Here is a 57,671-nt window from a genome sequence, read left to right as displayed (position 1 = left end):
CTCAATGTATAACTGTTTACAGAAATTTCGTTAGAAGCAAACTCTCCATAAGAAAAAGGAAAAGAGGTTTCCAGCTCATCTGAACTTGTACCTAAAACACCGCTGTACATTGGTGTTAAATTATTTTTAACAGCGTCATAGAGTCCCAAAATAGAACCGGTAGCCGTTGCATCGTTCGAAAATACGAAGTCCATACCAACTTGTGTTTCTGGTGCTCCAACATCTACAAAGTCATCACAAGAAGTAAAAACCAAGAAGAAAGTTACCAGGGAAAAAGTGCAAAAAACAGACTTGAATGCTATATTTTTTAAATAATTTTTCATAATAATAAATATTTTTTTTTGATTATAATGAACAGTTAATACCGAAAACAATAGTTCGTAAGGGAGGCATAGTACCTGCAAATCTGTATTTTGATTTCTCTAAGCTAAACAAGTTTTGTCCCTGCATATAAATAGAAAAAGAGTTCATTTTTATCTTGTCTGTATAAGCTTTAGGAAGGTTATAAGATAAATTTGCTGATTGTAACTGAATGTAAGAGATGTCTCCATAGTTAGCCGAAGAATAAGAGTAGTAGTCATAACCATTATAGATGTCTGTACCATATGTTGTTGTAGCTCCGGGGAAACGTGTGTTTTGGTCACCGGGCTGTCTCCATCTGTCTAAAACAGAAGTTGGCTCATTGATCATATTTCCTAATGCTGAATCACCTTTATACTGACTCAACTTAGTTGTAGCTCCTCGTGAATGTGAAAACCTGAATAGAAAATCCATTGACCAATTTTTGTAACTTAGAGAATTACTAATACCTCCATAAAAAGGGGTACCAATATTTACTTCTTTAAAATTAGGGGAATACGGATCATCACCATTATAAATTGCTGCGCCAGTTTCCGGATCAATACCTGCATAGTCATACAGCACTATATAAGGTACTGGTCTGCCAATTTTGTATTGTGTGCTGTTTTCAGGTAATCCTGGATAGGATATAAGCTTACTTTTAGGAACGGTAATATTGAAATTACTAGTCCAGCTAAAATTATCCGTCGTAATGTTTTTTGATGATAGTTCACACTCAAAACCTGTATTTTCGATTAAGGCATCTATATTATTCTGGTACCTAATAAATCCAGATTGTGTAGGTAACTGAGTGTATACAATTTGATTATCAGACCTGTTATTATAATAATTAAAAGTAGCATTTAACTTATCCTTAAAAAAACCGAAATCTAATCCAAGTTCGAATTTTCTGGTTGACTCCCATTGTATATTTGGGTTTTCAAAATTTGTCACAGTCAAAGAAGCACTGCCATCGTAATTGTTTCCAGGTTTGTAAAGCGGCAAATAAAGATAATTTTGTATTTGGTCATTTCCTGTTACCCCGTAGCTGATTCTTAATTTTCCAAAACTTAAGAAAGAAGCGTTGTCTGCTAAAAATGATTCTTGACTAAAAACCCAGGCTCCTCCTATGGAACCGAAGTTTCCGAAGCGATTATTTGCACCAAACTTAGACGAACCATCCCTGCGATAATTTAGGTTAAGAAAATATTTTTGACCATAATCATAGGTTAGTCTTCCAAACAAAGACGTAAAATTATAACTTGAAACATCTTCATATATTGGTGTAAGTAATCCTGCTGCCATCATAGAAAACAGTAATGCATCACTGCTATAATTATCTGCTTGTATAAAATGTCCATTTGAATCATTTGTCTGCCATGAAGCACCTGCTAGTGCTTTTAAAGACCAGTCATTTTTATTAAATGAATAGTCAATAGTTGGCTCTAACACATAATTAGTAGTTTTACTACCACCAAATTGTGCATAACTTGCCAGGTAATAAGGAGGTAAAGAGTTTAATGGAAAGGCTGCTTTTTGATCTAAATTGGTTTCGTTATAGCCAATTCGTGTTTTAATCGAGAGGTCATTAATGGGATTATAAGTAAGCACCGCATTTCCAATCAGAGTATTAGTAATTCCCTCGTACTTTTGTTTTAACTGCGCTAATGGATTCATTTGAGCGTAATCCCAAAAAAACGAACCGTCTTCATTATAAAGTGGATAATTTGGCGGTAAACTATAAGAACTACTTACGTCTATAGTAGGTAGATTTGTAATATCCTTTGAGAATGCTGCTGAAAATGTGGCCAAAAACTTTTTATCAGTAGAGGTATAATCAAGATTCATTCTGGTAGAAATACGCTTAGAAGCAAAATCTTCCGGAAAAACAGTTCCTTCATTTCTATAACCAACACTTGCCAGATATTTTACATTGTCATTTCCACCTGAAAGAGTTCCTTGTATATTGTTTACTGGTGCCGACCCTCCCATCATTAACTTCTGAAAATCAGTATAGGCTTTTTGATCATAAAGCAGTAAATCCGGAGCATTATACTCATCCGGAGTCACTCCGTCATTTGCAAATGCTTCATTTCTAAGTTCCAGATATTGCGCTGTGTTTAGCATAGGAACAAAACGACTAACTTTACCAAAGCCTGAATATACATTGATATCTAATTTAGCTTTTCCTGTCTGGCCACGTTTCGTTGTAATAAGTACTACACCATTTGCCCCACGAGCACCATAAATTGCAGTTGCATCAGCATCCTTCAATACATCAATTCGATCTATATCAGCAGGATTAATATTGCTAAAAGGGCTAATATTTCCATTAGCAGCTATCAGACTAAATTTATTAATTGCATCATTGTTGAAAGGGACCCCATCAATTATGTACAAAGGCTGAGATCCGGATTGCAATGAATTGCGGCCTCTAATCTGGATATTGACAGAACTGCCAGGTAATCCATTAGCCTGTTCGACGTTTACACTAGCCATTCTGCCAGCCATTGCCTGCAATGGATTAGCTGCCGGCTGACTACTAATATTTTCTGCTTTGATAGAGCTTATCGATCCTGTAAGGTCTCTTTTTCTGGAAGATCCATAACCAATTATTACTGTTTCATCAAGTTCTAAAGCATCTTCAAACAATTGTACATCAATAGTACTTTGCCTTCCCACAACTATACTAAACGTTTTAAAACCTAAATAATAAAATTCCAAAGTATCATTTGAAGTTGGAACAACAATAGAATAATTACCATTTGCATCTGAAAATGCACCTACTGAACTGCCTTTTATCATAATGGTTACACCAGATAATGGAATTCCGTTTCTATCCGTAACTTTTCCTGTGATTTTGATCGGAGCGTCTAGCTTTTTTTGTTTTAGTTGTTTCTTTACTATAATTGTACCCTCAGATAACTCATACGCACAATCAATTGGCGCCAAAGCAGTTTCTAATAAATAACTCATACTGAAAGTCCCTTTTGTAACATAAACTGTGGGGGCATTTTGTATTAAATCATTTCTAAAAATAAACTCATAACCTGTTTCTCCTTTAATTAGTTGAAATAGTTCTTGTACAGTAATTGTCTTCGTTTTTTCAACTTTAATGGCTTGTGTAAAGCCACTATTGGGAGAAAAACCAAATAGGGTAAGACACGATACTAAAATGAGTATTTTCATAATTCCATTTAATAAGTTCTTGCTAATAAATGCAAATAGTTTTTTTTGTAAAAATTTCATAGTTTTACAGATGGTTTAGTTAATTATTCGTTTTAATTAATTCTACTTCAGGGGGGAGATTTAGCTTTGGCTTTGGACGGTTTTTAGCTAACTCCCCTTTTTATTTTATCCTCATTTGCTCTTTGTTTAATTGTTATTTGATTGTTATTTGATTGTTCTGTATTTGAAAAAAAGCTTCGTTCGTTTTTTCCAGCTTATTTAATAATTTTTGAATATTATCCGATCTCTTTAACACTCCCGTAAAACGGATATGTTTCTTTTTTTCATTCTCAAAAATAAAAACGACATTATACCAGCGAGACAGTATGTTTGTCATACTTTCCAATGACTCATTATTAAACATAAAATACCCCTTTTTCCACGCAATGGTATTTTCAATATCAACATCGCTGACTGTTATTTTTCCAGAATCAAGAGATAGATAAGATGCCTGGCCTGGTTTTAGATTTTTTTCAATGGAATTATTTTTCACATTAACTTTACCTTCTACAAGGGAAGTCTTGATGAGCTTGTCATCTTTATAAGCTTGTACATTAAACTGAGTTCCTATTACTTCTATTTCCTGGATCCCAGTTAGTACCTGAAATTTTGCGCCGCGATGTGCTGTGCTCGGTGTGACTTCAAAATAGGCTTCGCCATACACCAATTCTACTTTTCTTGTTTCGCCCTCAATAAATGAAACAGGAAACTTAAGTTTAGATTCTGAATTTAACCAGACTTGGGTACCATCGGCTAGTTTCACAAAAAACTCACCGCCCCTTGGAATGGTCAAATAATTATACACTATTGCTTTTGCAGACTTCTCTGTTTCATTGTAAAGCAACTTCTCGCCATTGCTTGACAGATTCTTTGATGAATATGATTTTCCTTTTTCAAGGATGATCTCTGTTCCGTCCTCTGTGGTTAAAGTAGCCTTGTTTGAACCAATTTGAATTGTATTGTTTGCAACACTTGTTTGAGCTGGTTTCTGTACTTGTAAGCTATTTGAATTGTAAACTGCATTAAAAAAAACAAAAAGTAAAATAGCCGCCGCAGCACCATATTTAAAAATATTGCTTTTAAGCAGGCTGATAATTTTTGATTCTTGAGGTTCTTCATCCTGAATTGCCTCCAAAATATTTATCAGCATTCTGTGCTTAATGGGTTCCTCTGCGCCAAGTTCATCCACCCAGTCATTTTCAAGCTTAAAACTATGGTAATAGTTGACAAGCAGTTTGACCTCTTCTAAAGATATTTTACCATCCAGATACTTTTCAATCAATTCTTGAAAATCCTGTTTGTTATAGTTAGTATCCATTGATTTTTGTTTTTTCATTATAGTGTATATTAATAGAGTGTATGTAAAAAGGTGTGTCCCCTAAAAAAAAGTAAACTTTTTTTTAATTTGAGGATAATTTTATATTAAAAGGGTTGATTGTAGTAAATTATTTATAGATAATTACCGAATTCATTGCTAATTTTTTATTTACGTATAATGTAACGATTAGCGCAGAAAATGAAGTATAATTTCTATTGCAAGTGCATTTCCTAGTGAATCTCGCAAAATCTTTAATGCATTGGTAATGTGATTTTCCACCGTTTTGGTAGATATGCCTAACTGCTCTGCAATTTGTTTATGGCTCAGCTGCTCATTTCTGCTTAGTTTAAACACTAATTGGCATTTTTCAGGCAGGTTTTCCACAACAAGTCTAACATGCTGTTCCAACTCTTCGTGAATCATTCGGGTTTCCGGTGTAGCATACTGAAACCTTGCGTTGATATCGTCGTACAACTCAACCCTTTCAGGTTTGTTTTTTCTAAATTCTGCAAAAACTTTGTAGCGTACACTGGCATATAAATAACTTTTGAAAGAAACTTTAATTTGAAGATCAGAACGTCTGTTCCAAATTTCAATAAATATATCCTGTATAATTTCTTCGCATAATTCTCTATCTTTAAGTAAAAGATAGGAGGAGGAAAACAAAGGTTTCCAATAACTATCATAAAGTATTGTTAATGCCTTTTTATCCCCTTTTTTTAGGCGTTCAAGTATTTCGGCGTCAGTAATAATCATTTTGGTTGACAAATATTGGTGCAATTTAACCAAAAGTTAACAATAATATTACTTTTTATATTTAATGCAATGAGATAAATTTTCTTTTTAAGAATTTGTAGAAAAATCATTCATATAAGTAAAATTTATATCAATTCATAAATAAAAAACCCTATATGCACTGTAAATTATAATGATTTATAAAATACGTCCAGATTATAAGTTTAAAATTAAAGTCAGATAAATTACAGTTAAAGCTTTTAATTTTCTCAGAGCAGATAGGATAATTAGTAATAGATTTGTTTTAGACTCGATGAATATATACTGATATATATTGAACACTAAGCTTAATTAATATAAAATGGCTTGTAAAAATATACTAAACGGTATATATTTGTTGTCAAAACTAAAATAATGGGCAAAGCAGAACAAACACGTCAGTTTATCATAGAGAAAAGTGCTCCCATTTTTAACAAACTAGGATATGCAGGAACCTCTCTTACGGATCTGATTCAGGCTACTGGATTGACAAAAGGCAGTATATACGGTAATTTTGAGAATAAGGATGAAGTGGCGCTGGAAGCTTTTAGGTATAATGTACGAAAAATGAGTCATCGTTTCAAATCAGAAATGGATGAGAAAAATAGTTACCGCCAAAAATTGTTAGTATACGCAGATATATATGATTGTTTTTACAGTGATGGCTTTATTGAAGGTGGCTGTCCTATACTAAATACTTCGATTGAGGCCGATGACACCAACCCTGTTCTTAAACTTCATGTCAAAAAGGCTTTTCTAAATTGGAAAAATACAATAGCAGGGCTGATAGAAGAAGGGCAGAAAAGGGGAGAATTCAAAGCTGTTCATAACGCTGAAGAGACAGCTTTCATTATTCTGGCTATTATTGAAGGAGCAGTTATGATAGCCAAACTCATGGATGACGACCGACATACTAAAAGTGTGACAGGACATCTACGCATTTTAATCAACAGCCTTTGATTTATTTTGGTACTAATCAATACTGTTCAGTATATTTTTAAGAGGTGTTGATTTAGATATGAGAACTCAATGTGCATGGCATCAAAATACATAAAGTTGAAATTAGAATCTAAAATTTAGAAATATGATAAGAGGGTTATGGCTGGACTGGGTTCAATTGCTCTTCTCGGGAATTCAGTTTAGAATTTTGGTAAAACCGATGCTGGTTCATCTTAAAATGCTGAGTGAAAGAATATACTTAAAAGGAAATCGGTACAAACCACACAAGAATATGTAATGAATAATACTTTCCGATTCGATTGACATACCGCAACGACTATTTTTAAAAAGTTTTTGCAGTAACATAGCACCTCATGGGACTGTTGATTAACTTTTGAAAATTAAAGTGCGGTTTACTGAACCGCACTTTTTTATTGATTCTGGAAAATACTTCCAAGATTTTTATTGTTTTTAATTTTCATAAAGATAACCTTTTTAAATGTGACAGAGATATTTAAGTAGACAGACTTGATATTTGTTCGTGAGTGCAGACCCGCTAAATCAAGGCTTGTAGTATACTTTGTTTTTAAATACTGTCAGAGATTTTACTTAGAAAATTATAATAAGTCGCATAACTTTTTAATGTTTTTAGAATTTTAAAATCATACAGGTTGATACACTATGTGCATATAACTTTCCTTGGTCATCTTTAAGATCAGCTTCAACAAGCGCTATACTTTTTCCTAGATGAATGATACGTCCCTCGGCTTTCATTTTCCCGCACCTGTCAGTTACAGCCTTAGTGAAATTAACCTTTAGCTCCAAGGTGGTATATGCTGTTCCTTGCGGCAATTTAGAATGTAAAGCGCAGCCCATAGCAGTATCCAATAACGTAGAAATTACCCCTCCATGCACACTGCCTATTGGATTATAGTGGTATTCCTGCGGCTCAAATTCAAACGTTACTTTTCCTTCTTCCACAGCCAGTGGATTAAATTCCAAAGCGGCAGCTATTGGAGGTCGTGAAATCGTTCCTTTTAAGATGCCGTTCAAAAAATCGTATCCCGACATTGCTTTTGCTTTTTCAGCAGTTTCTAAAGGATTTGCCCATTCGAAAGTTCTTGTTTTTTTTGTCTCGCTCATAATCTTTTATTTTAATTATATGGATTTTGTTCTGTTTGCGTGTTATTCCAAATGGTTATTCTGGAAACAAGAAATCTGATGTAAAAATATAAAATAAATATACCAATCGGTATATTTTATAAAAAAAATGCAGAATCTGAACTTTACTAAGATAAAATATTTTGACATAAATATTTTAGAGACAATAAATAAGGATGTAACTGTGACTAAAGACACACTCAGTAATATTAGATTATATTATTTTTAAACCTGCTTTCCACTTCAGTAGAAAAATGATGGATATATTTAAAGGACAGATATAAACTGTGAGGATTAAAAGCTGTTATTGACTTAGTAAGTATTTTTTGTAAGATTTATCTTCATTTCCAAGCTTAAAGCGGAGCGTTTAAAATAATTATCTCAAAGTTCACTTTACTCTGCTGCTCGCTTTTTTATAAATGGCTTGAGGAAATTGATTTTTTAATAAAATCTCATAATTTAATAAAGAACATTATATGAATTCATTGATAGAGGAGAATCCATTAATTGAAAAACTTCCAAAACATTTAAGACAATTTATAAAACCACAGAATTACAGCGATTACACAGCAGTTAACCAGGCTGTGTGGCGTTATGTTATGCGGAAGAATGTAGATTATCTGTCAAAAGTTGCTCACTATTCTTATCTGGAAGGTTTGCAAAAAACGGGCATCGAGACAGATTCCATTCCAAGTATGTATGGAATGAACCGAATTCTTGCCGAGATAGGCTGGGCAGCAGTAGCGGTTGACGGCTTTATTCCTCCCAATGCATTTATGGAATTTCAAGCTTATAAGGTATTGGTTATTGAATCTGATATCAGGCAATTGGAGCATATTGAATATACGCCGGCTCCTGACATAATTCATGAGGGTGCGGGTCATGCTCCGATAATTGCCAACCCTGAATATGCTGAATATTTGAGACGATTTGGGGAAATTGGGTCTAAAGCTATCTCGTCACATAAGGATTATCAGATGTATGAGGCTATTCGCCTGCTTTCCATTTTGAAAGAAGCTGAAGGAACCTCTCAGGAAAAGATTGATGATGCAGAGAGGGCAGTAGCGGAGCTTCAAAATAATATGGGTGAATTATCTGAAATGGCACAAATCCGAAACCTGCATTGGTGGACAGTTGAGTATGGCCTGATAGGTTCTGTTGAAAATCCTAAGATTTATGGAGCTGGACTTCTTTCATCAATTGGGGAAAGCGCATTGTGCATGAGTGAGAATGTAAAGAAAATTCCCTACGATATTTCTGCTGCTTATCAAAGTTTTGATATCACAACATTACAGCCGCAGCTCTATGTTACTCCTGACTTCTCCCACTTAAGTTATGTATTAGAAGAATTTGCCGATAAAATGGCTTTGAGAACTGGCGGGCTTTCAGGAATTAATAAGCTTATAAGCTCCAGTGCTGTAGGTACAATTGAGTTAACTACAGGTCTGCAGATTTCAGGCACTTTTACCAGCGTTCTGGCACAGGACGGTAAACCAGTTTACTTTAACACCACTGGTGAAACGGCGCTGTCTTATCGTGAAAAAGAGTTGGTAGGGCATGGAAAATTAACTCATTCTGATGGTTTTGGCAGTCCTGTAGGTAAATTAAAAGGTATTAATTTGGCAATTGAGGATATGAGCCCAAAGGATCTTAAAGCGTATAATATAGTTGAGAATGAAATTGTAAAACTGGAATTTGAAGGCAATATCATTGTCCAGGGCGAAATAATAACGGGAACAAGGAACGTTCACGGAAAAATTATTCTCATCAGTTTTAGAAATTGCACAGTTACGAATGAAAAAAATGTTTTGTTTCAGCCCGATTGGGGGATTTATGATATGGCGGTAGGTAAAAAAATTGTTTCAGCATTTTCCGGACCGGCTGATAACAGCAGTTTTGATTTGATATGCACAGTCCCTGCAACCAAAACGATTAAGAGCCAAAAGACCGAGGAAGGAAATGAGTTGGAAGATTTATATGCAAAAGTTAAAAGAGTTCGAAGCAGTAAAGCAGTTGACGTTTCGAGCTGTTTAACCGATCTTGAAGCAATATTTAATGTACTCAAAGACAAGCATCCCAATGACTGGCTGCTTGCTGTAGAAATTATTGAATTGTTGAGAGATTTGAATGATAAGCAGCTTTTAGATGAAATTTTATTTCATCTCTACCATTTAAAAAGTAAGCGCCCAGAGATAGCGCACTTGATTACCGGCGGATTAGATTTGATTTTCAATGGCAGTCCATATTGGGTGTAACAGCATCTTTCATTCTGTGATTAGATTTTATTTTCAGAATGTTTAGTGATGAAAATTTGAAACCAGGGTTATTTTCATTATTTGTAACTGTTATGATCTGCTGTCAAAGGCTGTCCTTGAAGGATAGTCAATAGCTTTACCATTTTGTTCGAATAATTTCTACCATTTTATTTAACTGCCGGCATAGGAATTAAAATAAATGTGCGCTGCTGAAAAGCATCATAAAAACTGCTTCCCTAAGAATTTTATCTATTTTTTAGGAAGCAGTTTATCAAAAAGAGCCATTTAATTGATATAAATCAAGTGTGCTATTGATCATTTTTTGATTTCCTTTATCGAATGTGACAAAAGGTACAGAATGCCCGATCCGCATATTATAACTTCGCCGTGTCATTAATTTATACTTGAATAAAGCCAGATGCAGGTTATCATGCCGCTGATCTTTTGGATCTGGTGGATGCTGAGTCCTCGCCGCCAACTTTTTCATGTATTTTTTTTACCTAGATCACTATATCGATTTCGTAAAATTATTTAAAATCAAAAAAAAGAAAAAAAACATGGGTAATTTAACTAAAACAGTTTTTATTTTCGGTGATAAAAAGGCAGAGGGAAATGCCGAAATGAAAAATCTTCTAGGGAGTAAGGGGGCCAATCTTGCCGAAATGAATTTGCTTGGAATTCCCGTACCTCCAGGATTCACCATTACAACCGAAATGTGCAAAATCTATCTTGAAGAGGGACACGACAAACTCATAAGCATTATTAAGAATGAAGTAACGGCTTCAATTAAATTTATTGAAGAACGCACAGGAACCAGGTTTTCAGATGCCGAGAACCCATGTTTTGTTTCGGTGCGCTCCGGTTCGCGCGCATCTATGCCGGGGATGATGGATACCATTTTAAATCTTGGAATTAATGAAAATATTGTTGAAGGGCTGATAAAAAAAACAAACAATGCTCGTTTTGTATGGGACTCGTACAGGAGATTTATACAGATGTACGGCAGTGTAGTGATGAACGTCAGAGCTGAAGCCGGCGATTTTGCAGATCCATTTGAAGAAATTTTAGAGAAGGAAAAAAAACAAAAGTGCTATCAGAGTGATAACGATTTCAATGCTGAAGACTTAAAAAATATATCTAAAAGCTTTAAGCAGTTGGTCAAAAAGTCTACAGGAAAAGATTTTCCAAATGATCCGTGGGAGCAGCTTTGGGGTGCAGTTACTGCGGTATTTGAAAGCTGGATGAATGAAAGAGCTGTATATTACAGGGAACTGAACAATTTGCCGCAGGAATGGGGAACTGCGGTTAATGTTCAAGCTATGGTTTTTGGTAATATGGGGCAAAATTCTGCAACGGGTGTTGCCTTCACAAGAGATGCCAGTACCGGTGAGAAAACTTTTAATGGTGAGTTTTTGATCAATGCTCAGGGAGAAGATGTGGTTGCCGGCACAAGGACACCCCGGCAGATTACAACTGAAGGTTCAAGAAGATGGGCATCTTTATCCGGCATTGGCGAAGATATCCGATGCAGAGATTTTCCATCTTTGGAAGAAATGATGCCGGAAATTTATCAGGAACTGGCTGGATGTGCCCAAATGCTGGAATTAAATTTTAAGGATATGCAGGATATCGAGTTTACTGTGCAGGAAGGCAAGCTCTGGATACTCCAAACCAGAAATGGCAAAAGAACTGGCGCCGGCATGGTAAAGATGGCTGTTGATATGCTGCACGAAAATTTATTAGACGAAAAGACAGCACTTTTAAGGGTTGATCCAAAAAGACTCGATGAGCTCCTGCATCCCATTTTTGACCAGGATGAAATCATTAAAGCCTGCTGCATTGCACAAGGTCTCCCTGCATCACCAGGCGCATCTTCGGGACGAATTGTATTTTTTACAGAAGATGCCCAGGTTTGGTCATCAAAGGGCGAAAATGTTATTTTGGTTCGTATGGAAACTTCACCCGAAGACCTGAAAGGAATGGTTGCCGCTCAGGGTATACTAACTGCAAGAGGCGGAATGACGTCTCACGCGGCAGTTGTAGCCAGAGGAATGGGGAAATGCTGTATAGCTGGTGCCGAAAGCCTCAAAATTGACTACAAACAGCGGACTATTCAGACTGAAAACTTAACACTGAAGGAAGGAGACTGGATTTCACTGGATGGATCAACAGGTAAAATATATAAAGGAAAACTTAAAACATCGGAGGGGCAGCTCAGCGTAGATTTTGAAAAATTAATGAATCTTGCTGATCAACATGCCCGACTAAAGGTTAGATCAAATGCAGACACCCCAATGGATGTTATGACAGCCTTAAGATTTGGGGCCAAAGGGATTGGACTCTGCAGGACCGAGCATATGTTTTTTGATGATGATAAAATTATGGCTATGCGCGAAATGATACTTGCAGATAATGAAGCTGGACGCAGGAAGGCCCTCGCAAAACTGCTGCCTATGCAGAGAAAGGATTTCGAAGATATATTCCGGTTAATGAACGGCTTACCTGTAAATATAAGACTTCTTGACCCGCCTCTGCATGAGTTTGTTCCCCATGATGAAAAAATTCAGAAGGAACTGGCAGATGAACTGGGGATTCCACATGAGATCATTAAGAAAAAAATTGAATCTCTTTACGAATTTAATCCCATGATGGGACATAGGGGCTGTAGGCTGGGAACCACTTATCCAGAGATTTCAGAAATGCAGACTGCTGCGATTTTAGAAGCCGCATTACACATAAAATATGAGGGTATTGAAAGTCTTCCTGAAATAATGATTCCTCTTACTGGTACGGTTGAAGAGATGCAGATACAGAAAAATATAATTAATCAAACTGCGGAGAAAATTTTTGAACAGTATGATGATCGCATTCCATATCTTTTAGGTACAATGATCGAAGTTCCCAGAGCGGCGCTTATCGCAGATAAAATTGCTGAGCATGCGGAATTTTTCTCTTTTGGAACTAACGATCTAACACAAATGACTTATGGATATTCACGTGATGATTCTGGGAAATTTCTGCCAATGTATCTGGAAAAAAGCATTTTAAAACATGATCCCTTTCAGGTTCTAGATCAGCAGGGTGTTGGACAGCTGATTACTATGGCTGTACAAAAAGGAAAGGCCGGTCGTCCGAACCTTAAAATCGGAATCTGTGGGGAACACGGGGGAGAGCCAAGCAGCGTGGAGTTCTGTCACAATGAAGGTCTAAACTACGTTAGCTGCTCTCCTTACCGAGTGCCGATAGCCAGACTTGCCGCTGCACACGCGGCTATAAATGAAGAAAACAATCGCAGCATTACCAGCCGGCAAAACGCCAGCAAAGCCATTTGTTTTGAAAACTATCATTTTTAATGTGATATAAGCGGACAGTGTTTTCTATCTATGAAAGTGACAACTGTTGGATTATCTAATTTATTAAGGAACAAATGTTATTATGCTAAGATTTTGGCATTATTAAAAATAGTTACAATAATTTGATCACTGTGACCAAAGGCACATAATGAACGATTTATAGTTTATAATTTAGTTTCAGAAAATGAATTTGAAGTTTTGTACTAAGATTACGGGGGTAAAAGAAGAACATCAAATAGTATTCAGCTGAAATTTCCAATTGATTTTAAAGCTATTACACAATTAATTGAATTATTGGACTATCCATTTTTCAGATTGGCAGATTTGCTTACAGATTTTTAAAATTGTCTTTTGCATACTTTATTTCATAGAATTAATAATTTATACAAGCCATGTAAATACAAAGACCAAAACCAAGAAAAGAGCTGTCTGCCAGCAGTTCTTTTTAATATTATAATAAAAAAGTAAAATATGTCCTATATAATCGAAAATATTAAATGCCTTATCATTGGATCAGGCCCAGCGGGTTACACAGCGGCTATTTATGCCGCCAGAGCAAATATGAATCCGGTTTTGTATCAAGGTATGCAGCCTGGCGGTCAATTGACAACGACTAATGAAGTAGAAAATTTCCCGGGTTATGTTCATGGAGTTACAGGTCCGGAAATGATGGTTCAGTTACAAGATCAGGCAAAACGTTTTGGTGCTGATATCCGTGACGGCTGGGCCACTAAAGTTGATTTTTCAGGAGTTATTCATAAAGTCTGGATTAACGATTCAATTGAATTGCACTGTGAAACTGTTATCATTTCAACAGGCGCTTCAGCTAAATATTTAGGACTGCCATCAGAACAGCACTATTTGAATATGGGAGGCGGGGTTTCTGCCTGCGCAGTGTGTGACGGATTTTTCTACAGAAATCAGGAAGTTGTAATTGTTGGAGCAGGAGATTCAGCTTGTGAGGAAGCACATTACTTATCTAAACTTTGTAAAAAAGTAACGATGCTGGTAAGAAGCGAAAAATTCAGAGCTTCGAAAATCATGGAAGAACGCGTTCTCAGAACGGAAAATATTGAAATTTTGATGAGTCACGATACAGTTGAAGTTTTGGGTGATAACAACGTTGTTCACTCCATCAAGGCTTTGAATAAATCTAATGGTGAAGTTATTGAAATTCCTGCAACCGGATTTTTCGTAGCTATTGGCCACAAACCAAATACTGATATTTTTGCAGATTACATTTCGCTTGACGAAACAGGTTACATTATTAATACTCCTGGAACGTCTAAAACAAATATAGATGGTGTTTTTGTAGCCGGAGATGCTGCTGATCATGTATACCGTCAGGCAATTACTGCCGCGGGAACAGGATGTATGGCCGCTCTTGACGCGGAGAGATATTTGGCTTCTAAAGAGTGATTTTTTCCGTGTTATTTTCTGAGAATAATATTCTTTTTACAGTGCAATTAAACCAATATCTAAAAGTTGGATGATGGTTATTTCACATATTATGCTAATTGAAGCTTACAGATTAAGTCTAGAAATGGAATCTGGATTGTATCCGAAACTTTTCCAAACAGTAAAAGTTTTTAGGATAAATCATAGGTGAGCATATACTGCAAAGAAAAATTACAAATTAGTTCTAAATAAAAAAAAATGAAAATGGTTTAAATATCATTAGTAGAAAGCTTTTTATTCATTGAGCTTATAAGTACATTTTATTCATAACTATATAACTATCAAATTTAAATATTATGCCAAACGGAATTTACAATATCCCAAAAGCGATTAACGAACCGGTTAAGTCTTATGCGCCTGGAAGTTCTGACCGAGAAGAAGTTTTAGCCGCTTTTAAAAAAATGTACAATGAAACCGTAGATATTCCTCTATATATTGGAGGAGAAGAAATCCGTACAGAAAGCACCAAACCAATTAATCCTCCCTTTGATCACAAACATGTAGTGGGACGTTATTATAAGGCTAATAAGGAGCATATTGAAACAGCTATTACTACGGCTTTATCAGCTAAAAAGAAATGGTCTGACTTATCTTGGGAGCACAGAGCTTCAATCTTTTTAAGAGCGGCTGAACTAATTGCCGGACCTTACCGTGCAAAGATAAATGCTGCAACTATGATTGCTCAGGCAAAAACCGTGCACCAGGCGGAAATAGACGCTGCTTGCGAATTTATAGATTTCCTGCGTTTTAATGCACAGTTCATGACCCAGATTTATGCAGAGCAGCCCGTTTCTTCGGATGGAGTTTGGAACAGATTAGAGCACAGGCCTCTTGAAGGTTTTATATATGCCATTACCCCGTTTAACTTTACAGCAATTGCAGGAAATTTGCCAGCCGCTCCAGCATTAATGGGTAATGTTGTAATCTGGAAACCAAGTGCGGCACAAATTTACTCGGCGAATGTAATTGTAGAAGTTTTCAAAAAAGCCGGCTTGCCAGATGGTGTAATCAATGTGGTTTATGGTAATTCTGCAATGATTTCTGAAACAGTTCTTAAGAGTCCTCATTTAGCAGGAGTTCACTTCACAGGTTCAACCCGCGTATTTAATGATATTTGGGGAAAAATCGGTCAAAATATAGCTAACTATAAAACGTATCCAAGAATTGTAGGTGAAACTGGAGGTAAAGATTTCGTAGTAGCACACAGCTCAGCAGTTCCTGCTCAGGTTGCTACGGCACTTTCAAGAGGCGCGTTCGAATATCAGGGGCAAAAATGCTCAGCAGCTTCAAGAGCATATATCCCTCAATCAATCTGGCCTGAAGTAAAACGTTTGTTAAAAGCTGATTTGGCTTCAATGAAAATGGGCTCACCTGAAGACACTGCTAATTTTGTTTCATCCGTAATTTCCGAAAGTTCGTTTGATAAATTGGCAGGATTTATTGATCAGGCAAAAAAAGATCGTGATACCGAAATTATTGCCGGTGGGAATTACGACAAATCTGTTGGTTATTTTATTGAGCCGACTGTTATTGTAACGACCAACCCTCAATATCCAACAATGAAAATTGAATTATTCGGACCAGTGCTGACTATTTATGTTTATGAAGATTCTAAATGTGAAGAAACACTAGCCTTAGTTGATTCCACATCTGAATATGCATTGACAGGAGCCGTTATAAGCCAGGATCGCTATGCTATAGAATATGCTATGAAAGCATTAGAAAATGCTGCGGGTAATTTTTATATTAATGACAAACCTACCGGAGCCGTTGTTGGCCAACAGCCTTTTGGAGGAGCAAGAGCATCTGGAACCAATGACAAGGCCGGATCTGTATTAAACTTGTTGCGTTGGGTTTCTCCAAGAACAATAAAAGAAACCTTTGTTACGCCAGAAAATTACAGATATCCATTCTTAGGTTAGTACATTATTTTGCCTGCAAGAGTAATCCGTTTGATTGTTATTTATGTTGTACTTAATTAAATATTGTTTTTCTGCTGGATAAATTTACATTTCAATGACAACAATAGGAAGCTCTTATCTCTTGCAGGCAAAAAAAGTATTGTATTTTTTAGTTAGTAATTATATTTTCAGAATTTAAAATGGCAGTTGCAACTGTATTTTTTTGATGGTAAAAGGAAAACAAATAAGGTTATAGCCGTAGAAAGTTAGAAGTTTAAATATTAAGATTAATACAAAAAGTATATTTGAAATTGACTATGAAGACTTTTTTGGATATGCGCATAATATAATCAGTCATGATGCAATTAAACATAAAAAACGAAACATCAAGACTTCGTGCGGTTGTTTTGGGAACTGCTGTCAATAATGGGCCGACTCCAACAATAAAAGAAGCCTATGATCCTAAGTCATTGGAGCATATTGCTGCTGGGACCTATCCGATAGAAAAGGATATGGCTGTTGAAATGCTTGCTTTTCAAGCTGTTTTGCAAAAATATGATGTTGAGGTTTACCGTCCGGTAATCATTGAAAATTATAATCAGATTTTTGCCAGAGATATCGGCTTTGTAATTGATGATGTTTTTGTAAAATCTAATATTCTGCCGGACAGAGAACGAGAACTTGATGCTATTGCGTATGTAATAGAACAGCTTGCCCCTTTAAAGGTGCTGCGGCCGCCCCAGGAAGTTCATATAGAGGGAGGTGACGTTATGCTCTGGAATGATCATATTTTTATCGGAACTTACAAGGGTCGTGATTACAAAGATTATATCACAGCAAGAACCAATATGGCTGGTGTAAATTATATCAGATCATTGTTTCCTGATAAAATTGTTAAAGAGTTTGATCTGGTAAAATCAAAACTTGAAGCGCGTGATAATGCCCTGCATCTGGACTGCTGTTTTCAGCCTGTTGGTAAGAATAAGGGAATTATCTATAAAAGGGGTTTCCGTGAAGAAGCTGATTATCTTTATTTAGTTGATCTTTTCGGTGAAGAAAACCTATTCCACATTGAAAGGAATGAGATGTACCACATGTTTTCAAATGTATTTTCCATTGATGAAAATGTTGTTGTTTCTGAAAGGAATTTCACCAGATTAAACAATTGGCTTCGTGAAAAAGGTTTTACCGTTGAAGAGATTCCCTATGCAGAAATTGCAAAACAAGAGGGCTTGCTGAGGTGTTCGACCCTTCCACTAATCAGAGAATAAAAATTGATTTAAGTTTAAAAAACTTGAAACAAAAAAAATATAAATATGAGACAGACAACTAATTCTGTACTAATGATTCGTCCCGTAGCATTCAGAATGAATGAACAGACGGCTGTAAATAATTATTACCAAAAAGTATTAGATGGACTTTTGCCAAGTACCGTAAATGCGAAAGCGCAGCAGGAATTCGACACCTTTGCAGAGAAACTCCGAGCCGCTGGCATTGATGTTATAGTGATTGATGATAATCTTCAGACAGATACTCCAGACAGTATTTTTCCAAACAACTGGGTTTCATTTCATGAAAATGGAGAAATAGCCCTTTATCCAATGTTTGCAGAAAATCGTCGCAGAGAACGACGTGAGGATATTTTAAGCCTGTTGCAGGAGAAGGGATTTGACATTAATAATGTAATGGATTATACAGCTGCCGAAGACCATGGTGTTTATCTCGAAGGCACCGGGAGTCTGCTATTGGACAGAGCAAACAGAAAAGCATATTGTGCTTTGTCTCCCAGGGCAGATGAATTACTATTTTTAGAATTCTGTGAAGATTTTGGGTATACGCCAGTCATTTTTAAAGCCTTTCAAACAGTTGGCAGTGAGCGAAAACTGATATATCATACCAATGTAATGATGTGCTTAGGTGAAACTTTTGCCGTAGTCTGCGTGGATTCTATCGATGATCATCAGGAAAGGGAAATGGTTCTTAAAAATCTGAAAGACAACAAAAAAGAGATTGTTGTAATTACTGAAGATCAAGTAAATAATTTCGCTGGAAATATGCTGCAGGTCAGGGCTGCGAATGATAAGCGGTATATTGTAATGAGCGCTTCAGCCCATCAAAGTCTGACTCTAATGCAGATTGAGCAGTTGGAAAACCATGCTGAAATTCTGAGTTCAAGTCTTGATACCATAGAAGCATGCGGCGGTGGAAGTGCCAGATGCATGATGGCTGAAATCTTTTTACCAATAAGCTGAAAACGATATGGTTAAAAAATAAAATGGGATGTGAGTTTATGGTTGTTTTTTACAAAGAGGCGTGGTTGACGAGATTAAAAAGTCTATTTAATTCAGGATAACTATTTCTATATTTTTTAGTCTTATGTGATAAACGAAATGATCAGGTACAATGATGGTGCTATATGGTGTTTTTAACTTTTATGGGATACAAATTTCAGTTTTTCTGCTTATAAAATAGATATTCTTCGTGTTTTAAAAACCTTATGAAATGTGACAAAAGGCACTGTTTGAAGAATTTAGAAAACATATTTTTGTGATGAATATAAAAACATATTTTTTAAAAAATGGATGTAGCTGAATAAACTAACCCTTTACTAGAGAGCTGCCCCAGACATTTAAATCAATTTAGTACCCTCCGTGATCAGGTAAAAATCATAATGAAAATAAATTTAATAGTTGTCTTTCAGCGTATCATTTTAAAATCTGAATTAGTAAGCAAGTTTTTATGTGAAAGACCCCAAAGAGCTGTTTTGCCAGCAGCTCTTTATTTAATATTACAATTGCTGCAAAGCGAAATCAAAAACTAAAAAAAATAAATATTTATAAACGAGCAAAAAAATGGATACTATCCTAAAAACAAAACCAAGTGAACTGGAAAGATATTTTTCTGAATTCAGGGAAAATACTGTTGGTTTAAATCATAGTTTCGAATCAGTATACGGACGACAGAAAATTCTATATGCCGACTGGATTGCCAGCGGAAGATTGTATTTTCCTATTGAAGATATTATGCTTGGAAAAGTTGGTCCAATGATTGCCAATACGCACTCCTTTTCAAGCCATACCGGAAAAGCGTCCACTTATGCGTATCAATACGCCAGAGAATTAATTAAAAAGCATGTAAATGCCAATGATTCAGATTGTCTTGTGGCGACCGGGACAGGAATGACAGCAGCTTTAAATAAACTGCAGCGCATCATGGGGCTGCGTTCGCAAGACAATATTCATAGCGTAAAATTAAATTTTAACGACGAGAGGCCGGTTGTTTTTATCACACATATGGAACACCACTCCAATCAGGTTCCGTGGTATGAAACTTTTGCTGATGTCGTGGTTTTGCCTTGTGGCGATGATAATTTGGTAGACCCCAAAATATTAGCAGCAGAAATCAAAAAGTACGGTAGCAGGTCTCTTAAAATTGGATCCTTTACGGCTTGTTCGAATGTTACGGGAATTATTACACCGTATCATGAACTGGCAAAAATCATGCATCAGAATGGAGGTTATTGTTTTGTTGATTTTGCAGCGTCGGCTCCTTATGTCAAAATCGACATGCATCCTGAAGACCCGGAAGAAGCATTGGATGCTGTTTTCTTTTCTCCTCATAAATTTCTCGGAGGTCCGGGGACATGCGGTATTTTGGTTTTTAAAAAAGAATTGTATAAATCCAGCTTTCCTGATAATCCAGGCGGCGGCAATGTAAAATATACCGATCCATGGGGAGGCTATCATTACAGTGATGCTATCGAAGTAAAAGAAGATGGTGGAACTCCCGGATTTCTTCAGGTGATCCGTACGGCTTTATGTCTGGAACTGAAAGATAAAATGGGAATTGAAAAAATGAAAAACAGGGAAAAAGAATTACTGGATCTTTGTTTTTCAGAGCTTCATAAAATAAAAGGCGTTACGATTTTAGGGGATTTAAAGACAGAACGAATCGGCTGTGTGTCTTTTACAGTACAGGATATCCATTACAATTTAATCGTACGATTACTCAATGACCGTTTTGGTATTCAGGTTCGTGGAGGATGGTCCTGCGCAAGCACTTATGCCCATTTTCTGTTTGATATTGATGAGGAAAAATCAAATTCAATTACAAAAGGAATTCTAGAACAAAATCTAACCCAAAAACCGGGCTGGGTAAGAATTTCACTTCATCCAACGATGACAAACGAAGAGCTTGTTTTCATCTGTAAGGCTCTTGAGGCTATTGTCTTAAATATTGATGAATGGCAGAAAGTTTATCATTATAATCCTGCAAGCAACGAGTTTGACAATATCGTAATAGCAGAAGTTATTGATCAGGATGTAAAAGAATGGTTCAATTTGGACAAGTTTTTTCTAAATTCATTGAATACAACTGAGGTTTAATTATTTTGTTTATAACATATGCAGCAGTCATTACAAGGACATATCAATAAGATAGTACAGATTTCTAATGAGGAATTTGCTGAGATGGAGTCATTTTTCCTTAAAAAATCATTTAAGAAAGATGAATATTTAGCACAGGCTGGTAAAACCGCAAAATATGAATACTTTGTTTTAAGCGGTTTGGTATTTGCGTCACATTTAAATGATAAAGGCAAAATTCATGTCATCCAGTTTGCGATGGAAAACAGCTGGATTACGGACAGTCATTCCTATAATATGGGCAAGGTTGCCAATCTGGATATTAAATGCCTGGAAGATGCAGAAATTTATTGTATAACTTATGAAAATAAAGAAAAACTGTGTGCTTTTTCAAAAAAAATGGAATATTATTTTAGAAAAATCAGCATTGAAAGCAATATACTTCTTCAGAAGAGAATAATAATGTCTACGTATGCTAATTTTAAAGACAGGTATGAATTATTCATAGCGGATTATCCAAAAATTGATAAAAGGGTTTCCAAGACGCTGCTTGCATCCTATGTTGGTGTGAGCAGGCGAACGTTGGGAGATATCTAGCAGGTTTACTGCTCAATTTGAGAAAAAAACAATGTCTGAAATAATAAGCATAGAACCATAAGCTGTCTTGAAGCTATTTTTAGAAGATAAATTATTAATGTTTTGGCTGCTTATTTTTCAGAATGGCAGGTCTGCTGTAGATAATTTATAAACTGTTTTTCATTTCCTTATCTCATAAAGGTTTTGTATTGTTGATTTAATGAAAGACAGGAAAGAGCTGGCTGCCACCAGCTTTTTTAATATATCAAAGATTTTCATTCTATTAAGAATAAATACATATGTCAGAAACAATAGAAAAGATTAAATGCTCGATTATAGGTTCTGGTCCGGCGGGTTGTACTGCCACAATGTGTGCTGCTGGTACAGGATGTATGGCTGCACTAGATCAAGAGAGTCATCTGGCTTTGCTTTTAGAATTAGCCGCCGGCTTAAATTATTTGTAATTGTGAATACTGTAAAGATAAACGCTGCGGCCGCAGTTAATGCTTCTGTTTCAAAACTCTTTAGAACCATAGTAGATAAAGATCTCTTAGAAGTCTTTAATGATATGCTGCTAATTGCTGGTTGTGGCCCCGGCTCAGTGACTGAAGCCTGCCGACAGCCAGGCTGCCAGCGTATCTTTTTTTTTGATGATTGTAATTCAGCCCGACAAAAATTTGTGTCCTATCTGCCAGACAGATCTTTTTCGATTCGGTTAGATAATTTTACTTCTAAAAGACTCGGAATGCTGTCAAGAGTAGAATATAAATACAGGTTTTTTGATCTGGGAAATGGCCGCATTGGTTATTGCTGCGACTTATAAATTTAAGATGCGCTCTAGGACAGGAGTATTTTTTTTTCAAACTGCTTGCAGAAAAATATCTTCAGAAGCATATCAGTAGCTATTTGAACAGGATAGTCAAGGAGGTAGATAGGTCAGGGAATCTGAAGGATTGGGCTTATTAATCAAAAAATCAGGAGATGAAAAATTTTTACAGCATTTTTGTTTTTCTTGTAGTTATGTCATTTTCAACAGAAACAGGACTCGAACTTTTTTCTAAAAGTTTCGAACCTAAACTTGGCAGATCTTGGTTTTGCTGGATTTATAGTTTTCAAGATACCCATTTGCCACGATTCCGCCACAAAAGCTAGACGGGTGAAATATCTTTAAAAACCGCCCTAACTTTTTGTGACAGAAAAGGTATCCACTGCAAATTAGCTTGACTTTATAAATGCTCAAATGTTGATTACGTGAAATAGCTTGTGTCGTAATTGTAATAAAAACTTAAAATCGTATTTATATTATAATTTTTTAGGTAAAAGGAGGGAATTAAAGTAAGTGACGGAGAAACTTACTCCTAATTGTGAATTAAAATTCTTAAAACTATATAATTTTGTATGATAACAATCTAAAAATTATATTATCATGGTAATCGATCTCGTCACCCGTGAAGATTTAAACGAATTCAGAAATCTTCTATTGAATGATTTAAAGCAATTCATTCAACCTCAGTTCCAACAGAAAAATAAATGGCTAAAATCTTATGAAGTCCGAAAATTATTGAATATCTCTGCGGGAACTTTGCAAAACTTATTTTTTTGATACGTTACTTTCGTTGTGTTATTTTAATGATATAATATAGAAATGAAATTATGTTATGGAGGAAATTGTAACTAAAGAAGATTTAAGACAGTTTGGTATATCATTATTGGATAGTGTACGAACTATAATTAAAGAGAATAATCGTGAAAAAACTGAATCAGTAAAGCCTGAATGGGTAAAAAGTAAGGCGGTGAGAAAACTGCTTGATATTTCTGCTGGTTCTGTACAGAATCTTAGAACAACTCAAAAAGTGCGCTTTAAGAAAGTGCTTGGTTCATATTATTATAATAGAGAAGATCTGGAAAAGCTTTTTAAAAATGAGTCATAAAAATAATCCCACCAAAATTAATGCAATTGAATATTTGCCTAATTATATGGATGATCAAAGGCTTAATATATGGCATCTTGCTATTTTAACCGCGATTTTAGGGTTGGGGTATAAGCAGGGACAGGGAAGAAGAATCAAAGTAAGCAGAAGAAAGATTATGAAATTATCTCATGTGAATACACTGCAGACATATCATAAATATTTTAAGCAACTTCAGGATTTGGGTTATTTAAAGTACAAACCATCCTATCATCCTAGCTGTAAAAGTGAAGTAAAACTATGTAAAAAGAGGTTGTGTCAAAATGATTGAGACAACCTCTTTTTAATTTTATTAAATGATTAAAATGTATCAATAATTAGTGTTATAATTATTTTTAATTAATTGAATTTCTTTTTCAAGCTTCTCAAGCGTGGTTAAATCTTTTTGGGAAATCCCATGTCTATGCGGATTGAGTTTTTGATTTAGTATAGACATTTCTCTCCCTATAGTTGCCTGCTCTGTTATGGCATAAGCTTCTGTCTGTTTAACAGAGGAGTGCCCAAGCAATTCTTTGACTACGTTAATAGGGACATTATTGTTCAAAGTTACTGTGCTTCCAAATGTACGGCGTGCCATATGGGTATTAAGTGGGAAAGGAAAACCGCATAATATGGCAATTTCTTTAAGGTAACCATTCATTTTCTGATTGGAATAAACAGGCAGCAGAGTCCCTCGTTTGATGCAGAGAGGATGATCTTTATATTTTTCAAGAATTCTGGCAGCATGAGGCAGGAGCGGAATCTTTGCGGTTGAATTAGTTTTCTGCCGTTCAGAGATAATCCAGGGTTTTCCATCCACTCCGTCTTTTATATCAGCACTTGTGAGCTGGTAGGCATCAATGTATGCAAGCCCTGTGTAGCATTGGAATACAAAAATGTCGCGTACTATACTGAGTCTTTCTATTGAAAACTGATGGGCTTCCAATTCAGCCAATTCTTTTGCAGAGATAGGCTTTTTTACAATTTTAGTTTTTTTGCCTTTAAAGCTTTTAAAAGGGTCTTTTTCAATAATTTCTTTATCAAGTGCACGAATCACAATTTTTTTGAAGTTGGCAATGTATTTAAGGGTTGTATTATTGCTGCATTTGCGGACAGACCGCAGGTAAAACTCTAAATCTTTTACAAATTCAAGATCTAGATATGCAAATTCGAAATCATTAGCATTATACTTGAATTTTATAAAATTGGACACGTGGTTTTTGGTTATGTTAAACCTTTCCAAGGTTGCGCCCGTATAACCATTGCCAACCAACGCCTCCAATTCATCATTATGTTTCTGAAATTCTTCAAGCACTTTTACTCTCGGTGTTATTCTTCCCATCACGTAGTCCATGATTTTCTGGGAAGTTATTGGTTTTCCGCTGTAGAGTATCTCTGTTTTGATGTCGTGGATTTTCGAGGTGAGCGAGTCCAGAAAAAAATTAAGTGACTTTGCGTTTTCTTTTGTGCCGACTGCTCTTTCAGTTTTCTGGTTCCATCGCTCCAGATCCCATTGGCGTCTTGTAGATGCTTCTTTAGGAATGCCGTCAACGGTGATTCTGAAATAAACGGTTCTAATTTTACTCTCATGTCGGGGAACTTTCAAGAAGAAAATTAACCCAAAGCTGTTCTCTAGCATAATTCAATTTATTAGATTAGTAAATGTAGAATTATAACCTTATTTAAACAAGATGTAAACGTGCTTAACCCCTTTGATATAGGGACTTAAGGTGAAATTTTGTGGCACACTTTAAAAATCTTAACCTGCGCCACGAATGCGCCACGAAGATTTGGTCTGTTTTTGAAAATATTGAAAAGCGGTATAAAATAAGAAACCCTGCAAATCGTTTGATTTGCAGGGTTTTCCGTGAATTTTAGGCTTTTTTGTAAACTTTGAAAAGTCTCATTTTAAGCTTTCAGCGGAGAATAGAAGTTTCGAACCTAAATCCGTTAACCCTTTATTTTTCTGAGTTTCTAGTTTTCAAAAACATCATGTGCCACGATTCTGCCACAAAACTTAGATGCGTGAAATATCTTTAAAAACTGCCTTGATTTTTTGTGGTAAACAAGGTACCCAATCCACTCTTTTTTAGTCGTAATTTGCTCCTTAAATTCTATTTTAGTTTTTGGAATGATTTTGGCTTTATTCCGATATGTTCTTCAAAAGCTTTGGCAAAATGACTTAAATTAGAAAATCCCATCTTAAAGCCAACCTCTGAAACAGTCATTTTATTTTCTTTTAGCAATCGTGAAGCTTCCTTCATTCTGAACTTTTGGTAATAGCTAAACAAACTGTCCCCAAAAATTTGTTTAAATAATCTTTTAAACTTTGATTCGCTCATCCCTACTTCTGAAGCCAGGTGTTTTATAACTGGAGGCGCAGCAATGTTATTCAAGATTGTATCTCGCACTTTATAAATTTTTTGAACATCGATTTGATTTAGTGCGTGCGTAGTTGGATTTTCTCTTTTAAAAAGCTCTTTTAAAGTCAGACAGATTAATTCCTCGGCTTTAATTTTAAAAAAGAAATCATTGAGGGAAGCTGGAATGTCAGCCTGAATAATTTCCATGGCCACCTGCTGAATTTTTGGCGAAAGCAGCTCTTCAAATAAAATCGACTGTTCGCTGGTAATAATATTTCTGAAAATTTCATTGTCAATATTCACTCCTAGAGTTTTTGCTAATTTATCAGAATCAATTCCAATGCAAATAGAATTGAACTTAGTTCTACCCGGATAGAATGTTTCAATATTAAGTTTTCCCTTAAAAATCTGAATTGAAGGAAGATTTCCTGAATGTTTGTTTTTTGAATCGGCATCAGGAAAAATATTATTGAAAGAAAATAGTATTCGATTCAGTGCATTTTGATCTCCTAGTCTTTTCGCAAGTACATTCTCATTATACTCATAAAAGCTGAGCAGCATATTTATGGAATTCTCTAATCGAAATCCTCTTAAATAACCTTTTCCTTTACTGTCGGGTATCACTAATATTCCATTTTTTACTTCTGTGCCTAATAAATCGGCAAAACCCGCTAAAAAACCGAATTCTTCCCTTATATGTAATTTCATTAAAATGACCTTTTAGAGCTATTATTATGTCAAATGTAGCTATTTTAATCATTATTGACCAGATAACTTTGTCGGAAAATTAATTTAAATGATTCAAAATGACTAATACTAAAAGTAAAGCCATCATCAATGCCAATGTATTTGATGGCAAAAATGTAATTGGTAAAAAAACAGTTGTCTTTAGTGGCGGGGTAATTACTTCAATTTTAAATGGCTTACCAGCTGATATAGATGATGTGATTGACGGAGCAGGCTGTACTCTGCTGCCTGGTTTAATAGATGCCCATGTGCATACCTCTGTAGAATTTTTAAAAGATGCATTAAAATTTGGTATAACTACCGAATTGGAAATGATGGGAGGATTTACAAGTAAAGGACGTGAAAGCCAATTAATAGGAGTTACCGGTGCTGCCGATGTGCGTTCTGCTGGTATGGGCCTGACAGCTCCCGGCGGTCATCCTGACGAACTTATTCCTAAAGGTGATGGTATTCCTGAATTTGTCTTAAAAGAAATGGAGAAAATGAGTGAAGAAGAAAAGGCCATTTTTTTAGCTGCCCACCAGGCTCAAAAAGAAGAAGAAGAATTAAGTGCAGATGTTACTTCACTTAACGGAGCGATAGATTTTGTGCGTCGTCAGGTAAATAATGGCGCAGATTATTTTAAAATAATGATTGAGGAAGGAACTGTAATGAATGCACCGGGATTACCTGTCATTGAAACTCCTGTATTAAAAGCAGCTGTAGAGGAAGCTCATAAATTAGGTAAAATTGCCATAGCCCACGTTTTAACAGCGAAGGCGGCAAAAACAGCAGTTGAAATTGGTGTTGATGGTTTGGCACATTTGTTTATTGACAGACCAGATTGGACTCAAGATCTTATAGAATCCATCGTCAACAAAGGAATTTTCGTAACACCCTGTCTGGTATTAAATTCATCGATTATAGGAAATTCTGCCTGTCATGTTGCACATGATGAAAGAGTTGAAAATAAATTGAATGAAGACTGGAAAATGACAATGTGTTCTTGTTTCAATACTTTCCCAGAAGGCAGTATGGAAGATAACTTTAATAATGTGAAGGATTTGCATGATGCTGGAGTAGATATACTTGTTGGAACAGATGTTTCAGTACCTATGCCTCATTTAGGAGGTCTTGCACATGGTGTGAGCGTTCATCATGAAATGCAGCTGTTGGTAGAAGCCGGATTAAGCCCAATTGAGGCATTAAGATCTGCAACATCAGTAACGTCCAAAAGATTTAATTTATCAGACAGGGGATTAATTGCCGAAGGAATGAGAGCAGATTTACTATTGGTTAAAGGCGATCCTACTGTAAATATTTCAGATTCTCTGTCTATAATGGGTATATGGAAAGAAGGTGAATCTTATCACAGCTAGTCTTGCAGGATTTTATAATCCATAATACTCATAACTCCACTTTTGTCCACTTCGTTACTCCATTTGTCCATCTAGGCTATATTTTCATTTCAAAACAAGTAATGCCATGGTACTTTTGACAAGGAAATTAATAAAACTAATAAATTATTAAATTAAAAAACATGAAAACTTTAAATTTTGCATCAGCCGCAGTTTCTGCCCTCAGCCTTTTAGCATTGATTATTACAAGTACAGCTTCTGCCCAGCAATCAGGAATAAAACGTACAGATTTACAACGTTACGATCTTAGTGTACCCGGATACGAAACGGTTCAGGCACGCATCGATTTTGAAGCTCATACCGCTTTTGGAAAACACTCTCACCCGGGTGAGGAGGTTATTTATGTCCTTGATGGCGTCTTAGAGTATGAAGTTGAAGGTCAGTCTCCTGTTACTTTAAAGGCTGGAGAAGTACTTTTTATTCCAGCTGGCGTAGTTCACTCAGCAAGAAATAACAGCCATTCAAAAGCTTCGGAACTGGCGACATATATAGTAGAAAAAGGAAAACCAGTTTTGGTAATGAAAAAGTAAAGAAATGATTATAATTAAAATTTATAATAACTTAAAATTATTAATTTGATTTATAATTAAAGAAACCGCAATTTTGTCCTGTCAATAAGAAATAAAAAAAACTTTAAATAATAATTAAAACACAAAAGAAATGAAAACCAATTTAAAAACAATCTTAACAACAAGCTTCGCCATTTTTTTATTAGCAGTAACAACTGCATTCTCTCAAAGCCAAAGAAAACCGGCAAGCCTTGGAAGAGAAGAATATATTGAAGTAGAAAAAAATGTAAAACTGCATGTAACGGATTTAGGAGAAGGAAAACCGGTAGTGCTAATTCACGGATGGCCATTGAGCGATGCGATGTACGAATACCAATATGCAGAACTTATCCAAAAAGGATATCGCGTTATAGGAATCACCTTAAGAGGTTTTGGATTATCAGACAAACCGGGTGGTGCATACAACTATGATGTTTATGCAGATGATATCAAAGTGATTCTTGACAAACTTAAAATTGAAGATGCAACTATCGGAGGATTCTCTATGGGAGGTGCGACAGTTATTCACTATGTAGCAAAATACAATGCAGCCCACGTTTCAAAACTGGCATTGTTTGGTGCGGCGGCTCCTTTATGGACTAAAAGAGCTGACTTTAACTATGGTTTCTGGACAAAAGAAGATGTAAATGGTCTTATTGCCCTTAATAATACCAACAGACCACAATTATTTGAGAATTTCGGAAAAATATTCCCAGCCAATGAAACAAGCGTATCTGCAGGACAAGGTGCATGGCTAGGAACTATTCAGGCGCAGGCTTCTCCATATGCAATGGCTGAATCTATGAAAGCACTTCGTGATACAGATTTAAGAGAAGATTTGAAAAAAATCAAAATTCCAACTCTTATTCTTCACGGAACACAGGACAAAATTTGTTCTTACGAATTGGCTGAGCAAATGCACAAATCAATTACCAATTCTACTTTGATTCCATTTGAGAAAAGCGGTCATGCCTTGTTTATTGAAGAGCTTCCAAAATTTAATGCCGAATTGATCAAATTCATAAAATAAGTAAAAACAAAAATCAGGAAAGCTGTCTTTTAAGATGGCTTTCTTTTTTAGATAATTATAATAGGAAATAATGAAAAATATAGTAATGCTTGCATTAGTACTATTGAGTTTTAATTTGTCAGCACAGACTCCGGAGAAAAAATTAAGTCAGTTAGGAATTCAATTGCCACAAATACCAGAATCCTTAGGAAGTTATGTGGACATCATACAAGTTGGAAATCTGGTATTCCTTTCGGGAAGAGGACCGCTTAAAGCAGATGGGAAATACATTGTCGGTAAAGTAGGACAGGAACTCACTACTGACGACGGTTACCGAGCCGCTAGATTAACGGCCATAAATCAGCTAGCGATACTTAAACGTGCTTTTGGAAGCCTCAATAAAATAAAAAGAATAGTAAAAGTAAACGGTTATGTAAATACTGCCGATTTGTTTACTGAGCAGTCAATAGTAATGAATGGCTTTTCAGATTTATTAATTGAAGTATTTGGTGAGCAGGGCAGACATGCGCGTACTTCCGTGGGGGTGTATACCCTTCCAAATAACATGGCGGTTGAAGCAGAAATGATTATAGAAATGAAATAACTGCTTAAGCATAATTAAATTCGCTTCACCATTCGAACCTAATTAGAGAAGAATTAGATTTTAATGATTTAATTAACATGTGAAGAGTTACTCGCCACGATTCTGCCACAAAAAAACGCTAGATTATTTAATATCGTTATAAACCGCTTTAACTTTTTGTGGCAAAAAAGGTATTTCTTGCAAATGCAATGTGCCACGAATCTGCTACACATTTAAATTGTCATCATTTATGAATTTTACTTACATATTACCTAATATAACTAATTCGGGTAATCAAAAAAACTTTTTAAAATCTTATTTCGTTTAAATTCTAAGACCTTAATTTATCTATAAAAAATTTGCAAGTAATTTTGCCTTTTTTTCACGCTCTTATTCTTGCTGGGTTCATAGAGGACTTCCTGAATTCCATTTTTTAGAACTACCACTTTATAGGGTTGCTTCATTTTCTCGGTCAGATGATAAATCGTTAATGCTTCGGCTAGATCTTCAAACCATGACGCTGTGCTGTAGAGAGAAACAAAAGGTGTTTTTTGAATTGCTTTATATACTTCTGGGGCATATGAAACTTCGATTGGTTTACCACTTCTAAAGAGTACAGTCTCCAGTAATGGTTTGATTACGTTCTCCGAAGGCTCATTATATTTATCCCAAACATTTTGTGTAAAGGCTTTTGATCCTTCCCAAACATCTTTTTTATTCAGATGAGGAGTTAGATTTAGAACACCATCCAGAACATGTGTAGCTTCATGAAGTAAAACGTAGATAATGGCATCCAGATTACCAGCTTCAATCGTAACCTGATATTGACTGTCTGTTGATTTTTCATAGCAGGTGTTTTCTTTCCAGGTTGTCCACTCAGAAATAGTCTGGTTAAGAATTTCAGCACGGAAAGTTATATTATACATTTTTAGCGAATCAGATGTTTCGACTGGTGATGTAAGGGCAATATTGGGCATATTATCCATAAAACTGATACTGTGCAGATGCTTTTTTAGAATTTTTTGATGTAATGGAGGCAGTATAGCAAAGGCATTGTTTAACTTCTCTCTTTCAAGATCGGTTAATTTATGTTCAACAGGATCCATGCCTGCATCACGAAATTTTTTAAAAACACTCTCCGGCGCAGGCCTAGTGCGTTCAGCCAATGTGCTAATATTGGGATCTTTAACTTGCTGTGCATTAATATTCATTGCAGTTAAAAAGAGGCATATAAAAGTGTACACAAAATATTTACTTGTCATTATTTTATTTTTTTCTGATTTTTTAAAGACTTTCTCCTGAACCCTGAATACTGAGGTATTTATTCTTAAAGCCAAATGGGGTTTCATTGGTTTTTATAAAAAAAAGACGGCTAAAATAAGCTGGGTCTTCATACCCTAGGTCATATGCGATTTCTTTCGCACTTTTAGCGGTGTGAACTAAAAGTCTTTTTGCTTCTAATATGATGCGATTTTTGATAATTTCATTGGGTTGCGGCAGGTTCATCCGCTTAAATTTATGGGTTAGCGTCTTGGGTGCTATAGCAAGTATATCGGCATAGTCCGCTACACTGTGTTTTTGTTTATAGTTTGCTTCAACCAATTGGGTGAAACGCCTGAAAAATTCGAGATCATTATGCTGTTGTGCCAATATACCTTCAAGATGTTGCAATTTCCAGAGTCGGGTTGACTTAATGAAGATTTGTTTCAGGTAAGTACGTATCATTTCCTCTTGTGAGGAATCTTTCAAAATAAATTCATCCTGCATCTGAACAAATAAATAATCGATAAATGCTGACTCTGTCTGAGGTACAGTCGTCATAGGCATATTATGAATATTATTAAACAGAAGTCCATCGCAGGCAACTTCCTCGTCATGAATTTGAATACAGTAAAAATCACTGTTGTAAAATATAAAGAAGCCTTCTTCCTTACCGATTTCTTCGATGCTGAGAACCTGATTGGGACTTATAAAAAAAAGAGAACTGCCCGAAGTATTGTATACTTGAAAATCTACCTTGATCTTACAGTCTGCAGAAAGGTACAGCACTTTTATATACTCTTTGTAAGCTTCAGAATTGATCATTTCGAGGCTGTCATTATCTACTTTCAGCATGCCTATTTTTTTCAGGCTTACATCAAAAACGTGTTCTTTCATTATCAATTCTTCTATTAAAAGCCGGTCTTTAAAGGACCGGCGACGATACTTAATTAGCTTCTAATCTTTATTTTTTACAAAGCATTTAATGAACTGCGACTATAAATTATTTTTTTGCAAACTTTTCAAGTTCTGTATTGAATCTTTCCATTTCCTCAATAAATAGTGCATGTCCGCTGTTTTCAAACTTTACAATGTAAGAGTTTTTTAGACCTTTGTGCAATTGCTCTGCAAACACGAAATCACATAGCTTATCTTTCGTGCCATGAAATATTGCTACAGGCACATTAATTTTTGATAAGGCAGGACGTAAATCAAGATCTCGCAAAGCTATTATTGACTGTGTTGTTGCATAAGGAGATGCATCAGAATTAATACTTGCCAGCCATTGAGACATAGTTGGTGAGATTGCATTTTCAGACGCCCCAAATGCTTTACCAAAATCTTCAATCAACTGCTGTCTGTTTGTTCTTGTTGTATGTATTAATCCTGCAGCAGCTTCATCAGTAGCACCATAAGGAAAACCTTCACGTTGTTTCCACGAAGGCGCGGCAGCGGCAAAAAGTGCCAGTTTGCTCACGTGTGCTCCATTGTATTTTGCCATATAATGTATGACAACGGCACCTCCCATAGAAAAACCGCCAAGAACTGCATTTTCGATCTTAAGTTTATCTAAAACTACCTTGATGTCATCTGAGAAAACATCAAAATCGTATTTACCATAGGGTCTGTCAGATTTTCCAAATCCTCTCATCGATATTCCGATCACCCTGAAACCTTTTTGAACAAAATATTGATATTGATATTCATACATTGCATCATTTAACGGCCATCCGTGTATTAATACAATAGGCTGTCCTTCCCCAAGGTCGGTTACATGAAGTTTTACATTTGGTTCAACTTCAATAAATTCTAATCTTCCGGCTGATGCAGGAACTCGTTTTGATTGAGCAAATAACGGCTGGCTTAAAGTAAAGATACATAAAAGGCTTAATGTTGAAATAAGTGTTTTCATTTTGTTTATTTTTAATTAGTTACTATTTGTTTTGAATTATTTACAGTACAAAGATGCGTAAAACACTAAGGCTTGAAAATGGACATTTGGAAGAGTCCATTGTACATTTTTCCCTATATCGAAAAACGTCTCTTTTGGACACAAAAAATAACTCTATTTAATCTATAACTTTATTTAAATCAATGAAGTAAAATCCTGATGTAACCTTTATAAGTAAGTACGGAATTACGATCGATATAGGGATATAAAAGTACTTATCGGGTTAAAATCCCAGACAGTCCAAAAACATTTAGAAATTAAGAGTTAGATTGTTAACACACGGGTTTTGTAGTAAATTAAGCTTTAAGCTTATTACCTTAACCTTTTGAAGACTTCTCGATATCATTGAGTAGATGTGCTAGTACAACTGCGTCGTCAAAAGTTGGTACTGTTTTGGTTTTATTTTTTATATCAGCAGCTACTCTTTTGTAAATCCCCGCTACATTTCTAATTACCGGATTATCAGGCAAACCCTCATACATTTCATTTGGAATTGGCAGGTTTTGTAATTTCGTGTCTTTCCCTTGGGCTCCCTGAATTGTCAACGGGACAAATTGACCATGTCCAAGCGGTCCTGTTACCTGTATATCTCCTTGCGTTCCATTAATCTCCCACAAAAGGTTAGTGCCTCTTGAAACGCCGCCACGGTAATGAATAGAAATTGCAGCCCCATTTTTTAATTGGCCTATTACCATAATCTGGTCTTCAGAGGTCTTAGGCTTTATCTCGCCACTATCAGTAAGTTTTACTGTAGTGAAATGGTTTATCATTTTTGCTGTCAAAGTATCAAAGCCGCCTAAAACTTTAGTTACGCCGGCTAATGTATGCCCCAAGGGAATGGTCAGCATTGTAGCGCCGTTTGTTTTATCGTATAGATAATAGTTAGCCGAAATTGCTTCATCTGACCAAGGACCTCCCGAGCCTAGAAGTGTAGTGGATAAAACCTTCCCTACATAGCCATCTTTAATAAGATGTTTTAGGTAAATTAATTCCGGCGATACAACCATTTGCGTCCCTACTGCTGCAACTACATTTTTCCGTGCCGCAATAGCTGCCAACTGCTCCGTTTCAGTAAGCCCGTTGCCCAGGGGGTGTTCGCAGTACACGTGTTTGCCTGCTTCAAGCGCAGCCTTTACAAGATCATAATGGTGAGGGACTTTTACAGTAATAACAACCAGCTCTATTTCGGCTGATGCAATTAAGGCATCTGGGTTTTCATAAGCGATTGGTATCTCTAGCACATCTGCAGCTTTTAAAGCGCTTTCATGAGTAGAATTGGCTACTCCAATAATCTCAAAGGTATCAGACAGCTGCTTTAGTGCAGGAAGATGTGACTTTGATGCCCACTGGCTGTCAGGGTTAAGTCCTATAATGCCTACTTTTATTTTTTCTGTTTTCATTTATTTCTATTATACTTTGATTGCAAAATTAAAAAGAAGACCATAATTTTGTAGTGTACACAACCCTTTGTATGTACATACAATTTTGTAAGTAATGACAAATAGAAAAGAAAATACCACAAATAACATCAATCGAAATTTTCTTTCAGATTGTAATCTCACCTACGCCGTACAACTAATGGGCGGAAGGTGGAAACTGCCAATTTTAATACGGTTAAGTAACGGTAAAAAACGTTTTGGGGAGCTTAAAAGGATAATCCCGAACATTACCGAAAGGATGCTGACATTACAGCTTCGCGAGCTGGAACGTGATGGATTGGTAATACGCACGGTGTATCATGAAGTGCCTCCGCGGGTTGAATATGAACTTACTCCTGTAAGCAGTGCTCTCATTCCTATTTGCCTGCAATTGGATGATTGGGGGGCAAAACACAAAGATGTTCATTTAGGAATTTCGTCAACCTTAATTCCTTAATCATGAACATGTTGCAAATAGAGAAAGATAAGGTGAATGTAAAATCTACCAAGATCTAGACACCAAAGATTTAGTTTCGAAACTTTATAAAACAATTAGGAGAATTAAATAGGTCAATTATTTAATTGTATGTAATTCTCCTAACAGAATAATCATAATTTAAGGTCTGATTCCGAAACTTTAATTAATTTTCAACGATTCTATATGCTTTCCTTTAAACGTTAAATTATAGGTAAGAATCACGGGACTCCCTGGAAAAGTTCCGGATACTTCTGCTTTTAAATTTCCCTTTTCAGCATCTCCTTCAAATTCAAGCGGTTTTATTGCCGTATTGTATTCTTTTGAGCTTTTTTCTATCCAGTTTTTTATTGCTGTTTTGCTGGTATAATTTTTTCCCTCGTCAAATACGATTGCAGTTTCTGAAAAGCAATCGGCAAAAGCCGAACTGTCAAAATTGTTTTGCGCTTTTACTAAGTCTTGTATTACTTCTGGTAAGTTCATAATGTATCTATTTTATGGTTACTAATGCTTATTTATTTTATTTACTATTATTTTATTGGACATATCGACCTCTTCTTTCAAGGTAACTATTACCTATATTAAAAATCAAATCGTTGGAATTGTTCCGCCATCGATTACATATTCTGTTCCTGTGAGATAACCTGCTCTGGGTGATACTAGAAATCCAACGAGTTCTGCGACTTCTTCCGGTTTGGCTGGTCTTCCGTAAGGTATACCTCCCAAAGCTGTCATCACGCTTTTTTCAGCCTCTTTTATGGGTATATTACTGCTTTCGGAAATACGCTCCATCATTCGTATTGATGCTTCGGTCATAATCCATCCTGGAGAAACTGTCAATACACGTACACCTTTTGGAGATACTTCTTTCGATAGTCCTTTACTATAATTAATAAGTCCGGCTTTTGCAGCAGCATACGGCAGAGTGGAATCATACAAAGGAAGTTTTCCCTGAATAGATGCTATGTGGATTATTACTCCGCTTTTACCTTCAAGCATTTGAGGAAGAACTGCCTTGTCCAGACGAACTGGTGCCAGTAAATTGGCTTGTATTGTTTCTTCCCAATATGTATTGGTTAATGCGGCAAATCCTCCGCCAGGAGTTTCAGAACCTCCCAGATTGTTTACAAGGATATCTAACTTACCGAATCTCTCAAATATTTCAGAAGCAACTTTGGCAGCAGCTTCTGGTTTGCTTAAATCTGCAGAAATGAAATGCAGGTCTTTATCTGGTGTTTCAGGTTGGTTTCTTGCGCTGATAATTACCGTAGCACCGGCATTTTTTAAACGTTCTGCTATCGCTCTGCCAGCTCCTTTTGTGCCTCCTGTTACCAATGCAATTTTGCCTGATAACTCGTTTTGATAATCTACTATTTGTTTCATGATGATTTCTTTTGTACAAATTTCAGAAGTATGCAACTTTCTCACAAGTACGGAATTACGATTCAGGTAGGGACAAATTTTTCCCCTATTGCACAAATCGTAACATACTAGTACTTTTACAATATGTATGAAAGAAAAACAATACCGAACTTAAACTGTGGACTTGACCTGATAGGGGAAGTATTATACGGTAAATGAAAAATACGCCTGCTTTGGTTTATTAACGAAGGCCATAAGAGACCAAGTGAATTGCAGCGTAAAATACCCGATGCATCACGCAGGGTTTTGAACATCCAGTTGAACGAACTGGAAGAACATGAGCTAGTTGTTAGGAAAATATATCCCGTAGTGCCGCCAAAAGTAGAATACAGCCTAACGAAATTTGGTGAGAGTTTAATTCCTGTTATAGGTGCTTTAGGCCAATGGGGTGATCAGAATCAGGAGAGACTGAAATCTTTAATTATTAAAAAATTTCCCGGAGCAACTGATATGGAATAAAATTAAGAATGTCTGAATTAATTTAGTTCAGCTAAATCTATATCTTTTATTAGATTTTTCTGTTTCCAATTCCTTTACAAATTTGTGTTTCTCTTTTCATATACTTCTATTAGTACACAGATTTATCTGCTGTCTATTTGTAAAATTATCATATACGACAGCATTTACGATTCCTCTATCATTATAAATAATTATAAATATTCAAAGCTGCTAGTTTTGACAATTCCTAATGCTCTGTACTTTACTTACGATGCCCGATTTTGTCTTCTGTCAATTCACCAAATCCAATTAAGGGAAAAATCTACTATAATAACCGCACTATATCCATTTTTATAGAATTGTTCTTTACTGAATTTTGCTGCGGAGAATGAAAACGGTCATATTGATTATTATTAATCACACCAGATACAGAATCATTCTCTAAGAATCAGTAAAAATTAAAAACTATTAGAAATGACAAAACATCAAAACCGCACATTGGGTGCATTTGAAAAAACATTCTGGCTGTTGGACCAGATTGATTCTAAGGACTTTGCTTTGGCAGCAGAAGTAGAAGGAAGAGAATCGGCTGAAGCATGGAGACTGGCTGTTAATCAGGTTCAGAAGAGACATCCCAACCTTTCAGCAAGAATTAGAATGGATGAATTTAAAAGACCTTTTATCGAACATGTTGACTCTTTGGTCATTCCACTGAAAGTCATAGAAATCGATAACGGCTTTAAATGGGAGCAAGTAGTCGAAAAGGAATTAGCAACACGATTCAATACTGAAGAGGGCCCTCTTTTTAGAGTGATTGTATTACAAAAACCTGAAGATACTGTATTGATTTTAGCTGCCAATCATACATTGGCGGATGGATCTTCTCTTATGTATTTATTCAGGGATTTGTTGGAGGCGGTTACAGGCCAGATTCCACAAGTATTGGCACCGCAAAAATCTAACGATGAAACACTTGGACTTCCTGAGGATAATGCTGTTGAAGATAATGAAACTTCAACATATATATTTAAAAAACTTTCAACTGTTTCTCCTAAAGTTAAAAGTATTAAATTTTCAAGCGAGCATACATCACAGCTAATAGAAAGATCAAGACTGGAGCAAACAACGGTACATGGTGCAATTTGCGCTGCTGTGGTTATCGCAGGAAGAAAACATCGCCAAGAGTGGGATGACAAAAAAATTGAATTAATTTCTCCTATCTGCACACGAAAAGCGCTTCAACTAGATGACAATTGCGGGTTGAATATTACGACTCATCCCGTTTATTTTGAGCCAGAAGAAAAGCAATCTTTCTGGGATATAGCCAGATTGGCAAAATCAGGTCTCAATGGAACAGAAACAAAAGAACATGTAGAAAATTACCTTGTTTTTTTCAGAACGCTTACTTTTAACAGTGCAGATATCCAAAAAATGGTAGATACATTAAAAGAAGCATTCAATCATCAAATAATGGTTACTAATCTGGTAAAAGTGAAATATAAAACTGATTTTGGAAAACTCAAACTTAAATCTGTATATGGTCCAATGGTTCGTTCAGGAAAGGGCTTGGAGCAGACTATTGGGGCGATTAGTACCAACGGTAATCTTTGTCTCACAAACACCAGCGACACACCTATTGCAGGTTTATTAGAAGAAATGCAGATGCTTATGGCAGAAGCCTGTAAATAGTATTTCGGATAATTAAGATAATTTAATTTAAAAAAACACCATATAATGCACAGATGTATATTATGGTGTTATTTTATATAAAGACACCTGACAGAAATAAATCACTTATTTGCCTCAGTAGAACAGCAAATTAATAAGTGGTTTATTAAGAAAAGCAATCCCCTATTCTTTTAAAAAAAATACATGTTTTCTAATTTTGAAGGGGGAGGCTCTGCCATTTGAACCTAAGTTGAGAAGGGTTTGATTTTAATGAATTAAGTAGCATCTGATTTTGCTAGTCAGAATATTTTAGTGTGTGAGAGATAAAATGACGAAAGGAGATCAGGATTTTAAAATCATGCACACCGGCATTATGAACAATGGTGTTCCAAATAAGGATACCTTAACTGTAGAATTAAATTTCAAAAGGTCTGAGCAGACCGATATGTATTTTTTTAATTCCTATCACGTCAATCTGCAGAAAGAAGAGAACAAACCCGGGCTGGAACAGACCTTTTACATCAACAAAGACAGCGCCAGTATTACAATGAAAGAGGCTTATAATTTGATGGAAGGCAGATCTGTCAATAAAGATCTTAAAAATAAAGAAGGGGAGAGCTATAATTGCTGGCTGAAAATTGACTTTAAACAATCTGACAATGGTAATTTTAAGCTGAACCAATACCATCAGAACTACGGATATGATCTGGAGGCAAGTTTGGCCAAACATTCAATCAAGGAACTGAATACTCCGAAGTATAAAGAAGACCTTTTGAATTCGCTTAAGAAAGGAAACCTTCAGTCGGCGACTTTTGTTGTCGGCGGTACTGAAAGTAAAATGTATGTGGAGGCAAATCCCCAGTTTAAGACTGTTAATATTTATGATGAAAATTTACAAAGAATTAATCATCGAGAGAGCAAGGAAGAAAAAAAGGCTGAATCTCAAAAAGAATCAGTATCTAAAGATCAAAAAAAAAATCTAGATTCTGATGAAGGTGATTCAGGGAGGAAAGATAATAAAGTAAAGAAAAGAAAAACTCCTTCACTTTAAAGTTATGGAAAAATTAAAGCCTTTATCGGATTTTTTCACCGCAATAGAGAATGATTACCGGATTAGTCCGATGCATATTGCCATTTATGCAGCTCTATTACAATTTAGATCCGTTAAGGGCTTTATTAATCCAATTTTTGTCTTTAGCTCGGAGATTATTGTTATTGCTAAAGTTTCTTCAGCAAATACGTATCATAAATGTGTCCAGGAACTTCATCAGTATGGATACATAAAGTATAGACCATCTTTTAAAAAAAATCGTGGCAGTGAAGTATATTTTTTGTTTTCAGCCGATGCGGACAGTTAAAGGTTCTGCAATTAATAATTTTATGAAATTGTACTATGAATGAAATTGTAACCAAGGAAGATCTGAGACAGTTTGGTCTTCTTCTAGTAGATAAAATACAGGCTGTATTTAAAGATAAGGATTCTGGACGGAAAGAAACTTTGGAATCAGAGTGGATTAAAAGCAAGTCTGTGAGAAAACTGCTTGATATTTCAGCAGGTTCAGTTCAGAATCTTAGAACAAGCCAAAAAGTCCGTTTCAAAAAAGTGCTTGGCTCGTACTACTATAATAAAGAAGATCTTCAAAAACTATTTGATGATGATAAAAACTAAGAGATTAAAAGAAAGCTATATAATGAGTTATCTGTCAATGTATAGTAATGATCCTAAACTAAATGTCTGGCATCTATCAATTTTGACAGCAATACTGGGATTAGGCTATAGGCAGGGCCAACGAAGAAGGATTAAAGTCAGCCGCAGTAAAATTATGGAGTTGTCACATGTCAATACGCTGCCGACTTATCATAAGTATTTTAAACAGCTTCAGGATTTAGGATACTTAGAGTATTTTCCATCCTATCATCCTGAACGCAGGAGCGAGGTTAAATTACGCAGGAATAAACCTTCTTGATGATGAAAATAGGTAAAATGAAACACAGGTACGGATTTCCGTAAAAAAGATTCTCTTTAAAGAATGACATTTGATAAAAATTATAATAATAAATTTTAAACTTTAAAGAGAAAATAAATGAAAGCACAAATCAATAAAATTATTGACCACGGTCATAATGATGAAAGAATTCTTATTAAGATACTGGAAGATTCTGATATCGGTGAGTTTCTAGTTTTAGACACTACTTACAGCAGTAATGGAACAGTTTCCAACAAGGTGCGCCATCCCTTTTGGTTTCCCGATCAGAAAGTAAAAAAGGGAGATTGGGTCACTTTATATACCAAAGAGGGGAGCAGCAGAAGTCTTAAAAATCCTGATGGGACAATTCATTATCTTTTCTATTGGGGGCTCAAAAGCAATGTATGGAATAATGACGGAGATTGCGCGTTGCTTTTGCATGTTGATGAATGGAAGCATCACAAAGTGACTATTGAAAAATAAATTAGATTATCTTTTTTCACGCAGTTTTAATAGGTGTGCAAAACCCTAATGCAAAAGAGGCTGTCTCAAGTATTTTGTGACAGTCTCTTCTTTGTTTGAATAGACTTCGAACAAATAGCAGGCACCTTCCTGCTAACTTTTTTAGAAAATAGTAGTTGAAAGTGATTTTGAGCGAAATCTTTACATTTTTTATTTTGAAATATTGGATTTATTGTTTTACTTAACTCGGTTAAACTACAGAACCAATTGCTTCATCAATTGTGTGAAAGTTGCAATCGATGTGAAGGAATAAAGAAGTAATGAGATGTAAAAATTGTAACAAAAACTATAAAAGGATTCAGATGAATAGAGAGATTTTTATGAAAAACTACTGCTGGATTGCATATCTGCATCCATACACTTTCGTTACTCCTGATGATGAGCAGCCGTGGGAGGTTGAGTTGGATGAAATCAACAAGAGTACCTATAACCATGGCAGGCTTATTCAGATAGTCTCAAAGATAAAAACCGAAAATAACGAACTTGATGCCCTTGTCTGCTACGATGGTGCAATTGCAATAGCCCGAAATGGGAAATTTCATAAAAAGGAAGAAGCCGTAAATTTTTTTAATAAACTTTTTGCCAAGTTGATCTTTAATGGCTTTTATGTGGAAGGTGTAAACAGCAGGGATGTAGTGTCAGGAGTTATTTATGAAGAGTGGGGAATTTTTAATACGGAATTTGGGGGAAGTGCATCATCACAATCCCATTCTAAAGTACGTACAAAGATGGCAGGCAGCTTGGACACAATCAATTTAAGTTCACCCAGACATTTAATGATCAGCGAGCTTAGGGCTGGTATAGAGAAAGGTAGTAAAATTTTCGATGAAATTCCAAATTTGACGCCTAAATTTTTGAATATGGGCATTACTGAAATTCGCTATGGGAACTGGGATCTTGTTTTATCCAATCTTTGGATCACCTCTGAGCAAATGATTGACTATTTATGGCATAACCGTTTTTTAAAAAATCAAAGTTTTCATCCGGAACATGAAATTGATGGCAGAAAAAAATCATTCAAAGAAGACAACAGGACTTGGAGTATGGCAATCAAGCAGGAACTCTTATATCAAAATTCTATAATTACTGAAAGTATACTTATTAATCTGTTTAATGCCCGGAAAGTGAGAAATAAATTGGTGCATGAAGGAAGGGCTGTCGATAAAAAAGTAGCATTGGGTCTTTTTACGGCAGTAAAAGAACTTATACAGATCGTGATTGGACCAGAAGACATTATGAATAATAAAATTTTTTCAGAAAACACTGCTGCGTCGGGGAAGTATGAAAAAAAGAGTGATGCGATAAAATTTGATGAATCATTATATACAGACTGGCAGAAGATTATTGATGAGCAGGTAAATGAGGAGCAAAAAAAAAATAGGCTGTCTTAAAACTTTTGAGACAGCCTATCTTATTATAATGCTTCCTTACTAATTGTTAGGAGCTAATATTGTATTTCTTTTTGATTGCCTGAATTTCCTTTTCGAGCCTGCTGAGAACCGCCAAATCAGGCTTAGACATTTTGGACCCAGTTTTATTGAGTTTTTTATTGAGAATAGACATTTCACGTCCGATTGTGGCCTGCTCAGTTATAGCATATGCCTCAGTCTGTTTTACCGATGCATGACCCAGCAGTTCTTTAACTACATTAATAGGGACGTTGTTATTTAATGTCACAGTGCTTCCAAAAGTACGGCGGGCCATATGCGTGTTTAATGTAAAAGGAAAGCCACACAAGACTGCCACCTCTTTTAGATACTCATTCATTTTCTGGTTGGATGAAACAGGAAGCACGGTTCCACGCTGGATACACAGCGGGTGCTCTTTATATTTTTCAACTATTTTCAGTGCTTGGGGAAGAAGAGGGACATTAAATGATGAGTTTGTTTTCTGCCTTTCGGACATAATCCATAGATTTCCATCAATGCCTTCTTTGATATCAGTTTTCTTTAATTGATAAGCGTCTATGTAAGCTAGGCCAGTGTAGCATTGGAAGACAAATACATCCCTTACGACATTGAGCCTGTCAGTTGTGAAATAATGACTTTCAAGTTCGTACAATTCCTGTGCGGTGAGTGGTTTTTTTACCAGTTTTGTTTTACGTCCCTTAAAGTTCTTAAATGGGTCCTTGGTGATTAACTCCTTATCAATGGCACGGATTACAATCTTTTTGAAATTTGCAATATACTTTAGGGTGGTGTTGTTGCTGCAGTCGCGTACAGTTCTAAGGTAAAACTCGAAGTCCTTTACAAACTCAAGATTCAAATCCGCAAATTCAAGATCGTGCTTTTTAAGCTTGAATTTTATAAACGCAGTCAAATGGTTTTTAGTAATGGTAAACCGGTCAAGGGTGCCTTTTGCATAGCCTTTTCCAAGAAGCGCCTCCATTTCATCATTATGCTTTTGAAATTCTTCGAGCACCTTAATCTTTGGGGCTGTCCTTCCCAGAACCTCGTCCATAATTTTCTCAGCGGTTATGGTTTTGCCGCTGTACATCATTTCGGTTTTGATTTCATTGATTTTTAAAGTCAGCGAATCCAAAAAGAAGTTCAGCGACTTTGCATCTTCCTTTGAGCCGACCGCTCTTTCGAACCTTTGATCCCATCGAGTATTATCCCATTTTCTTTTAGTTGAGCTTTCCTTACGGATACCGTCAACAGTTATTCTGAAATATACGATCCATTCTTTACTTTCTATTTTGGGTCTTTTTAAAAAGAATCCCAAACCAAAACTGCTTTCCAACATAATCCTACTTTTTAAATTAATAAATGTAAAATAATATCACTGCCAAATCAAGTCGTTAATCTCGTTAACCCCTATGATATAAGGGATTTTTACTATTTCTGGTGCACTTTTCAGCGCGCCGGAAAGTGCACCGATTCTACACCTTTAATTTTGTGAGGATTTATAAATATTGAAAATAGGCTTAAAACGAAAAAAACCTGCAAATCGTTGAATTTGCAGGTCTTCAGACATTTTTTGTGGCTTTTTGAAAAGATTGAAAACTTTAAGTTTTCCGCCTTTTTGGCCTTTCCGTGGGGAGAGCAGGATTCGAACCTGCGAAGTTTTCACAGCAGATTTACAGTCTGCCCTCGTTGGCCGCTTGAGTATCTCCCCGATCTCAGCGTTGTGCTTTGTTGTTTTAAGCGGTTGCAAATATAGCAACGTTTTTCATGTTTGCAAACAAAAATTGAACTTAATTTTAAGTTATTTTTTAATTCACTGGTAGTGAATAAAATAATAATAAATATTTTTATCAATTATAGCGCTTTTTTAAAATTAAAGCTTGAGTTTTATAAATCATAGTATTATTCTTAGTTAAATATTTATAAACTTTAGTACTATCAGAGTTATCAAATCCTGATTATTGAGTTCCTTAACGATTATTTAATTACCGGTAAATAATCTACAGATTAATAAAAATTCAAAAATTGCAATGGTTTTCATTAGATTTGAAAAAATATACTGATTAAATAATTTGCAATAATTGATTTCAACGATTATTCATGTCATTTATCGGGTAAATTTCACTCGAAACAGGTTTAAATATATTTTAGTAGTAGAAACCCCAATCCTATTATGAAAAAAATCCTACTCCTATTTATAATTATTATTTCTTCAGAAGTGAGCGCTCAAATACCCATTCATAAATTTAATTTCAACGGAACATTACAAAATACTGAAAATTCCATTTCTTTTATGGGGACAGAAAATTATGTAGCCGATAGGACGGGGAAAGATAAAAGCGCACAAAGATTAACAAACAAAGCATTAGAAGCTGTAATTGACAATCTCCCTCAGAAAGATAAACCAAGAACCATAACGATCTGGATCAAAATGAATGATATTTCTTCAGCAAATTATATCTGGGGGTACGGTGAAGCTTCTACCGCCAAGTATTTTGGACTCTTGCAACAAGGAACAACAACTTCTAATTCTGACTTAAATCTGGCAGCCTGGGGAGCTTTAAACGATATAATAGTTAATATCCCTTTGACTAAGGATACCTGGTATCAATATAGCGCTACGTTTGATGGCAACATTTCAAAAATATATCGCAATGGAGAATTGTTAAAATATGAAAAGGCTGCATCAATTAATACTGAAGGAAATATTTTCAGATTAGGAGAGATTAATACAAAAATTGGAATTAATGCTGATTTGGATGATTTAAAAATTTACAACACCGCTTTATCAGACAAAGAAATCCTTGCATTATACAACATTGAAAAATATACACCACCAGTCAGGGATGTAAATACTGAAACAGTTTTAAAAAAAGAAATAGTACAAAGCAATACTAATACAACCACTATTATAAAAACAAATTCTTTGAATGCAAAGAAGATAGAGGTATTTTCTCAGGGGCAGAGAATATCAAGTAATAGCACAAAAGAAATTGATTTAAATGAACTTCCAGAAGGCATATACTTACTAAAGGTTACTGACCCACCGGCTAAAAAAACGACATCTAAATAACAAGAAAGGCTATTCATTACGAATAGCCTTTCCCTTTTTATTCTAGTTTTAAAAAATTGTAATTAAAAAAAAACAGAAATAAAATAAATTCTAAATGTATTTTAAAAGTAAATCCTTTACGTATTTTATGATTCACTTTTTTTAACGATGTCTTTAAATAATCAATTCATTTATTTCAAAAACAATAAATCAATTTCACGGCTTACCCTTTGGTTTTGATCAATAATTTATAGAAAGCTTCAATTTTTAATTCTCAATTATCGTATTCTTTTTTTGAAAAATTGAAAGGCAATTCCATTAATTAACCGTTGGTGTTACTATCTTTTTCTTGAAGTTGAAACATATGAATAAATCATTTGCCCATTATTTTTTGTTTTATAATTAAAAACCGTTAAAAAATGAGCGACAAATTTTTTAATTTTTCTCAAAAAAAGTCATTTTTTAGGTTAATAAATCAGTGAAAGAAAATCAATCTTTAAATCAATAAAAAAAATGTATCTTATTGATTTCTAGGTTGTAAAATTACTTATTTTTTTTCAAAAGCAAATGTTAAAAAATGTTATTTTTTATTTTAACAGTATTATTTACCTTATAATTCGATTTATAGTAAAGACTTACTTTGAATTGAGTAGGTAAAAAATATAAAAATGGTTTATTTTTACACTATAATTATTTAAAACAAAATAAATAGAAAAATGGATTGGATAACTGCCAGAGAATTCGAAGATATAACGTATAAAAAATGTAACGGAGTTGCGAGAATAGCTTTTAACAGACCAAATGTCAGAAATGCTTTCCGTCCAAAAACAACTTCAGAATTATACCAGGCATTTTATGATGCACAAGAAGATACTTCAATAGGAGTAGTTTTACTTTCTGCTGAAGGTCCATCAACAAAAGATGGAGTATACTCATTTTGCAGTGGAGGAGATCAAAATACACGTGGACACCAAGGCTATGTTGGAGATGACGGACAACACCGTTTAAATATTTTGGAAGTGCAGCGATTAATTCGTTTTATGCCAAAAGTAGTAATTGCCGTTGTCCCGGGCTGGGCTGTTGGCGGAGGGCATAGTTTACATGTAGTTTGTGACATGACGCTTGCCAGTAAAGAACATGCTATTTTTAAACAAACAGACGCTGATGTAACCAGTTTTGATGGAGGATACGGATCAGCTTACCTCGCTAAAATGGTTGGTCAGAAAAAAGCGCGTGAAATTTTCTTTTTAGGAAGAAATTATTCAGCTCAGGAAGCAATGGACATGGGAATGGTAAATGCAGTTATTCCACACGATGAACTAGAAACTACAGCATACGAATGGGCGCAGGAAATTCTTCAAAAATCACCAACTTCTATAAAAATGCTAAAATTTGCCATGAACTTAACAGATGACGGAATGGTTGGCCAGCAGGTTTTTGCAGGCGAAGCAACACGTTTGGCTTATATGACCGAAGAAGCAAAAGAAGGCCGAAATGCATTTTTAGAAAAAAGAAAGCCTAATTTTGGTGAAAACAAATGGTTACCATAAAAAGAAAAAGTTTCAAGTTTTAGGTTCCAGGTTGCTAACCTGAAACTTGAAACCTCAAACAAAAATTTAACTAAAAAAACATAATGAAACATTGGATTGAAGCCGCTAGATTGCGCACATTACCTTTATCAGTTTCCGGAATTATAGTAGGAAGTATTTACGCATTATCTAACCCAACAGAAACCATAAATACCCCAACAGAAGTATTTAGCTGGAAAGTTTTTGGTTTTGCACTTCTAACTACACTTGGTTTACAGATTTTATCCAATTTTGCAAATGATTACGGAGATGGTGTTAAGGGAACTGATAATGCTGATAGGGTAGGGCCACAAAGAGCTATTCAGAGCGGTATAATTACGCCCGAGGCTATGAAAAAAGCCATAATAATCACATCATTATTAACGCTTTTAGCTGCAATTACCCTGATATATTTTGCTTTTGGAGAAAGTAATTTTGCATACTCAATCTTTTTCTTACTGCTTGGAATCGCAGCAATTGCTTCTGCAATTCGTTACACAGTTGGAAATTCAGCTTACGGATACAAAGGATTCGGAGATGTATTTGTTTTTATATTCTTCGGACTGGTAAGTACCTTAGGCGTTAATTTTTTATATTCTAAAGAAATAGATCCGTTGTTGACTTTACCTGCCATTTCAATTGGTTTGTTAAGTGTGGGAGTTTTAAACCTGAACAATATGCGTGATGAAGAATCCGACAGAAAATCAGGAAAAAACACAATTGTTGTGCAGATTGGAGGAGCAAAAGCAAAAATTTATCATTTTTCATTAATTATTACCGCAATGCTTTTGGTAATAATTTTTGCGATTTTAAGTGATTATAATTTCGATCAGTATTTATTCTTATTAGCTTACATCCCTTTAACAAAACATTTAATTACCGTTTATAAAAATCAAAACCCCAAGCTTTTAGATCCCGAATTAAAAAAACTGGCGCTAAGCACTTTTTTACTTTCTATCTTATTAACGGTTTGTATGATATCCTTAATTTCGGATATCATTGTTAATCTTTTTCTAGGAGGAAGATAATGTTTCACTTTTAAATTTTATCAAATGAAAATTACATTTTACGGCCACGCCTCTTTAGGAATTGAAGTAGGAGGAAAACATATCATTGTCGATCCTTTCATCACGGGAAATCCGTTAGCTTCCGCGATTGATATAAATACATTAAAAGCCGATTATATTTTGCTTACACACGCACATGGCGATCACGTTCTGGATGTTGAGGCAATTGCTAATCGTACAGAAGCTACCATAGTTTCAAATGCCGAAATAGCCAGTTATTATGCGAAATTAGACTTAAAAGCACATCCTATGAATCATGGTGGAAGCTGGAATTTTGACTTCGGAAAAGTTAAATATGTAAATGCAGTTCATTCCAGTTCATTCCCTGACGGAAGTTACGGAGGAAATCCTGGTGGTTTTGTTATCGAAGGTGAACACAAAAATATCTACATTGCAGGTGACACAGCCTTAACAATGGATATGAAACTGATTCCATTGCGCACCAAACTTGATTTGGCAATTTTACCAATCGGAAGCAACTTCACAATGGATGTTGAAGACGCCATTATCGCTTCTGATTTTATAGAATGTGATAAAATACTCGGTTACCATTTTGATACTTTTGGGTATATCGAAATCAACCATGAAGAATCTATCCGTAAATTTTTCGATAAAGGAAAAGATTTGATGCTTCTCGAAATTGGGGAATCAATAGAACTTTAAAATTATATTTCATTTATAAGAAGCTCTTTCCTGCTGTACACTATATCTTTTATGCCGAACGCCGGCATAAAAGGATGCCGTTTCCATCAGGGCTAGGGCTTTAGTTTTTATAAGACGTTAATTTCTTAAAAAAAACTATTTAAATCCACATAATAAGTGGTGAATTCAAAATTTAAAAATCTAAAATAAAAACAATGTCTAAGCAATTTGCATCACTAGGAATTTCAGCACCAATTTTAAAAGCACTAAGCGAACTGAACATTGTTGAACCAACCGAAATTCAACAAAAAACAATTCCATTACTTTTATCTGAAATACATGATCTGGTTGGCTTAGCCAAAACCGGAACAGGAAAAACAGCTGCTTTTGGATTGCCATTATTACAATTAGTCGATACAAAATCTACTGTTGTCCAGGCTGTTATATTAGCCCCAACAAGAGAACTTGGACAGCAGATTTTTAATAATCTGGAAGATTTTTCTAAGCATATTCCAAATATTTCTATTGCATCTGTTTGCGGTGGAATCCCAATAAAACCCCAAATTGAACGACTTACAAATACAACACATATTGTAGTGGCAACTCCGGGACGTTTAATAGATTTGATTCAGCGAAAAGCCGTCGATTTAAGCCAAACCCAATATTTAGTTTTAGACGAAGCAGACGAAATGGTTTCTATTCTAAAAGAAAGCTTAGACGAAATCATTGCAGAACTTCCCAAAAAACACCGTACAATATTGTTTTCTGCAACTTTACCAGGAACCATCAAACAGTTAATTCAGAATTACTTAAATAAAAATGTAGTTCAAATTAGCGCCAACATGGAAACAGTTGGGAATCAAGGAATAGATCACGAATATATTGTAGTTGATCCAATTGAAAAATTAGATATTTTAATGCATTTTTTAAATTCAAAAGACGGAGAACGCGGTATTATTTTTTGTAAAACCAAAGCAGCCGTAAATAAACTGGCAAAAAACTTAGCTATAAACCGTTTCTCTTCAGGTGCTATTCACGGTAGTTTGTCACAAGGAATTCGTGACAGAATTATGGAGCAATTCCGTGAAGGACACATTAATATTTTGGTTGCAACCGATTTGGCAGCAAGAGGAATAGATGTCAAAGAAATTTCATATGTTGTAAATTATCATTTGCCTGACACTTACGAGAATTACGTTCACAGAAGCGGAAGAACTGCAAGAGCAGGAGCAAAGGGACTTTCTTTAACTGTTTTACAACAGGAAGAAGTAGTTGAAATTCCTGAATTTGAAAGAGAATTAGGATTGAAATTTACTGAACTCAAAAAGCCTTCAGCCATAAGCCTTGAAGAAAACAATACACTTTTATGGGCAAAACAAATCTTTAAAACAAAGCCAAATCACGATATTTCAACCGATTTAAAAACAAAAGTAAAAACTGTTTTTCATCATCTTACAAAAGAGGAACTAATAGAAAAATTGTTAGCAAACTATGTTCTACAAAATAAGATTGAGATAACTGAAAAACCAGTTAAAAAACTTAAAAAATAGTTTTAAACTTGCTTTATAATGCTTAAAAACATCAAGAATGAATACTATTGAAATAAAGAAAATTTCGCTTGAGGAAATTACTCAATTACAGGAAATTGGCAGACAAACTTTCCAGGAAACTTTTTCAGAATCAAACTCTGAAGAAAATATGAAAAGCTATCTCGAAGAAGGATTTTCTAACGAAAAATTAACTACTGAACTTAAAGATGAAAATTCTGAATTCTATTTTGCAATGTTGGATAATAAAGTGATTGGTTATTTAAAAATAAACTTTGGAGCATCACAAACCGAATTAAAAGATAATAAAGCTCTGGAAATTGAACGGATTTATGTGTCAAAAGAATTTCATGGAAAAAGTGTGGGGCAATTACTTTATACTAAAGCGATAGAAATAGCAAAACAACAAAATTCAGAATATGTATGGTTGGGTGTTTGGGAAGAAAATCACAGAGCAATAAATTTTTACAAGAAAAACGGTTTCATCGAATTTGACAAACATATTTTTAAATTAGGAAATGATGAACAGACAGACATTATGATGAAGCTAAAATTGGCCAAATAATACTAAATTCATAGAAAGAAATTCAATTAATATTAGTTTTTATAATTTTAAAAATAAATTTCAAAGATGAGTTTGAACTTGCAATTATTAGTGTTAAATTTATAAAGTAATGCAAACAGAATAGTTTTTTGCACAAAAGCCTTAAACACAATTTATTATGAATATAGTCATCATTGGAGGTGGTTTCGCAGGATTAAATCTTGCAAAAGAGCTTCTAAATCATCCTCAAATACAAGTAACCCTTGTAGATAAAAACAATTACAATTTTTTCCCTCCCCTTATATATCAGGTTGCTACAGCTTTTTTAGAACCTTCAAGTATCAGTTATCCGTTTAGGAAATTTTTTGCCGGTAAAAAAAATCTTCAATTTCGTTTAGGCGAATTATTATCAGTTGTTCCGGCAGAAAATAAAGTGATTTTGAGTAATGGTGAATTATCATATGACCATTTGGTTTTTGCTACAGGTGCTGAAACCAGTTATTTTGGAATGGAAAACGTTATGAAAAATGCCATTCCGATGAAAACCTTAAATGATGCGATCGTAATGCGAAATACATTGCTTAAGAATTTAGAAAAAGCTGCTATTTGCAAAGAAATCCGTAAGCGCCGTAAATTACTAACTATTGTTGTAGCGGGTGGAGGACCAACAGGAGTAGAGGTTTCAGGTATGTTCGCGGAAATGCGAAAAAATATTTTACTAAAAGAATATCCTGAATTAGATACTACGGCAAGTAATGTTTATTTAGTTGATGGAGGAGATGCATTACTAGCACCAATGAGCGAAGCTTCTCAAAAAGACACTTTAGAAGCACTTACAAAATTAGGCGTTGTTGTTAAATTGAACAGCAAAGTAACTGATTATGTTGATGATACCGTATATTTTGAAAATGGAGAAACAATTAAAACCAAAAATTTGATATGGGCTGCTGGTGTTACTGCTAAAATTTTTGAAGGAATGCCAGCGGAAAGTTATGGCCGTGGAAGAAGAATGGCTACTGATGCATTTAATAAAGTGAATGCTACAGAAAACATATATGCTATTGGTGATACCGCTATTTTAACTGCTGATAAAAACTTTCCTAATGGCCATCCTCAGGTAGCGCAGGTCGCCATACAACAAGGAATAAATCTTGCGAAAAACTTCAAAGCTTCACTTCAAAATAAACCACTTAAACCTTTTGTTTACAATGACAAAGGATCAATGGCAATTATTGGAAAAAATAAAGCTGTGGTTGATTTACCAAATCCTAAATGGCATTTCAAAGGATTTTTTGCCTGGTTCATTTGGTTATTTGTTCATTTAATTTCACTGATCACTTACAGAAACAGATTGAAAACTTTTTATAATTGGATGATAGCCTATTTCGCCAGAGACCAATCTCTTAGAATGATAATCAGACCTGATAAAAAACAGGTATAAAAAAATCCGGAATTTTGAATTCCGGATTTTTTTTCTCAACTATTTAATGACCAATTATAATGTCATCTTCAGAAGATATTTCTACTTTTTGTTTGATAAAACCTTTCCCTATATTCAAAATAATAAATGCCAAAATAGTAGTTGCCGTCATGATGACAACCATTGGCACAACAGAATCTTTAACAAAAATTCCAACAGCAAAAGAAGCTAAAGCCCCTAAACCAAGCTGAATTGCCCCCATTAATGCAGAAGCACTTCCCGCATTTTTAGCAAAAGGAGCCATCGTAAGGCCTGCAGTATTAGGATTTGAAATTCCTAAACAGCCTAAAAACAGAAACAACATTCCAATCGTTCCATATAAGCCTAAAAGATCATTCAAAGAAAGAACCAAAAAAACAATACTTATCAGCGATTGAGCGATTAGAGCACTGAATATCATTTGTTCGCTGGAAAATTTCTTCAATAGAACCGAATTTAATTGACTTGAACCAATGAAACTCACTGACATAAACGCAAATATCCACCCATATGTCTTGGCATCAACATGGTAAATATCCATAAAAATAAATTGGTTTTGGCTTCAGTGAAATCGAAGTATCCGGTTTATAAGTATTTGGCAAACCTATTTGAGATGCTATAAGAATAGCAATTCCCATGAACATTAAGATCAAAAACACCACATGCCAACCATAATCTTCAGTTACATATCCCCCAATTGTTGGTGCGAGCATTGGCGAAAGTCCAAGAACAAGCATTAACAAAGAAAAAACTTTAGGAATATCTTTTACTGGAAATAAGTCTCTGACCATCGCGACAGAAGCTACCGTTGCTGCACAACTGCCAACTGCCTGGATAAATCTCAAAAATATAAAAGTATCAATATCCGCAACATACACACATCCTAAAGAAGCTAAAATATAAACCATTAAACCTACAAACAATGGTTTTTTTCGTCCAAATCGATCTAATAAAGGTCCATAAAGTAATTGGCCGGCCGAAATTCCGATAAAATAACTTGATAAACTCATTGAAACTTTTGCAACATTAGTATTTAAATCTTCCGCAATTCCAGAAAATCCAGGTAAATACATGTCTATTGAAAAAGGTCCAAGCGCTGTCAATGAGCCCAAAATAAGAATAAGTTTAATATATTTTTTTGTTGTCATTTTCTTAAATGATTGCTTTTAATTTTTTGCAAAGATAAAGATTTCATACCTTGATAAATAATTAAACTATTTTTAATAAAAGTTTGATATGTTACGCAGAGATTTGTTATAAAAATTTTAAAATATTAATCTTAAATTAAGAATTATGAAAAAGTACATTTTAGTATTAGCTTTGATCTTCTCAACAATTTCATTTGCACAGACCATTACATCAAAACAAGAAGATGCAAATGAGGCACAGTATGAACTCCTTAAAAAAGTAAATGAATTTTACCCAGACATTACTTTAAACAAAACGATTACAAATTTTTACGCAGATGGAAAAATTATTGATTCACGACAAGAGTTTAATTTAAAAGGAACAAAGTTTTCCAGTTATAAATTAAGTATAGAACCAGATAATAAAAAATTATTATTTGAATATGAATCTGTTGAATCAGGAAAAATCTATGGAGATGTCACAATTTTTAAAGGAAACGCTTTACGAACAACTTTTAATGAACAAAAAAGTGAGATTGAAGTTTCCTTAAATGGTAAAGCGGTGTATTCTAAAAAGCTTTAAAAGCCATATTTATTTAGAAAGCATCAAAATTGATGCTTTCTAAATAAATATTATTTGAACTATAATTTATATTATGTAAAATAGAAATCATTAGAATTAATCATTAGAATTAATCATTAGAATTAATCATTAGAATTAATCATTAGAATTAATCATTAGAATTAATCATTAGAATTAATCATTAGAATTAATCATTAGAATTAATCATTAGAATTAATCATTAGAATTAATCATTAGAATTAATCATTAGAATTAATCTAATAGTGATTCTTTATTTTATTATTTTTACATTTGACTATATTAAATAAACTATGAATACAATTGCTGAACATATTGCGGATTTTTTAAAAGAATATCCGCCATTTGATAATTTGACATTTCAGGAACTCTTTAATATTGCAACTAATATCCGAGTAATAAATTTAGAAAAACATGCTGTATTGTTTCAAAACAACGATATACTTCATGATAGTTTCTACGTGGTATCATCCGGAATTATCAACTTGACTACAATTGCTGATGCTGAGGAAACTATCATAAACAAATGTCACGAAGGTGATATTTTTGGTTTGCGTCCTTTTTTTGCAAAAAACAATTACATGATGACTGCCAAAGCACGTGAAGAAAGTATTGTTTATGCTATTCCTATTGCTGTTTTTAGACCATTTGTGGCAAATAATTCAGATGTTTTAAACTTCTTATTAGAAAGTTTTGCTATTAATTCGCGCCATACAAAAGACAATGTAAGTTCTGGAAACAAACTAATTTCTGATAACGGATTTTATTCGGATACACAATCAGAAATGCAATATATTCAATCTCTTAATTATAATAATTCACCACTAACCACTACAGCTGATAAAATTGTAAAAGACATTGCTATTTTGATGACTGACTCAATGGTTGACAACATCGTTGTTTGCGAAAACAATAATCCTATAGGTATATTGACAGATGCTGATTTATCATCAAAAATAGCCACAGGCCGTTATCCTATTACTGAGACAATAGACAAGATCATGTCATCTCCTGTTGTTACTGTAATTGAAAATGTTTCTTTGGCAGAAGCTCAGTTATTAATGTTAAAGCATAATGTAACACATTTATGTGTTACTAAAGATGGTACAAATAAATCGGTTGTTAAAGGCATTATATCTGAACATGATTTAATTGTAGCTCAAGCAAGTAATCCTGGTGTATTAATTAAAGAAATTAAGCGATCACAATTGCCAAAGGACTTAAAACAAATTCGGGATCGATTGTCTGATTTAATTCAGAATTCAATTCAAAAGGATATTACCATTTCCCACATATGCAATATTGCCAACGAAATAAACCTGGCACTCATAAAACGTGCAGTTGAATTAACAATTTTGGATTTGGGCTCCCCTCCTGCTCGTTTTGCATGGCTAAGTATTGGTAGTCAAGGAAGAAAAGAACAACTTTTACTTACTGATCAGGACAGTATATTAATTTTTGAAGATGTGACACCTGAAAAATATAGAGAAGTAAAAGATTATTTTTTAAGACTTGCCAAAAGAACCACATCTCTGTTAGAAAAAGTAGGTTATGAATTTTGCCCAAATGGTCATATGGGAAGTAATATGTTATGGTGTAAATCACTGACTGACTGGATAAAGCAATACAACAGCTGGATGAATACTCCAGGTGAAAACAGTAATGACTTAAGCAGTATATTCTTTGATTATGAAATTGTTTTCGGCGAACCAAAAATTGAAGAGGCTGTAGAAAATATTATTTTTAAAAATGCGATCAACAACCCATTGTTTTTTGACTTTCTAGGAAATGATGCCTTAAAAAAGAATGCGCCTTTAAGTTTTTTTAAGAAATTTATTTTAGAAGAAGAAGGTCCTCACAAAATGAAATTCGATATCAAAACTAAAGCATTGATGCCTCTTATTGATGGTGCAAGGTTACTAATATTAAGCTCAAATATTAAAGGAATTAAAAATACCTATTTAAGATTTAAACAACTTGCTATTTCAGATTCTAAAAATGCTGAAATATATCTAAGTTGTGCAGAAGCATTTTTAACCTTATTAAAATTCCGAACAGTTGAAGGATTAAAAAATGACGATTCAGGGCAATATATAAATATAAAAGAATTATCTAAAACAGACAAAGAGAAATTAAAAAACGCATTAGCTCCTATGCGAGATCTTGAGGAGTTAATTAAAAGTAAGTTTCAACTTACACAATTTTCATAATATGTTGGACTGGCTGAAAAATATTAACAAAGAATATCCTGATTTTTGGAAAAATTACCTTAGTAAATTCGAAACTAAGCCAAATAGATTTGTGGCTATATCTACCGAAACTTCAGGACTAAACCCTATAAAAGATGTAATTTTATCTATGGGATCTTTTGCAATTGTTGATGATGCTATCATAATTCAGGATAATTTCGAAGCAGTTCTATTACAATATAAATACCTACATGATAATGGTTTATCAAACGAATTTATAATTGAAAGCAAAATGAAAAAGCTTCAGGAAAATGATGCTCTTCAGACTTTTATAGATTATTTAGGAAATGCAGTCTTGGTAGGTCATCATGTTAACTTCGATATTGAAATGATAAATGCTGCACTAGAGAGATTAGATTGTGGCAGATTAAAAAATGAAGCTTTAGACATAGATGTAATGTATAGAAAATTACACGATATAAATGAAAAGCAATTTTCACTGGATGACCTATGTGAAATATATAAAATTCCTAAAAGTGACAGAAATTCATCAGCCGAAGATGCTTATAAAATTGCTTTATTATTTTTAAAACTAAAATCCAGATTAGGAATTAAATAAATTAAGCTGTTAAACATCTAAACGAGCCAATAGTATATAAAATTTTGAGTATTTATTATTTAGTCTTTTTTAAAAGCATTTAGATCTCAGTTTAGAAGAAATAAAATGTAGAATTTTTTCTTTTTAGGATTTCCGTTTAGGAACTAAAACATTAGAAGTTATTATTACGAAAGTGGATCTACAAATGATCCGCTTTTTTTGTATAATAGCATCCAAATATATTTTATATATTTTTTTGTTTCTGTGGTAAAAGAAAAGACGAATGCCGCTTCCATCCCTAACGCGGTATGGAATACAGGAAGCTTCAGTTTTTAAGCAAGTAATTCCATTAAGCAAAAAAACTCCAATCAGCCATAGCCAATTGGAGTTTCAGTACTCAGAGCGGGACTTGAACCCGCACGGACATTGCTGTCCACTGGATTTTAAGTCCAGCGTGTCTACCAATTTCACCATCCGAGCTATTTGTT

General features: G+C 34.7%; 52 protein-coding genes, 2 tRNA genes and 1 pseudogene (1 of these 55 running past the window's edge). 37 read left to right on the top strand and 18 right to left on the bottom strand.

Annotation, left to right across the window (positions count from 1 at the left end; translation table 11 throughout):
* The 4 genes from JE46_RS16770 to JE46_RS16755 all read right to left on the bottom strand — a co-directional run.
* Positions 1-323, bottom strand: the beginning of a protein-coding gene (locus JE46_RS16770) for a RagB/SusD family nutrient uptake outer membrane protein (protein ID WP_031456433.1). The gene continues 1,087 nt to the left of window position 1, outside the view; the window shows 323 of its 1,410 coding nt (coding positions 1-323); its start codon is at positions 321-323; the stop codon falls past the left edge of the window.
* A gap of 22 nt (positions 324-345) precedes the next feature.
* Positions 346-3,528: a SusC/RagA family TonB-linked outer membrane protein gene (locus tag JE46_RS16765; protein ID WP_051872909.1), complete on the bottom strand. Its 3,183-nt coding sequence runs from the start codon at positions 3,526-3,528 to the stop codon at positions 346-348.
* Positions 3,529-3,721: 193 nt separating this feature from the next.
* The gene (locus JE46_RS16760) at positions 3,722-4,903 is read right to left on the bottom strand and encodes a FecR family protein (protein ID WP_051872908.1); all 1,182 of its coding nucleotides are present in this window, start codon (positions 4,901-4,903) and stop codon (positions 3,722-3,724) included.
* 168 nt (positions 4,904-5,071) lie between these two features.
* Entirely contained in the window at positions 5,072-5,641 is a 570-nt protein-coding gene (locus JE46_RS16755; RefSeq protein WP_031456430.1) for an RNA polymerase sigma factor, read from the bottom strand.
* 393 nt (positions 5,642-6,034) lie between these two features.
* Here JE46_RS16755 and JE46_RS16750 point away from each other — a divergent pair, with 393 nt between their 5' ends.
* Both JE46_RS16750 and JE46_RS24075 read left to right on the top strand, forming a co-directional pair.
* The gene (locus JE46_RS16750; RefSeq protein WP_031456429.1) at positions 6,035-6,619 is read left to right on the top strand and encodes a TetR/AcrR family transcriptional regulator; all 585 of its coding nucleotides are present in this window, start codon (positions 6,035-6,037) and stop codon (positions 6,617-6,619) included.
* Between the two features lie 124 nt (positions 6,620-6,743).
* On the top strand, positions 6,744-6,896 hold the full coding sequence (locus JE46_RS24075) for a hypothetical protein (RefSeq protein WP_157505938.1): 153 nt from the start codon (positions 6,744-6,746) through the stop codon (positions 6,894-6,896).
* Between the two features lie 350 nt (positions 6,897-7,246).
* Here the strand turns inward: JE46_RS24075 and JE46_RS16745 are convergent, their stop codons facing one another.
* On the bottom strand, positions 7,247-7,741 hold the full coding sequence (locus JE46_RS16745) for a PaaI family thioesterase (protein WP_031456428.1): 495 nt from the start codon (positions 7,739-7,741) through the stop codon (positions 7,247-7,249).
* 494 nt (positions 7,742-8,235) lie between these two features.
* Between JE46_RS16745 and JE46_RS16740 the strand changes: the two genes are divergently transcribed.
* From JE46_RS16740 to JE46_RS16680, 12 genes and pseudogenes are all read left to right on the top strand, one after another.
* Complete coding sequence (locus tag JE46_RS16740) at positions 8,236-10,014, top strand: aromatic amino acid hydroxylase (RefSeq protein WP_031456427.1); 1,779 nt, start codon at positions 8,236-8,238, stop codon at positions 10,012-10,014.
* Between the two features lie 557 nt (positions 10,015-10,571).
* Positions 10,572-13,367: a pyruvate, phosphate dikinase gene (gene ppdK / locus JE46_RS16730; RefSeq protein ID WP_083480896.1), complete on the top strand. Its 2,796-nt coding sequence runs from the start codon at positions 10,572-10,574 to the stop codon at positions 13,365-13,367.
* A gap of 471 nt (positions 13,368-13,838) precedes the next feature.
* Positions 13,839-14,786, top strand: coding sequence for a thioredoxin-disulfide reductase (gene trxB, locus JE46_RS16725; RefSeq protein ID WP_031456424.1), 948 nt, complete (start codon positions 13,839-13,841; stop codon positions 14,784-14,786).
* Between the two features lie 335 nt (positions 14,787-15,121).
* A complete protein-coding gene (gene pruA / locus JE46_RS16720) occupies positions 15,122-16,747 on the top strand; it encodes an L-glutamate gamma-semialdehyde dehydrogenase (protein WP_031456423.1) in 1,626 nt (541 codons plus the stop codon).
* A gap of 335 nt (positions 16,748-17,082) precedes the next feature.
* On the top strand, positions 17,083-17,997 hold the full coding sequence (locus JE46_RS16715; RefSeq protein ID WP_031456422.1) for a dimethylarginine dimethylaminohydrolase family protein: 915 nt from the start codon (positions 17,083-17,085) through the stop codon (positions 17,995-17,997).
* A gap of 45 nt (positions 17,998-18,042) precedes the next feature.
* Positions 18,043-18,978: a citrulline utilization hydrolase CtlX gene (gene ctlX, locus JE46_RS16710; RefSeq protein ID WP_031456421.1), complete on the top strand. Its 936-nt coding sequence runs from the start codon at positions 18,043-18,045 to the stop codon at positions 18,976-18,978.
* Positions 18,979-19,578: 600 nt separating this feature from the next.
* Entirely contained in the window at positions 19,579-21,111 is a 1,533-nt protein-coding gene (locus JE46_RS16705; RefSeq protein WP_051872907.1) for an aminotransferase class V-fold PLP-dependent enzyme, read from the top strand.
* A gap of 18 nt (positions 21,112-21,129) precedes the next feature.
* Positions 21,130-21,687: a Crp/Fnr family transcriptional regulator gene (locus tag JE46_RS16700; protein ID WP_031456419.1), complete on the top strand. Its 558-nt coding sequence runs from the start codon at positions 21,130-21,132 to the stop codon at positions 21,685-21,687.
* 445 nt (positions 21,688-22,132) lie between these two features.
* On the top strand, positions 22,133-22,489 hold the full coding sequence (locus JE46_RS16695; RefSeq protein ID WP_031456418.1) for a hypothetical protein: 357 nt from the start codon (positions 22,133-22,135) through the stop codon (positions 22,487-22,489).
* Positions 22,490-23,092: 603 nt separating this feature from the next.
* Positions 23,093-23,260 (top strand): annotated as a pseudogene (locus tag JE46_RS24735) (helix-turn-helix domain-containing protein); the annotation flags it as partial.
* 64 nt (positions 23,261-23,324) lie between these two features.
* Positions 23,325-23,597 (top strand): MerR family transcriptional regulator, encoded by a 273-nt coding sequence (locus tag JE46_RS16685; RefSeq protein WP_031456416.1) that lies wholly within the window; start codon positions 23,325-23,327, stop codon positions 23,595-23,597.
* A complete protein-coding gene (locus JE46_RS16680) occupies positions 23,587-23,907 on the top strand; it encodes a hypothetical protein (RefSeq protein ID WP_051872906.1) in 321 nt (106 codons plus the stop codon). Before JE46_RS16685 ends, JE46_RS16680 begins: the two co-directional genes overlap by 11 nt.
* A gap of 39 nt (positions 23,908-23,946) precedes the next feature.
* On the opposite strand, the gene JE46_RS16675 is transcribed toward JE46_RS16680, so the two are convergent.
* Together JE46_RS16675 and JE46_RS16670 are read right to left on the bottom strand one after the other, a co-directional pair.
* Complete coding sequence (locus tag JE46_RS16675) at positions 23,947-25,254, bottom strand: site-specific integrase (protein ID WP_031456414.1); 1,308 nt, start codon at positions 25,252-25,254, stop codon at positions 23,947-23,949.
* Positions 25,255-25,729: 475 nt separating this feature from the next.
* The gene (locus JE46_RS16670; RefSeq protein ID WP_031456413.1) at positions 25,730-26,686 is read right to left on the bottom strand and encodes an AraC family transcriptional regulator; all 957 of its coding nucleotides are present in this window, start codon (positions 26,684-26,686) and stop codon (positions 25,730-25,732) included.
* 98 nt (positions 26,687-26,784) lie between these two features.
* On the opposite strand from JE46_RS16670, the gene JE46_RS16665 reads away from it, so the two are divergent.
* The 4 genes from JE46_RS16665 to JE46_RS16650 all read left to right on the top strand — a co-directional run bounded on the left by JE46_RS16665 (position 26,785) and on the right by JE46_RS16650 (position 30,283).
* Positions 26,785-28,083, top strand: a complete 1,299-nt coding sequence (locus JE46_RS16665; protein ID WP_031456412.1) for an amidohydrolase family protein — start codon at positions 26,785-26,787, stop codon at positions 28,081-28,083.
* Positions 28,084-28,244: 161 nt separating this feature from the next.
* Positions 28,245-28,652 carry a cupin domain-containing protein gene (locus tag JE46_RS16660; RefSeq protein ID WP_031456411.1) on the top strand — a complete coding sequence of 136 codons (408 nt, stop codon included), beginning with the start codon at positions 28,245-28,247 and terminating at the stop codon, positions 28,650-28,652.
* Positions 28,653-28,782: 130 nt separating this feature from the next.
* The gene (locus JE46_RS16655; RefSeq protein ID WP_031456410.1) at positions 28,783-29,700 is read left to right on the top strand and encodes an alpha/beta fold hydrolase; all 918 of its coding nucleotides are present in this window, start codon (positions 28,783-28,785) and stop codon (positions 29,698-29,700) included.
* Positions 29,701-29,770: 70 nt separating this feature from the next.
* Positions 29,771-30,283, top strand: a complete 513-nt coding sequence (locus tag JE46_RS16650; RefSeq protein ID WP_031456409.1) for a RidA family protein — start codon at positions 29,771-29,773, stop codon at positions 30,281-30,283.
* A gap of 323 nt (positions 30,284-30,606) precedes the next feature.
* On the opposite strand, the gene JE46_RS16645 is transcribed toward JE46_RS16650, so the two are convergent.
* The 4 genes from JE46_RS16645 to JE46_RS16630 form a co-directional block, all read right to left on the bottom strand.
* Positions 30,607-31,524, bottom strand: coding sequence for a hypothetical protein (locus JE46_RS16645; protein WP_209445158.1), 918 nt, complete (start codon positions 31,522-31,524; stop codon positions 30,607-30,609).
* Between the two features lie 22 nt (positions 31,525-31,546).
* Positions 31,547-32,419: a helix-turn-helix domain-containing protein gene (locus tag JE46_RS16640; RefSeq protein WP_031456407.1), complete on the bottom strand. Its 873-nt coding sequence runs from the start codon at positions 32,417-32,419 to the stop codon at positions 31,547-31,549.
* Positions 32,420-32,525: 106 nt separating this feature from the next.
* A complete protein-coding gene (locus tag JE46_RS16635; protein WP_031456406.1) occupies positions 32,526-33,434 on the bottom strand; it encodes an alpha/beta fold hydrolase in 909 nt (302 codons plus the stop codon).
* Between the two features lie 356 nt (positions 33,435-33,790).
* Positions 33,791-34,873, bottom strand: coding sequence for a Gfo/Idh/MocA family protein (locus JE46_RS16630; RefSeq protein WP_031456405.1), 1,083 nt, complete (start codon positions 34,871-34,873; stop codon positions 33,791-33,793).
* A gap of 94 nt (positions 34,874-34,967) precedes the next feature.
* Between JE46_RS16630 and JE46_RS16625 the strand changes: the two genes are divergently transcribed.
* Positions 34,968-35,348: a winged helix-turn-helix transcriptional regulator gene (locus JE46_RS16625; RefSeq protein WP_031456404.1), complete on the top strand. Its 381-nt coding sequence runs from the start codon at positions 34,968-34,970 to the stop codon at positions 35,346-35,348.
* Between the two features lie 180 nt (positions 35,349-35,528).
* Here JE46_RS16625 and JE46_RS16620 read toward each other — a convergent pair whose 3' ends face one another.
* Positions 35,529-35,849 carry a hypothetical protein gene (locus JE46_RS16620; protein WP_031456403.1) on the bottom strand — a complete coding sequence of 107 codons (321 nt, stop codon included), beginning with the start codon at positions 35,847-35,849 and terminating at the stop codon, positions 35,529-35,531.
* 105 nt (positions 35,850-35,954) lie between these two features.
* The gene (locus JE46_RS16615; protein WP_031456402.1) at positions 35,955-36,749 is read right to left on the bottom strand and encodes an SDR family oxidoreductase; all 795 of its coding nucleotides are present in this window, start codon (positions 36,747-36,749) and stop codon (positions 35,955-35,957) included.
* Between the two features lie 201 nt (positions 36,750-36,950).
* Between JE46_RS16615 and JE46_RS16610 the strand changes: the two genes are divergently transcribed.
* From JE46_RS16610 to JE46_RS16575, 8 genes are all read left to right on the top strand, one after another.
* Complete coding sequence (locus JE46_RS16610) at positions 36,951-37,247, top strand: winged helix-turn-helix transcriptional regulator (protein ID WP_317041409.1); 297 nt, start codon at positions 36,951-36,953, stop codon at positions 37,245-37,247.
* 453 nt (positions 37,248-37,700) lie between these two features.
* Positions 37,701-38,915: a condensation domain-containing protein gene (locus JE46_RS16605; protein WP_031456401.1), complete on the top strand. Its 1,215-nt coding sequence runs from the start codon at positions 37,701-37,703 to the stop codon at positions 38,913-38,915.
* A gap of 307 nt (positions 38,916-39,222) precedes the next feature.
* On the top strand, positions 39,223-39,945 hold the full coding sequence (locus JE46_RS16600) for a hypothetical protein (RefSeq protein WP_244881895.1): 723 nt from the start codon (positions 39,223-39,225) through the stop codon (positions 39,943-39,945).
* Positions 39,946-39,949: 4 nt separating this feature from the next.
* Entirely contained in the window at positions 39,950-40,252 is a 303-nt protein-coding gene (locus JE46_RS16595) for a hypothetical protein (RefSeq protein WP_031456399.1), read from the top strand.
* 35 nt (positions 40,253-40,287) lie between these two features.
* The gene (locus tag JE46_RS16590) at positions 40,288-40,563 is read left to right on the top strand and encodes a hypothetical protein (RefSeq protein WP_031456398.1); all 276 of its coding nucleotides are present in this window, start codon (positions 40,288-40,290) and stop codon (positions 40,561-40,563) included.
* The gene (locus JE46_RS16585) at positions 40,547-40,861 is read left to right on the top strand and encodes a hypothetical protein (RefSeq protein ID WP_031456397.1); all 315 of its coding nucleotides are present in this window, start codon (positions 40,547-40,549) and stop codon (positions 40,859-40,861) included. The genes JE46_RS16590 and JE46_RS16585 overlap by 17 nt, the downstream gene beginning before the upstream one ends.
* A gap of 117 nt (positions 40,862-40,978) precedes the next feature.
* The gene (locus JE46_RS16580; protein ID WP_031456396.1) at positions 40,979-41,344 is read left to right on the top strand and encodes a hypothetical protein; all 366 of its coding nucleotides are present in this window, start codon (positions 40,979-40,981) and stop codon (positions 41,342-41,344) included.
* A gap of 341 nt (positions 41,345-41,685) precedes the next feature.
* Positions 41,686-42,774: a hypothetical protein gene (locus JE46_RS16575; RefSeq protein ID WP_031456395.1), complete on the top strand. Its 1,089-nt coding sequence runs from the start codon at positions 41,686-41,688 to the stop codon at positions 42,772-42,774.
* A gap of 46 nt (positions 42,775-42,820) precedes the next feature.
* Here the strand turns inward: JE46_RS16575 and JE46_RS16570 are convergent, their stop codons facing one another.
* Entirely contained in the window at positions 42,821-44,128 is a 1,308-nt protein-coding gene (locus tag JE46_RS16570; RefSeq protein WP_031456394.1) for a site-specific integrase, read from the bottom strand.
* A 291-nt stretch (positions 44,129-44,419) separates the two neighbouring features.
* Positions 44,420-44,500: transfer RNA gene (locus tag JE46_RS16565), tRNA-Tyr, on the bottom strand.
* A 462-nt stretch (positions 44,501-44,962) separates the two neighbouring features.
* Here JE46_RS16565 and JE46_RS16560 point away from each other — a divergent pair.
* From JE46_RS16560 to JE46_RS16530, 7 genes are all read left to right on the top strand, one after another.
* A complete protein-coding gene (locus tag JE46_RS16560; RefSeq protein WP_031456393.1) occupies positions 44,963-45,862 on the top strand; it encodes a LamG domain-containing protein in 900 nt (299 codons plus the stop codon).
* Between the two features lie 695 nt (positions 45,863-46,557).
* Positions 46,558-47,391 (top strand): 1,4-dihydroxy-2-naphthoyl-CoA synthase, encoded by an 834-nt coding sequence (locus JE46_RS16555; protein ID WP_031456392.1) that lies wholly within the window; start codon positions 46,558-46,560, stop codon positions 47,389-47,391.
* Between the two features lie 83 nt (positions 47,392-47,474).
* Entirely contained in the window at positions 47,475-48,437 is a 963-nt protein-coding gene (gene menA, locus JE46_RS16550; protein ID WP_031456391.1) for a 1,4-dihydroxy-2-naphthoate octaprenyltransferase, read from the top strand.
* 24 nt (positions 48,438-48,461) lie between these two features.
* Complete coding sequence (locus JE46_RS16545) at positions 48,462-49,139, top strand: metal-dependent hydrolase (protein ID WP_031456390.1); 678 nt, start codon at positions 48,462-48,464, stop codon at positions 49,137-49,139.
* Positions 49,140-49,333: 194 nt separating this feature from the next.
* Positions 49,334-50,668: a DEAD/DEAH box helicase gene (locus JE46_RS16540; protein WP_031456389.1), complete on the top strand. Its 1,335-nt coding sequence runs from the start codon at positions 49,334-49,336 to the stop codon at positions 50,666-50,668.
* A gap of 37 nt (positions 50,669-50,705) precedes the next feature.
* Positions 50,706-51,230 carry a GNAT family N-acetyltransferase gene (locus JE46_RS16535; protein ID WP_031456388.1) on the top strand — a complete coding sequence of 175 codons (525 nt, stop codon included), beginning with the start codon at positions 50,706-50,708 and terminating at the stop codon, positions 51,228-51,230.
* 157 nt (positions 51,231-51,387) lie between these two features.
* Entirely contained in the window at positions 51,388-52,650 is a 1,263-nt protein-coding gene (locus JE46_RS16530; protein ID WP_031456387.1) for an NAD(P)/FAD-dependent oxidoreductase, read from the top strand.
* Positions 52,651-52,693: 43 nt separating this feature from the next.
* Here the strand turns inward: JE46_RS16530 and JE46_RS24520 are convergent, their stop codons facing one another.
* Together JE46_RS24520 and JE46_RS24515 are read right to left on the bottom strand one after the other, a co-directional pair.
* Positions 52,694-53,209 (bottom strand): MFS transporter, encoded by a 516-nt coding sequence (locus JE46_RS24520; RefSeq protein WP_244881893.1) that lies wholly within the window; start codon positions 53,207-53,209, stop codon positions 52,694-52,696.
* Positions 53,190-53,816, bottom strand: a complete 627-nt coding sequence (locus JE46_RS24515; protein ID WP_244881891.1) for a Bcr/CflA family efflux MFS transporter — start codon at positions 53,814-53,816, stop codon at positions 53,190-53,192. Before JE46_RS24515 ends, JE46_RS24520 begins: the two co-directional genes overlap by 20 nt.
* 145 nt (positions 53,817-53,961) lie before the next feature.
* Between JE46_RS24515 and JE46_RS16520 the strand changes: the two genes are divergently transcribed.
* The 3 genes from JE46_RS16520 (at position 53,962) to JE46_RS16510 (ending at position 57,204) form a co-directional block, all read left to right on the top strand.
* Complete coding sequence (locus tag JE46_RS16520) at positions 53,962-54,378, top strand: hypothetical protein (protein WP_031456386.1); 417 nt, start codon at positions 53,962-53,964, stop codon at positions 54,376-54,378.
* A gap of 311 nt (positions 54,379-54,689) precedes the next feature.
* The gene (locus JE46_RS16515; RefSeq protein WP_031456385.1) at positions 54,690-56,606 is read left to right on the top strand and encodes a DUF294 nucleotidyltransferase-like domain-containing protein; all 1,917 of its coding nucleotides are present in this window, start codon (positions 54,690-54,692) and stop codon (positions 56,604-56,606) included.
* A gap of 1 nt (position 56,607) precedes the next feature.
* Positions 56,608-57,204, top strand: a complete 597-nt coding sequence (locus JE46_RS16510) for a 3'-5' exonuclease (protein WP_031456384.1) — start codon at positions 56,608-56,610, stop codon at positions 57,202-57,204.
* 373 nt (positions 57,205-57,577) lie between these two features.
* Here JE46_RS16510 and JE46_RS16505 read toward each other — a convergent pair.
* Positions 57,578-57,663, bottom strand: a tRNA-Leu gene (locus tag JE46_RS16505).
* Positions 57,664-57,671 lie beyond the last annotated feature (8 nt).

Source organism: Flavobacterium chungangense LMG 26729 (assembly GCF_000735715.2).
Lineage (GTDB): Bacteria > Bacteroidota > Bacteroidia > Flavobacteriales > Flavobacteriaceae > Flavobacterium > Flavobacterium chungangense.
Note: the sequence above shows the minus strand (reverse complement) of the source record. Positions and strands in the feature narration are given on the sequence as shown.

What these genes read in the sequence shown, in the direction of transcription:
- JE46_RS16765 (WP_051872909.1), bottom strand. Translation starts at nt 3,528, where the DNA reads ATGAAAATACTCATTTTAGTATCGTGTCTTACCCTATTTGGTTTTTCT.
- JE46_RS16760 (WP_051872908.1), bottom strand. Translation starts at nt 4,903, where the DNA reads ATGAAAAAACAAAAATCAATGGATACTAACTATAACAAACAGGATTTT.
- JE46_RS16755 (WP_031456430.1), bottom strand. Translation starts at nt 5,641, where the DNA reads ATGATTATTACTGACGCCGAAATACTTGAACGCCTAAAAAAAGGGGAT.
- JE46_RS16750 (WP_031456429.1), top strand. Translation starts at nt 6,035, where the DNA reads ATGGGCAAAGCAGAACAAACACGTCAGTTTATCATAGAGAAAAGTGCT.
- JE46_RS24075 (WP_157505938.1), top strand. Translation starts at nt 6,744, where the DNA reads ATGATAAGAGGGTTATGGCTGGACTGGGTTCAATTGCTCTTCTCGGGA.
- JE46_RS16745 (WP_031456428.1), bottom strand. Translation starts at nt 7,741, where the DNA reads ATGAGCGAGACAAAAAAAACAAGAACTTTCGAATGGGCAAATCCTTTA.
- JE46_RS16740 (WP_031456427.1), top strand. Translation starts at nt 8,236, where the DNA reads ATGAATTCATTGATAGAGGAGAATCCATTAATTGAAAAACTTCCAAAA.
- ppdK (WP_083480896.1), top strand. Translation starts at nt 10,572, where the DNA reads ATGGGTAATTTAACTAAAACAGTTTTTATTTTCGGTGATAAAAAGGCA.
- trxB (WP_031456424.1), top strand. Translation starts at nt 13,839, where the DNA reads ATGTCCTATATAATCGAAAATATTAAATGCCTTATCATTGGATCAGGC.
- pruA (WP_031456423.1), top strand. Translation starts at nt 15,122, where the DNA reads ATGCCAAACGGAATTTACAATATCCCAAAAGCGATTAACGAACCGGTT.
- JE46_RS16715 (WP_031456422.1), top strand. Translation starts at nt 17,083, where the DNA reads ATGATGCAATTAAACATAAAAAACGAAACATCAAGACTTCGTGCGGTT.
- ctlX (WP_031456421.1), top strand. Translation starts at nt 18,043, where the DNA reads ATGAGACAGACAACTAATTCTGTACTAATGATTCGTCCCGTAGCATTC.
- JE46_RS16705 (WP_051872907.1), top strand. Translation starts at nt 19,579, where the DNA reads ATGGATACTATCCTAAAAACAAAACCAAGTGAACTGGAAAGATATTTT.
- JE46_RS16700 (WP_031456419.1), top strand. Translation starts at nt 21,130, where the DNA reads ATGCAGCAGTCATTACAAGGACATATCAATAAGATAGTACAGATTTCT.
- JE46_RS16685 (WP_031456416.1), top strand. Translation starts at nt 23,325, where the DNA reads ATGGAGGAAATTGTAACTAAAGAAGATTTAAGACAGTTTGGTATATCA.
- JE46_RS16680 (WP_051872906.1), top strand. Translation starts at nt 23,587, where the DNA reads ATGAGTCATAAAAATAATCCCACCAAAATTAATGCAATTGAATATTTG.
- JE46_RS16675 (WP_031456414.1), bottom strand. Translation starts at nt 25,254, where the DNA reads ATGCTAGAGAACAGCTTTGGGTTAATTTTCTTCTTGAAAGTTCCCCGA.
- JE46_RS16670 (WP_031456413.1), bottom strand. Translation starts at nt 26,686, where the DNA reads ATGAAATTACATATAAGGGAAGAATTCGGTTTTTTAGCGGGTTTTGCC.
- JE46_RS16665 (WP_031456412.1), top strand. Translation starts at nt 26,785, where the DNA reads ATGACTAATACTAAAAGTAAAGCCATCATCAATGCCAATGTATTTGAT.
- JE46_RS16660 (WP_031456411.1), top strand. Translation starts at nt 28,245, where the DNA reads ATGAAAACTTTAAATTTTGCATCAGCCGCAGTTTCTGCCCTCAGCCTT.
- JE46_RS16655 (WP_031456410.1), top strand. Translation starts at nt 28,783, where the DNA reads ATGAAAACCAATTTAAAAACAATCTTAACAACAAGCTTCGCCATTTTT.
- JE46_RS16650 (WP_031456409.1), top strand. Translation starts at nt 29,771, where the DNA reads ATGAAAAATATAGTAATGCTTGCATTAGTACTATTGAGTTTTAATTTG.
- JE46_RS16645 (WP_209445158.1), bottom strand. Translation starts at nt 31,524, where the DNA reads ATGACAAGTAAATATTTTGTGTACACTTTTATATGCCTCTTTTTAACT.
- JE46_RS16640 (WP_031456407.1), bottom strand. Translation starts at nt 32,419, where the DNA reads ATGAAAGAACACGTTTTTGATGTAAGCCTGAAAAAAATAGGCATGCTG.
- JE46_RS16635 (WP_031456406.1), bottom strand. Translation starts at nt 33,434, where the DNA reads ATGAAAACACTTATTTCAACATTAAGCCTTTTATGTATCTTTACTTTA.
- JE46_RS16630 (WP_031456405.1), bottom strand. Translation starts at nt 34,873, where the DNA reads ATGAAAACAGAAAAAATAAAAGTAGGCATTATAGGACTTAACCCTGAC.
- JE46_RS16625 (WP_031456404.1), top strand. Translation starts at nt 34,968, where the DNA reads ATGACAAATAGAAAAGAAAATACCACAAATAACATCAATCGAAATTTT.
- JE46_RS16620 (WP_031456403.1), bottom strand. Translation starts at nt 35,849, where the DNA reads ATGAACTTACCAGAAGTAATACAAGACTTAGTAAAAGCGCAAAACAAT.
- JE46_RS16615 (WP_031456402.1), bottom strand. Translation starts at nt 36,749, where the DNA reads ATGAAACAAATAGTAGATTATCAAAACGAGTTATCAGGCAAAATTGCA.
- JE46_RS16605 (WP_031456401.1), top strand. Translation starts at nt 37,701, where the DNA reads ATGACAAAACATCAAAACCGCACATTGGGTGCATTTGAAAAAACATTC.
- JE46_RS16600 (WP_244881895.1), top strand. Translation starts at nt 39,223, where the DNA reads ATGACGAAAGGAGATCAGGATTTTAAAATCATGCACACCGGCATTATG.
- JE46_RS16595 (WP_031456399.1), top strand. Translation starts at nt 39,950, where the DNA reads ATGGAAAAATTAAAGCCTTTATCGGATTTTTTCACCGCAATAGAGAAT.
- JE46_RS16590 (WP_031456398.1), top strand. Translation starts at nt 40,288, where the DNA reads ATGAATGAAATTGTAACCAAGGAAGATCTGAGACAGTTTGGTCTTCTT.
- JE46_RS16585 (WP_031456397.1), top strand. Translation starts at nt 40,547, where the DNA reads ATGATGATAAAAACTAAGAGATTAAAAGAAAGCTATATAATGAGTTAT.
- JE46_RS16580 (WP_031456396.1), top strand. Translation starts at nt 40,979, where the DNA reads ATGAAAGCACAAATCAATAAAATTATTGACCACGGTCATAATGATGAA.
- JE46_RS16575 (WP_031456395.1), top strand. Translation starts at nt 41,686, where the DNA reads ATGAATAGAGAGATTTTTATGAAAAACTACTGCTGGATTGCATATCTG.
- JE46_RS16570 (WP_031456394.1), bottom strand. Translation starts at nt 44,128, where the DNA reads ATGTTGGAAAGCAGTTTTGGTTTGGGATTCTTTTTAAAAAGACCCAAA.
- JE46_RS16560 (WP_031456393.1), top strand. Translation starts at nt 44,963, where the DNA reads ATGAAAAAAATCCTACTCCTATTTATAATTATTATTTCTTCAGAAGTG.
- JE46_RS16555 (WP_031456392.1), top strand. Translation starts at nt 46,558, where the DNA reads ATGGATTGGATAACTGCCAGAGAATTCGAAGATATAACGTATAAAAAA.
- menA (WP_031456391.1), top strand. Translation starts at nt 47,475, where the DNA reads ATGAAACATTGGATTGAAGCCGCTAGATTGCGCACATTACCTTTATCA.
- JE46_RS16545 (WP_031456390.1), top strand. Translation starts at nt 48,462, where the DNA reads ATGAAAATTACATTTTACGGCCACGCCTCTTTAGGAATTGAAGTAGGA.
- JE46_RS16540 (WP_031456389.1), top strand. Translation starts at nt 49,334, where the DNA reads ATGTCTAAGCAATTTGCATCACTAGGAATTTCAGCACCAATTTTAAAA.
- JE46_RS16535 (WP_031456388.1), top strand. Translation starts at nt 50,706, where the DNA reads ATGAATACTATTGAAATAAAGAAAATTTCGCTTGAGGAAATTACTCAA.
- JE46_RS16530 (WP_031456387.1), top strand. Translation starts at nt 51,388, where the DNA reads ATGAATATAGTCATCATTGGAGGTGGTTTCGCAGGATTAAATCTTGCA.
- JE46_RS24520 (WP_244881893.1), bottom strand. Translation starts at nt 53,209, where the DNA reads ATGGATATTTACCATGTTGATGCCAAGACATATGGGTGGATATTTGCG.
- JE46_RS24515 (WP_244881891.1), bottom strand. Translation starts at nt 53,816, where the DNA reads ATGACAACAAAAAAATATATTAAACTTATTCTTATTTTGGGCTCATTG.
- JE46_RS16520 (WP_031456386.1), top strand. Translation starts at nt 53,962, where the DNA reads ATGAAAAAGTACATTTTAGTATTAGCTTTGATCTTCTCAACAATTTCA.
- JE46_RS16515 (WP_031456385.1), top strand. Translation starts at nt 54,690, where the DNA reads ATGAATACAATTGCTGAACATATTGCGGATTTTTTAAAAGAATATCCG.
- JE46_RS16510 (WP_031456384.1), top strand. Translation starts at nt 56,608, where the DNA reads ATGTTGGACTGGCTGAAAAATATTAACAAAGAATATCCTGATTTTTGG.